Annotated in this window: 45 protein-coding genes (2 of these 45 cut by a window edge); 18 read left to right on the forward strand and 27 right to left on the reverse strand. The window is 63.4% G+C overall.

From position 1 onward, the window contains the following. From DNJ95_RS19435 to DNJ95_RS07255, 8 genes are all read left to right on the forward strand, one after another. A protein-coding gene (locus DNJ95_RS19435; RefSeq protein ID WP_242671949.1) for an ATP-binding protein crosses the window boundary here: on the forward strand, positions 1-359 show its 3' end. The gene continues 1138 nt to the left of window position 1, outside the view; only the last 359 of its 1497 coding nucleotides appear in the window; its start codon lies beyond the left edge, outside the window; it ends in the stop codon at positions 357-359. Between the two features lie 24 nt (positions 360-383). Next, the gene (locus tag DNJ95_RS07225) at positions 384-1265 is read left to right on the forward strand and encodes a DUF3322 domain-containing protein (RefSeq protein ID WP_131184049.1); all 882 of its coding nucleotides are present in this window, start codon (positions 384-386) and stop codon (positions 1263-1265) included. 63 nt (positions 1266-1328) lie between these two features. Continuing rightward, positions 1329-1625, forward strand: a complete 297-nt coding sequence (locus DNJ95_RS07230; RefSeq protein WP_131184050.1) for a winged helix-turn-helix domain-containing protein — start codon at positions 1329-1331, stop codon at positions 1623-1625. Next, positions 1622-3454, forward strand: coding sequence for an SLC13 family permease (locus DNJ95_RS07235; protein WP_131184051.1), 1833 nt, complete (start codon positions 1622-1624; stop codon positions 3452-3454). The genes DNJ95_RS07230 and DNJ95_RS07235 overlap by 4 nt, the downstream gene beginning before the upstream one ends. 172 nt (positions 3455-3626) lie before the next feature. Continuing rightward, the gene (locus DNJ95_RS07240) at positions 3627-5618 is read left to right on the forward strand and encodes a methyl-accepting chemotaxis protein (protein ID WP_131184052.1); all 1992 of its coding nucleotides are present in this window, start codon (positions 3627-3629) and stop codon (positions 5616-5618) included. A 184-nt stretch (positions 5619-5802) separates the two neighbouring features. After that, on the forward strand, positions 5803-7056 hold the full coding sequence (locus tag DNJ95_RS07245) for an ABC transporter substrate-binding protein (protein ID WP_242671948.1): 1254 nt from the start codon (positions 5803-5805) through the stop codon (positions 7054-7056). A 19-nt stretch (positions 7057-7075) separates the two neighbouring features. Next, on the forward strand, positions 7076-9853 hold the full coding sequence (locus DNJ95_RS07250) for a response regulator (protein WP_165491611.1): 2778 nt from the start codon (positions 7076-7078) through the stop codon (positions 9851-9853). A 6-nt stretch (positions 9854-9859) separates the two neighbouring features. Next, on the forward strand, positions 9860-10798 hold the full coding sequence (locus tag DNJ95_RS07255; RefSeq protein ID WP_131184054.1) for a diguanylate cyclase domain-containing protein: 939 nt from the start codon (positions 9860-9862) through the stop codon (positions 10796-10798). On the opposite strand, the gene DNJ95_RS07260 is transcribed toward DNJ95_RS07255, so the two are convergent. From DNJ95_RS07260 to pedF, 5 genes are all read right to left on the reverse strand, one after another. After that, positions 10790-13195 carry a hybrid sensor histidine kinase/response regulator gene (locus DNJ95_RS07260; RefSeq protein ID WP_131184055.1) on the reverse strand — a complete coding sequence of 802 codons (2406 nt, stop codon included), beginning with the start codon at positions 13193-13195 and terminating at the stop codon, positions 10790-10792. The two genes, DNJ95_RS07255 and DNJ95_RS07260, sit on opposite strands and share 9 nt — an antisense overlap. A 224-nt stretch (positions 13196-13419) precedes the next feature. After that, entirely contained in the window at positions 13420-15519 is a 2100-nt protein-coding gene (locus DNJ95_RS07265) for a TonB-dependent receptor family protein (RefSeq protein ID WP_131184056.1), read from the reverse strand. A 103-nt stretch (positions 15520-15622) separates the two neighbouring features. Then, positions 15623-16555, reverse strand: a complete 933-nt coding sequence (locus DNJ95_RS07270; RefSeq protein WP_131184057.1) for a quinoprotein relay system zinc metallohydrolase 1 — start codon at positions 16553-16555, stop codon at positions 15623-15625. 27 nt (positions 16556-16582) lie between these two features. After that, the gene (locus tag DNJ95_RS07275) at positions 16583-17359 is read right to left on the reverse strand and encodes a quinoprotein dehydrogenase-associated SoxYZ-like carrier (protein ID WP_131184058.1); all 777 of its coding nucleotides are present in this window, start codon (positions 17357-17359) and stop codon (positions 16583-16585) included. Further along, positions 17356-17790, reverse strand: a complete 435-nt coding sequence (gene pedF, locus DNJ95_RS07280) for a cytochrome c-550 PedF (RefSeq protein WP_131184059.1) — start codon at positions 17788-17790, stop codon at positions 17356-17358. Before pedF ends, DNJ95_RS07275 begins: the two co-directional genes overlap by 4 nt. A 458-nt stretch (positions 17791-18248) precedes the next feature. On the opposite strand from pedF, the gene exaA reads away from it, so the two are divergent. Both exaA and DNJ95_RS07290 read left to right on the forward strand, forming a co-directional pair. Next, on the forward strand, positions 18249-20108 hold the full coding sequence (gene exaA / locus DNJ95_RS07285; protein ID WP_131184060.1) for a quinoprotein ethanol dehydrogenase: 1860 nt from the start codon (positions 18249-18251) through the stop codon (positions 20106-20108). Between the two features lie 126 nt (positions 20109-20234). Then, positions 20235-20885, forward strand: coding sequence for a pentapeptide repeat-containing protein (locus DNJ95_RS07290; protein ID WP_131184061.1), 651 nt, complete (start codon positions 20235-20237; stop codon positions 20883-20885). Between the two features lie 219 nt (positions 20886-21104). Here the strand turns inward: DNJ95_RS07290 and DNJ95_RS19440 are convergent, their stop codons facing one another. From DNJ95_RS19440 to DNJ95_RS07310, 5 genes are all read right to left on the reverse strand, one after another. Next, a complete protein-coding gene (locus tag DNJ95_RS19440; RefSeq protein ID WP_338069378.1) occupies positions 21105-21326 on the reverse strand; it encodes a transposase in 222 nt (73 codons plus the stop codon). Between the two features lie 54 nt (positions 21327-21380). Continuing rightward, positions 21381-23828 (reverse strand): TonB-dependent siderophore receptor, encoded by a 2448-nt coding sequence (locus tag DNJ95_RS07295; protein WP_131184062.1) that lies wholly within the window; start codon positions 23826-23828, stop codon positions 21381-21383. A 210-nt stretch (positions 23829-24038) separates the two neighbouring features. After that, positions 24039-25001 carry a FecR domain-containing protein gene (locus tag DNJ95_RS07300; RefSeq protein ID WP_476718335.1) on the reverse strand — a complete coding sequence of 321 codons (963 nt, stop codon included), beginning with the start codon at positions 24999-25001 and terminating at the stop codon, positions 24039-24041. A 142-nt stretch (positions 25002-25143) separates the two neighbouring features. Further along, positions 25144-25656, reverse strand: a complete 513-nt coding sequence (locus DNJ95_RS07305; protein ID WP_131184063.1) for a sigma-70 family RNA polymerase sigma factor — start codon at positions 25654-25656, stop codon at positions 25144-25146. Between the two features lie 532 nt (positions 25657-26188). After that, positions 26189-28228, reverse strand: coding sequence for a choline transporter (locus DNJ95_RS07310; protein ID WP_131184064.1), 2040 nt, complete (start codon positions 28226-28228; stop codon positions 26189-26191). Positions 28229-28574: 346 nt separating this feature from the next. Between DNJ95_RS07310 and betI the strand changes: the two genes are divergently transcribed. From betI to betA, 3 genes are all read left to right on the forward strand, one after another. After that, positions 28575-29174 (forward strand): transcriptional regulator BetI, encoded by a 600-nt coding sequence (betI, locus tag DNJ95_RS07315; protein ID WP_131184065.1) that lies wholly within the window; start codon positions 28575-28577, stop codon positions 29172-29174. A gap of 97 nt (positions 29175-29271) precedes the next feature. Next, on the forward strand, positions 29272-30744 hold the full coding sequence (gene betB / locus DNJ95_RS07320; RefSeq protein WP_131184066.1) for a betaine-aldehyde dehydrogenase: 1473 nt from the start codon (positions 29272-29274) through the stop codon (positions 30742-30744). A 177-nt stretch (positions 30745-30921) separates the two neighbouring features. Further along, positions 30922-32595: a choline dehydrogenase gene (gene betA, locus DNJ95_RS07325; RefSeq protein WP_131184067.1), complete on the forward strand. Its 1674-nt coding sequence runs from the start codon at positions 30922-30924 to the stop codon at positions 32593-32595. 168 nt (positions 32596-32763) lie between these two features. Here betA and ppsA read toward each other — a convergent pair whose 3' ends face one another. After that, complete coding sequence (ppsA, locus tag DNJ95_RS07330; protein ID WP_131184068.1) at positions 32764-35133, reverse strand: phosphoenolpyruvate synthase; 2370 nt, start codon at positions 35131-35133, stop codon at positions 32764-32766. A gap of 143 nt (positions 35134-35276) precedes the next feature. On the opposite strand from ppsA, the gene ppsR reads away from it, so the two are divergent. After that, a complete protein-coding gene (gene ppsR, locus DNJ95_RS07340) occupies positions 35277-36095 on the forward strand; it encodes a posphoenolpyruvate synthetase regulatory kinase/phosphorylase PpsR (protein ID WP_131184069.1) in 819 nt (272 codons plus the stop codon). A 20-nt stretch (positions 36096-36115) separates the two neighbouring features. After that, entirely contained in the window at positions 36116-36754 is a 639-nt protein-coding gene (locus tag DNJ95_RS07345) for a LysE family translocator (RefSeq protein WP_207388759.1), read from the forward strand. Between the two features lie 37 nt (positions 36755-36791). Here the strand turns inward: DNJ95_RS07345 and prpF are convergent, their stop codons facing one another. The 6 genes from prpF to DNJ95_RS07375 all read right to left on the reverse strand — a co-directional run bounded on the left by prpF (position 36792) and on the right by DNJ95_RS07375 (position 44419). Further along, positions 36792-37979 (reverse strand): 2-methylaconitate cis-trans isomerase PrpF, encoded by a 1188-nt coding sequence (gene prpF / locus DNJ95_RS07350; protein WP_131184071.1) that lies wholly within the window; start codon positions 37977-37979, stop codon positions 36792-36794. Positions 37980-38129: 150 nt separating this feature from the next. Further along, positions 38130-40739: a Fe/S-dependent 2-methylisocitrate dehydratase AcnD gene (gene acnD / locus DNJ95_RS07355; RefSeq protein WP_131184072.1), complete on the reverse strand. Its 2610-nt coding sequence runs from the start codon at positions 40737-40739 to the stop codon at positions 38130-38132. 73 nt (positions 40740-40812) lie between these two features. Continuing rightward, positions 40813-41940, reverse strand: coding sequence for a bifunctional 2-methylcitrate synthase/citrate synthase (gene prpC, locus DNJ95_RS07360; protein ID WP_131184073.1), 1128 nt, complete (start codon positions 41938-41940; stop codon positions 40813-40815). Positions 41941-42035: 95 nt separating this feature from the next. Next, the gene (gene prpB / locus DNJ95_RS07365) at positions 42036-42923 is read right to left on the reverse strand and encodes a methylisocitrate lyase (RefSeq protein WP_131184074.1); all 888 of its coding nucleotides are present in this window, start codon (positions 42921-42923) and stop codon (positions 42036-42038) included. Further along, entirely contained in the window at positions 42920-43633 is a 714-nt protein-coding gene (locus DNJ95_RS07370) for a GntR family transcriptional regulator (RefSeq protein ID WP_131184075.1), read from the reverse strand. The genes prpB and DNJ95_RS07370 overlap by 4 nt, the downstream gene beginning before the upstream one ends. A gap of 438 nt (positions 43634-44071) precedes the next feature. After that, positions 44072-44419, reverse strand: a complete 348-nt coding sequence (locus DNJ95_RS07375) for a tetratricopeptide repeat protein (RefSeq protein ID WP_131184076.1) — start codon at positions 44417-44419, stop codon at positions 44072-44074. Between the two features lie 346 nt (positions 44420-44765). Between DNJ95_RS07375 and pyk the strand changes: the two genes are divergently transcribed. After that, on the forward strand, positions 44766-46217 hold the full coding sequence (pyk, locus tag DNJ95_RS07380) for a pyruvate kinase (protein ID WP_131184077.1): 1452 nt from the start codon (positions 44766-44768) through the stop codon (positions 46215-46217). 263 nt (positions 46218-46480) lie between these two features. Here the strand turns inward: pyk and DNJ95_RS07385 are convergent, their stop codons facing one another. The 6 genes from DNJ95_RS07385 to DNJ95_RS07410 all read right to left on the reverse strand — a co-directional run bounded on the left by DNJ95_RS07385 (position 46481) and on the right by DNJ95_RS07410 (position 51828). Beyond that, entirely contained in the window at positions 46481-46726 is a 246-nt protein-coding gene (locus DNJ95_RS07385) for a hypothetical protein (protein ID WP_131184078.1), read from the reverse strand. Between the two features lie 226 nt (positions 46727-46952). After that, positions 46953-47252 carry a DUF3861 domain-containing protein gene (locus tag DNJ95_RS07390; RefSeq protein WP_131184079.1) on the reverse strand — a complete coding sequence of 100 codons (300 nt, stop codon included), beginning with the start codon at positions 47250-47252 and terminating at the stop codon, positions 46953-46955. Between the two features lie 29 nt (positions 47253-47281). Next, on the reverse strand, positions 47282-47632 hold the full coding sequence (locus DNJ95_RS07395; protein WP_131184080.1) for a DUF190 domain-containing protein: 351 nt from the start codon (positions 47630-47632) through the stop codon (positions 47282-47284). A gap of 35 nt (positions 47633-47667) precedes the next feature. After that, complete coding sequence (locus DNJ95_RS07400) at positions 47668-48753, reverse strand: HlyD family secretion protein (protein WP_131184081.1); 1086 nt, start codon at positions 48751-48753, stop codon at positions 47668-47670. Positions 48754-48772: 19 nt separating this feature from the next. Next, entirely contained in the window at positions 48773-50350 is a 1578-nt protein-coding gene (locus DNJ95_RS07405) for an MFS transporter (RefSeq protein WP_131184082.1), read from the reverse strand. Next, positions 50347-51828 carry an efflux transporter outer membrane subunit gene (locus tag DNJ95_RS07410; protein ID WP_131184083.1) on the reverse strand — a complete coding sequence of 494 codons (1482 nt, stop codon included), beginning with the start codon at positions 51826-51828 and terminating at the stop codon, positions 50347-50349. The genes DNJ95_RS07405 and DNJ95_RS07410 overlap by 4 nt, the downstream gene beginning before the upstream one ends. Before the next feature lie 209 nt (positions 51829-52037). Here DNJ95_RS07410 and DNJ95_RS07415 point away from each other — a divergent pair, with 209 nt between their 5' ends. After that, positions 52038-52673, forward strand: a complete 636-nt coding sequence (locus DNJ95_RS07415) for a TetR/AcrR family transcriptional regulator (protein WP_131184084.1) — start codon at positions 52038-52040, stop codon at positions 52671-52673. A gap of 104 nt (positions 52674-52777) precedes the next feature. On the opposite strand, the gene groL is transcribed toward DNJ95_RS07415, so the two are convergent. The 4 genes from groL to DNJ95_RS07435 all read right to left on the reverse strand — a co-directional run bounded on the left by groL (position 52778) and on the right by DNJ95_RS07435 (position 56294). After that, complete coding sequence (groL, locus tag DNJ95_RS07420) at positions 52778-54418, reverse strand: chaperonin GroEL (RefSeq protein WP_131184085.1); 1641 nt, start codon at positions 54416-54418, stop codon at positions 52778-52780. A 46-nt stretch (positions 54419-54464) separates the two neighbouring features. Further along, on the reverse strand, positions 54465-54758 hold the full coding sequence (locus DNJ95_RS07425; protein WP_131184098.1) for a co-chaperone GroES: 294 nt from the start codon (positions 54756-54758) through the stop codon (positions 54465-54467). A 228-nt stretch (positions 54759-54986) separates the two neighbouring features. Then, entirely contained in the window at positions 54987-55439 is a 453-nt protein-coding gene (locus DNJ95_RS07430; protein WP_131184086.1) for an FxsA family protein, read from the reverse strand. Between the two features lie 132 nt (positions 55440-55571). Then, positions 55572-56294 (reverse strand): HugZ family pyridoxamine 5'-phosphate oxidase, encoded by a 723-nt coding sequence (locus tag DNJ95_RS07435; RefSeq protein ID WP_131184087.1) that lies wholly within the window; start codon positions 56292-56294, stop codon positions 55572-55574. A gap of 189 nt (positions 56295-56483) precedes the next feature. Between DNJ95_RS07435 and DNJ95_RS07440 the strand changes: the two genes are divergently transcribed. After that, a protein-coding gene (locus DNJ95_RS07440) for a TonB-dependent hemoglobin/transferrin/lactoferrin family receptor (RefSeq protein ID WP_131184088.1) crosses the window boundary here: on the forward strand, positions 56484-57671 show its 5' portion. It continues 1011 nt past the right edge of the window; only the first 1188 of its 2199 coding nucleotides appear in the window; its start codon is at positions 56484-56486; its stop codon lies beyond the right edge, outside the window.

Consider the following 57671-nt stretch of genomic DNA (forward strand, 5'->3'; position numbering starts at 1 on the left):
ACGAACGCGACTGGGAGGGCGTCGCCGAACGCCTGCTGCACAACTTCGGCCTGTCGCTGCTGGTGCCCGACGCGCTGCAATGGGTCGAGCGGACCCACCTGGGCGAGCGCCTGGTGTACTTCCGCGTGTGCGAACGGCGTGGCCGGGCCAGTCTCGACAGCCACCCCGATTCGCTGGTGCGCAAGCTGCAGATCAAGCCCGAAACGCCCTTCTACGATTGGCTGGAAGGCGAGCTGGCGCGGCGCTTCGACTACGCCTGCTGCGCCTCGCTGGAGAGGAGTACCGGGAGCAGAAGGCGTTGCGCAACGAAGACGGGGAAGACCGCGAATGAAACCAGTGCTGATCCTGGCCGAGCCTGAAATACTGCCCGCGGCCCCGGCGGCATGAGCAGTTGGACCACCCCCGCGCAACTGCGCGAACAAGACAGCGGTGCCCTGCTGCGCGCCAGGCTCGGCGAGGAGCCGGACTTCCCGCTGGCGCTGAAGCTGAAAAAACCCGGCAGCGCCGACCTGGCCGCGCGCTTCGAGGCGGTCCGCCAGTGGATTCGCCAGTTGCAGGATGGCGAAGGGCCTTACCGGCTGGCCTGGAAGGAAATCAACCACCGCCAGTTGGGGCGCAACCAGATCCCCGACGGGGCATCCATCGACAACCTCGACACCGCCCTCGGCTGGCTCGGCAAGCGCCGCGAGGCCGAGCGTTTCGCCAGCCTGGCGGACGCCAGCCTGAGCCGCTTTCCCGAGCTGCATCCCTGGCGGTTGCGCCACCCGCTACGCGCCCTGGAACAGGCCGGGCACTGGCACAAGGTGCTGCTGGTGCTGGCCTGGTTCCAGACCCATCCACGCAGCGGGCTGTACCTGCGGCAACTGGATATAGGCGGCGTCGATACCAAGTTCATCGAACAGCGTCGCGGCCTGCTCGGCGAACTGCTCGATCGGGTGCTGCCCGGCGCCGACCTCGACACCGAGGCCCGCGGCGTGCGCGCCTTCGACCGACGCTACGGCCTGCGCGCCCACCTGCCCCATGCCCATTCGCTGCTGATGGACCGCGCCACCCCGCTCGAACACCATGGCCTGTGGGGCGAGGAGCTGGCGGACAAACGCTGCACGGCCGACCTGCAACGCCTGACCGTAGCCGAACGGCCCCTGTACCAGGAACTGCGCGACGACCTGCTCGCCCACCCGGACGGACGGCCCGCCAGCCGCGTGCGCCTGGAGCAGGAGCATATCCGCTTCGGTTGGCTGAAGCGCCGGCTGGCGGCACTGTAGCTTGCCGCCCGCCGGCAAACCCTGGACACTTCTCGCCTGCCGCCCCAAAGCACGAGATGACCGATGGAAATCAGCAAGACCCGCAGCAGCTTCTACCGCCGCCTGTATGTCGCCTGGCTGGTCGACAGCGGCGCGGCCACCAGCGTCCCCGCCCTGATGCAAGCCACCGGCATGCCGCGCCGCACCGCCCAGGACACGCTGGCGGCGCTGGCCGAACTGGACATCGACTGCAGCTTCGAACACACCCAGGGCGAACGGCACAATGCCGGGCACTACCGTATACGCGACTGGGGCGCCATCGACCGCGGCTGGGTCGAACGCAACCTGCCATCCATCAAGGATGCCCTGGGTTATCCATGAACCACGACCTGCTGCTGGTCCTGCTGTTGCTGGCGGCCTGCGTCGGCTGCTTCATCCTCAACCGGCCGCGCATGGACGTGGTCGCCCTGCTGGCCATCGTCGCCCTGCCGCTGACCGGGGTGCTGAGCGTCAACGAAGTGCTGGCCGGTTTCAGCGATCCGGCCGTAGTGCTGATCGCCGCGCTGTTCGTCATCGGTGACGGCCTGGTACGCACCGGCATCGCCTACCGGCTTGGCGACTGGCTGGTGCATGCCGCCGGCGACAGCGAAGTGCGCCTGCTGATCCTGCTGATGCTGGCAGTGGCGGGGCTCGGCTCGGTGATGAGCTCCACCGGGGTGGTGGCGATCTTTATCCCGGTGGTACTCAGCATCGCCTTGCGCCTGAAGGTACCGCCTGGACGGCTGATGATGCCGCTGGCCTTCGCCGGCCTGATCAGCGGCATGCTGACATTGGTCGCCACCCCACCGAACATGGTGGTGCACAGCGAACTGCGGCGCGCCGGGCTGGAGGGTTTCGCCTTCTTCGACTTCGCCCCGGTGGGCCTGGCGGTGCTGGTGCTCGGTATCGGCTATATGCTGCTGGCCCGTCGCTGGCTGGCGCGTAACGACGGCACGGACGACGGTGATGGCGAGGCACGCCTGACGCTATCGGACATGGCCCACGCCTATCGGCTCTCCGAACGCGAACGACGCCTGCGCGTCCTGCCTGGCTCGCCCCTGGCCAGCCAGGCGCTGGACGAGTTGCGCCTGCGCTCGGAGTACGGCATCAACGTCATCGCCATCGAACGCCCGCACAAATTCCGCACACTGCTGCTGATCGCCACCGGCAATACTCAACTGCTGGCTGGCGATGTCCTGCTGGTCGACCTGGCCAGCCCGGCCATCGGGCTGCTCGGCGCCTATCGGGAACTGGGGCTGGAGCCCTTGCAACTGAGCAGCTCCTACTACGATATCCACGCTCGCGAACTGGGCCTGGCCGAAGTCGCCCTGCCCCCCGACTCGCGCCTGCCCGGCAAGACCATCCAGGAAATCGGCTTCCGCAGCCGCCACAAGCTCAACGTGGTCGGTGTCCGGCGCGCCCGCGAGGCGCTGCAGGGTGTGCTGGTGGACGAACGCCTGAGGCCCGGCGATACCCTGCTGGTGGCCGGTGCCTGGAAACACATCCACCGCCTGCAGGGCCTGTCCCGCGACTTCCTGGTGCTCAGCCTGCCGGCCGAGGTGGACGAGGTGGCGCCCGCCGCCAGCCAGGCCCCCTTCGCCCTGCTCGGCCTGGCGCTGATGGTCGGGCTGATGGTCAGCGGCGTGCTGCCCAATGTACTGGCCGCATTGATCGGCTGCCTGGCCATGGGGTTGTTCCGCTGTATCGATATGGACAGCGCCTACAAATCCATCCACTGGCAGAGCCTGATCCTGATCGTCGGCATGCTGCCGTTCGCCCTGGCATTGCAGAAGACCGGAGGAATCGACCTGGCGGTATCCGGCCTGATCGGCCTGGTCGGCGGGGCAGGCCCGCACGCGCTGCTGGCCTGCCTGTTCGTGCTGACCGCGGTGATCGGCCTGTTCATCTCCAACACCGCCACCGCGATACTGATGGCTCCGGTGGCGCTGTCCAGCGCCCAGCAGCTTGGCGCTTCGCCCTACCCGTTCGCCATGATCGTCGCCCTGGCCGCTTCGGCAGCCTTCATGACACCGATATCCTCCCCGGTGAACACCCTGGTACTCGGGCCTGGACGATACGGCTTCGCCGACTTCGTACGTATCGGCGTGCCCTTCACCCTGCTGGTGATGATCCTCAGTGTGCTGCTGGTGCCACTTGTATTTCCGCTGTAATGCATTCGACGCATTCGCGGCGCCAAAATAGTGGCACAACGACATAAGCCCGAGTAGACTGGACGCCAGTCCGTTTTTCAGGATATCCCTGATATTCGCCTATATTAATAGGCTTTTTTGACATATCGGCGCATTTCATCGATATGCGCTGGATAACCGTGGGGATCCGCCAATGTCACTGCTTCCCGTCCGTATCACCCACCGCATCAGCCTGGGTATCCTGCTGCTGCTGGTGCTCACCACGCTGGGCATCTACGCGATCATGGAACTGCGCGGCAAGCCTCGGCTGGTCGCGACCGGCACGGCATCGGCCGAGCAGGCCGTCTCGGCCATCGCCCGCCAGCTCGATGTACAACTGAGCCGGATCGAGGGCACCACCGCCGCCCTCGCACACCTGGCGGAAACCCTGCCCACGGATCGGCTACTGATCGAGGCGAACCTGCCCAACGTCATCGGCAGCCAGGGCGACCAGGCCATCACCGGAGGCGGCCTCTGGCCGGAACCTGGCGCCTTCACCCCCGGCACGGAGCGGCGCAGCTTCTTCTGGGCACGCGATGCGCAAGGGCGGCTGGAATACTCGGACGACTACAACGAGCCCGGGATCGCCGCCTACCATGACGAGCCCTGGTATCGCTCCGCCCGTACTGCGCCGGGCGGCCGCTGCGTCTGGTCCGATGGCTACCAGGACCCGGTCAGCAAGCAGGCCATGACCACCTGCAGCGTTCCCTATCAGCGCGATGGCCGCTTCGCCGGTGTGGCGACTCTCGATTTCACCCTCGATGGCCTGTCCAGCTTCCTGCAACAGCAAGGCAACGTCACTGGCGGCTACGCCTTTGCCGTGGACCGTGCCGGCAACCTGCTGTTCTTCCCCGGCGGCGGTGCCCAGGAAGGATTGCTTACGCTCGCCCACCTGAATGACCGCCAGCCCTGGTTCAGGCCAGTGATCGAAGCGCTGAACGCCTCGGGCGCCGGGCAGACCCTCTACCTGAAGCACGACGATCGCCTGGATGGCCCCGTCTACGTTTCCTTGCAAAATGTCGGCGATACCGGCTGGCGTGTCGGCCTGGTAACACCCGACGCCTGGATCACCGACCTGGCCAGCAGCCTGACCCGTGAAATCCTGCTGTTCCTGCTGCCACTGCTGGCACTGTTGCTCGGGCTGGCCTGGCTCGCCAGCAGGCGCCTGCTGGCCCAGGTCCAGGAAACCACCCGGCAGATCCACATCCTCGGGCAGGACAGCCAGTCGAGCGAGCTGGACATCCTGCGTGCCGACGAAATCGGCGAGCTGCGCAACGCGGTCAATCAGTACGCGGGCTCGCTACGGCAGATGCTGCAGAAGATCGCCGACGAATCCACCATCCTGGAGCGTCAATCCACCGAGCTGGCCAACCTCTCACAGAATATCGCCGAGCGGGCCGAAGCCCAGCGCGAAGACAACACCCTGCTCGCCACCGCCATCACCGAGATGTCCACCAGCGCCCAGGAAGTGGCCGCCAACACCACCGACTGCTCCGATACCGCGGTCCGCTCGCAGGCCCAGGCCCACCTGGGGCAGGACAATGTGCGCCTGAATAACGAATCGATCCAGGCGCTCGCCGGCAGGATCGGCGGCACGGCCTCGGCCATCACCCAACTGGGGGAGGATATCGAGCGGGTCGGCAGCGTACTGGAGGTGATCAAGTCGATCTCCGAACAGACCAACCTGCTGGCGCTCAATGCCGCCATCGAAGCGGCCCGCGCCGGTGAACAGGGCCGCGGCTTCGCGGTGGTGGCCGATGAAGTACGCACCCTCGCAGGCCGCACCCAGGCATCCGCCAACGAGATCCAGGTGATGATCGAACAATTGCGCCAGGCCTCGGGCCAGGCCGTCGAGACCATGCAGGCCGGCGTCAGCCTGACCGAGGATGCCGTCCGCCAGGCCGGCGGCGTCGCCGAGACCCTGGGTGGTACGGTGAGCAGCTTCGACGATATCGTCCAGCGCGCCCAGCAGATCGCCGTGGCCGCCCAGGAGCAGAGCCATGTCGCCCAGGAAATCAGCGAACTGGCCATCCGCATCCACTCTTCCAGCGAGGAGGCTGCCCGCGATGCTTCCACCCTGCGCGAACTGGGCAGCAACATGCATGCGCTTTCCGAACGCCTGGGGCGGGTGAGCCGCGGCGACTGACCCGGGCTGGCGGCGATGAATGGGAGCGGCGGCCCGGCCTAACGGCCGCGCCAGCTCCCGCCCTGTGGCTCCGGCGCGGGCGCGACGAAACGTCAACGGACCCTAGCCCGGACACCCGGAACCTTTACCTTTGACCCTGTTCGGTGGAGCATTCACCACCGCGCGCTCTCCCGGCCCGAGCCCCATGCATAAGCTCTTCATACTGCCGTTACTGCTGGCCCTGGCCCCCACCATGGGCAATGCACAGGAAGACCTGCAACTGTCCCACTGGTGGGTATCACCAGGGGAAAGGGCCAGCATCGCCGTGCTGCAGCGCTACCTCGACCGCCAGCAACTGACCTGGCAGGAGCACGCCATCCCCGGCAGCGGCACGGCCCGCTACGCCGATGTGCTGCGCCAGGCCATCGCCAGCGGCAATGCGCCCACCGCCTCGCAGGTGATCGGCCACGATATCCATGAATGGGCCGCCCTCGGCCTGCTGCAGGACCTGACCCCGATCGCGGAGGAACAGGAGTGGGACGAGATCATCCCGGTCGGCATCCAGCAATTATCGAAATACCGCGGGCGCTGGGTGGCGGCGCCAATCAACGCGCATGCCACCAATTGGCTGTGGGTGAATGCCGCCGCGCTGGAAAGGATTGGCGGGCAACCGCCGGACACCTGGACGGACCTGCTGGAACTGCTCGAGCGGGCCAAGGCCGCAGGCATCATCCCGCTGGCCATTGGTGGTGAAGCCTGGGAACACACGCTGCTGTTCGAGTCGGTGGCCGTCGGTGCCGGCGGCGCCGAGTTCTATCGCAAGGCCTTCATCGAGATGCGCCCGCAAGAGATCGACCCGGCCCTGCTGGAACTGATATTCCAGCGCATGAGCACGCTGCGCGACTACCTCGACCCCGACTTCACCCGGCGCAACTGGAACCAGTCCACCGACCTGATGCGCACCGGCAAGGCGCTGCTGCAGTTGCAGGGCACCTGGGTCGCGGGCGAGCTCACCCTGCAAGGCCTGCTGCCCGGTCGCGACTACCAGTGCTTCCACTTTCCCGATACCCAGGGCGTCTATCTGTTCAACAGCGACCAGTACATGCTGTTCAAGGACGCCCCCGGCTCGCCGCAGCAGCGCCGGGAATTGCTGACGATCCTGCTCGATCGGGATTTCCAGCGCGAGCTGAACCTGACCACCGGCGCGGCCCCGGCCCGGGTCGATGTGCCCCGTGAATCCTTCAATGCCTGCGGCCAGGCGTTGATCAGCGGCATGCGCCAGGCCAACCTGCGCCGCACCATGCTCGGCTCCATCGGCATGGGCAACGCCAACCCGCCCCACGTGAAAAACGCCATCTACCAGGTGGTCAGCCAGCACCTGCGCGGTCGGCTGGAAGATGCCGAGGCGGCGCGCCAGCTCTATCAGGCGATCGTCGACTTCAACTCAACGCCCAACTGAGCCCCACCAGGAAAACACCATGCGTTTCTTCGCCGACCTGAACCTGTCCACCAAGATCGTGATGCTGGTCAGCCTGCTCGGCGCCCTGGCGGCCTTCACCACCGGCTATTCGATGAACACCCTGCAACAGGTCGATGCCCGCTATCGCTACCTGCTCAACCATAACGGCCAGAGCAGCAGCCTGGCCGGTGATGCGCTGCTCGACCTGAGCGATGCCAGCCGCCTGCTGTTCAGCGTCCTGACCGAGGAAGAAGAGCGGCAAATGCGCACCACCCAGCAGAACATGCGCAAGATCGCCAGTGACTTCCAGGAGCGCATGGAGGAGATCCGCCCACTCATCCCGGAGCAGAGCGAACGCCTGCGGAACATCCAGCGCCAGCAGTTGCGCGTCTTCGAACTGGCCGAGCAAATCATCGACGATGCCGCCCGCTGGCGCGGCGATCGCGCCCTGATGATCATCAAGCAGGACTTCGAGCCGGCGCTGCACCAGTTGCGCTACAACATGGATACGCTGCGCTACCAGCTCAACGACGACTATCTGAAGGCCGCCGAGACACTGCGCCGCACCAGCCGTACGACCCTGATCGCCATCCTGCTGGCGTTCAGCCTGGCGGTGCTGCTCAGCATCGGCCTCGCCAGCTATTTTTCTATGCGGCATATCTCCAGGCCGATCAACCAGTTGACCCGCACCATGACCCGGCTGACCGCCAACCATTACGACGACGAGATCTCCGGCACCGAGCGCAAGGACGAAGTCGGGCAGATGGCCAAGGCCCTGCAGGTGTTCCGCGATACCATGCTGCGCGCCGAACGCCTGGAGCAGGAGGCCATGGCGGCAACGGAAATACGCCGCCTGTCGCAACAACTGGTGGACCTGGCCGATGCGATTCCCGGGGCCGTATTCCAGTTGCAGGTGGATGAGCATGGCGACAAGACCTTCACCTTCGCCAGCAGCAAGCTGGAACAGATGCTCGGCCCCATCCAGGGCGGCATCGGCCAGCCCGTCGCCGCCGACACAGCGCTGTTCCCGCATACCGCGGAATACCAGAAGGCCGCGCGCCAGGCCTTCCGCCACAGCCTGAAAGACCTCACCCCGATCGATTTCGATATCCATATCCAGAACCCGGATGGCGGCTTCTGGGTCAAGACCCTGGCCACCGTGCAACGCCAGCCGGACGACAAGACGCTGTTCAACTGTATCCTGCTCGATGTCAGCGAAATGCACCGCCAGGCCGAAGCCCTGCAGGAAGCCAAGGAGCAGGCCGAGCAGGCGGCCGAGGCCAAGGCCAACTTCCTCGCCGTCATGAGCCACGAAATCCGCACGCCGATGAATGCCATTCTCGGCCTGGCCCGCGCCCTGCTGCGCCAGCCCGTCTCGGGCAGGCAGCGCGAGCGGCTGGAACAGATCATCCATGCCGGCCGTCATCTGCAGGGCATCATCGACGACATCCTCGACTTTTCCCGCTCCGACAGCGGTCACCTGCAGTTGGAACACATCGTGTTCACGCCACGGCGGCTGCTGGACGAGTTGACGGATATGTTCAGCGAGGAGGTGGCGCGCAAGGGCCTGGTCCTGAGTACGGAGATCAGCGCGGAGACGCCGCAACGGCTCAAGGGCGATCCATTGCGCATCGGCCAGATCCTGATCAACTTCACCAATAACGCGATCAAGTTCAGTGACAAGGGGCGCATACACATCCACCTGGCCCTGCACGCGGATGCCACTGGCGCGCTCTTCCTGTATGGCAGCGTGGACGACCAGGGCATCGGCATCAGTCCGGCCCAGCGCGCGCAACTGTTCCAGCCCTTCCACCAGGCCGACGCCTCGATTTCCCGGCGCTTCGGCGGCACCGGCCTGGGCCTGTCCATCTCGCGCAACCTGGCGAAAATGATGGGAGGCGAGGTCGGTGCCGAAAGCATGGAAGGCATCGGCAGCCGCTTCTGGTTCAGGGTGCGGGTCGAAGAGGCAGGCGATGACACGGCGCAAAGCGCCCCGCCGCCGCTTGAAATCCCACCCCTGCCCCGCCATTACACCGGCCTGCGCCTGCTGCTGGTAGACGATAACGAACTGAATCGGCAGGTGGCTGGCGAACTGCTGCAGGAGGCGGGCTTCGAGGTCGATATGGCCGACAATGGCGAACAGGCCATCGCCATCCTGCAAGCGGCCGCCGATGGCACATATGCCGTGGTGCTGATGGATATGATGATGCCGCTGCTCGATGGCCTGAGCGCCACCCGACTGTTACGGGAACAACCGCGCTTCGACGGCTTGCCGATCATCGCACTGAGCGCCAACGCCCGCCCGCAGGACATGGAGCGCTGCCTGCAGGCCGGCATGCAGGGGCATATCGCCAAACCCATCGACGAGCGACAGCTCTGGTCGGTACTGGACAGCTGCCTGGCCCGCGAGGCACGGCCCATGATGGCACCCTCCAGCCAGTGGGGTATGCTCGAACGCTTGCGCGCGAGCATGTCCGCCGAGCGCTTCGCGGCCCTGCTGCGGATGCTGGTCGACGACTGCCGGCAGCGCTCGGAGCGCATCCAGGCCCTGGCCCGGGAGGGCGCCATCGAGGCGCTGGACCAGGAAGCCCACGATATGCTCAGCGCGGTCGGCTCGGCGGGACTATCATCTCTGACGACACTGGCCGAACGACTCGGCCAGGCAGTGAAAAGCTCCGACCTGCCGGCCATCCGTGACCTGGCCCGGCAGATCGCCAGTGAAACCGCGTCGGCGCTGGAGTATTTGCAGAACCATTTCGGGCCTGCCGACGGGCCCGCGAGCGACCTGGACGCATGACAAAGGATGAACCACAGCTTGCAGCGGCGCAGCGCGGAACCTGCGCAGAACGATACCCTGCCCGTGGTGCTGATCGTCGATGACCAGCCGATCAACATCGCCTTTACCGGCAGCGCACTGGAGGGTATCTGCCTGCCAGTCGGCGCCAACGATGGCGAACAGGCACTGCAACTGGCGCGCCAGCATCAGCCGGACCTGATCCTGCTGGATATCCGTATGCGCACGATGGACGGTTTCGAAACCTGCCGGCGCCTCAAGAGCGACCCGCAGACCCGAAGCATCCCGGTCATCTTCCTGACCGCCCTCAAGGATGAGGAGAACGAAGAACAAGGACTGCGGGCCGGAGCCATCGACTACATCAGCAAACCCTTCAGTACCCCCCTGCTGCGGGCCCGGGTGCGCAACCACCTGCGACTCTACCGCCAGCAGCGGCAACTGGAGCGGCTCGCCCAACTGGACGGCCTGACCGGTATCGCCAACCGACGCACCTTCGATGAATTGCTGCAGAGCTGCTGGGCGCAGCAGGCGGGCAAGCAGCCACTGGCGTTGCTGATGATCGATATCGACGCCTTCAAGCGCTACAACGATTCGCTCGGGCACCAGAGCGGCGATGACGCCATCCGCCGCATCGCTCGCTGCATCGAAGCCTCGCTGCAACGCCATGAGGACCTCGTGGCCCGCTACGGTGGCGAGGAGTTCGCCTGCATCCTGCCCAATACCGATCTGAACGGAGCCGACCACCTGGCACGGACCATCCAGAATGCGGTCGCCGCGCTGCGTATCGAACACCCGGACTCACCGACTTCGCCATTCCTCACCCTGAGCATCGGCGGCGCCGCGGTGATTCCCGATCCTCAGGAATCACCGCGGCTACTGCTGAGGAAGGCCGATGCCAATCTCTACCAGGCAAAGCAGAGCGGCCGCTCGCGCACGGCGCTAGGCTGACGCGCAAGCGTGCTCCGGCAGCCGCTCCAGCACGGCCAGCAGGTCATCCGTCTGCACCGGCTTGAGCAGGCAGGCATCGAAACCCAGGGAAGCGGGAAGATGCTCCGGGCGGCGCGGTGGCGATGCCGAATAGAGCACCACCGGCAGCGTCGGCCACTGCTGGCGGACCAGCTCCAGCAGCTCCCAGCCATTCATATCGGGCATCATCTGGTCGATGATCATGATATCGACCTGCTCGGTCTGCAGGAAACACAGCGCTTCTTCGCCACTGCCGCAGGCTTCAGCGTCATAACCGTAGCCGGCCAGGAGTTCGTAGAGCATTTCCCGGGTGATGGCGATGTCATCGACGATCAGCACCCGCAGCCCCTGGCCATCGCGCAGCCGCGAATAACTCTCGATGAATACCTGCTCCAGTTCCTGCTCGCCCGCCAGCTCCACCTGCAAGTCGAAACTGAAGCGGCTGCCCTGACCGGGTGCGGACGCCACCTGCAGGCTGCTGCCCATCAGGCCAAGCATCTGCTGCACGATATACAGCCCGAGCCCCACCCCCGGCCTGCCGGCGACATTGCTGCCACGGCTGAATGGCTCCTGCAGGCGCGCCAGGTCCTTCGAGGCGATGCCGATACCCGTGTCCTGTACGCAGAAACGCAGCAACACATGCCCTTCGGGGGGATCGGGCAGACACTCGACGGACAGTTGGATATCGCCATCGTGGGTGTACTTGGCGGCATTGGCCAGCAGATTGACCAGCGTCTGGCGCAACCGGCGGAAATCGGCATTCACCAGCAGCGGCAGGTCGTCGGCGAAATGGCACTGCAAGCGGTTGCCATGGCGTTCGGCCAGGTAGCGCCCCTGCTCCCGGGTTTCCTTGAGAAAACCGAACAGATAGCCCGGCGCCGCCAGCAACTCGAGTTGCCGCACATCATTGCGCGCGTACTCGAGCAACTCGTCGATCAGTTCCAGTTGCATATGCGCACTGCGCTCGATGGCACGGGCCACCGATTCGCTGGATTTCCGCTGCTCCGGCAGCGCGCGGGCATGGTCGATCATCCCCAGCAAGGGGGTACGCAGATCATGGCCGATGCGTGCCATCAGCAGTTGCTGGTTGCGCAGGGCCTCCCCCAGTTGCGCGGTCCGCTCGGCGATGCTGTGCTCCAGGCGTTCCTGTTCGGCCTGCTTGATCTGTTCGATATCGGCCAGCGCCTGTTTCTCGCGGCGGCGCCCGAGCGCGACCTGGCTGACCAGGGTATAGAGCAACAGCACCGCGCCAGGCAGGGTGGACAAACTGAAGAAGGAATACTCGAACGGCGAAAACGGCGACCAGCCCAGGCGATGGACGAGTACCAGCGACAGTTGCAGCGTCAACAGGCTCGGCACCAGGTAGCAGAACCAGTCATAACCCAGGCGCCTCCTGTAGCCGATGAATACCGCACTCCACAGGACGACCTGGCCAACGACGCTAAGCGCGTTGCGAACAGCGTACGCGCCCTCCAGTTGCTCCGGGAACAGTATGCGCAACAGGGCATAGGCCACGAACGCCACCTGGCAAAGCGTCATGCACAGATTCAGCGGATACGGCTGGCGCCCCATCTGCAGCAGCACCCGCAGGTAGGCGAACACAAGCACACTGCACAGGGCCTGGGCGGCCAGCACCAGGCCGAGATCCAGCCCGGGCATGTCGGGCCATAGATGGACGAAACCATAGCCATTGGCCAGCGCCACATACAGGCAGTGGCTCAAAACCGCCATGGCGTGGGCGATCAGCAGGCGCAAGCGGAATATACGCCCCAGCGCCAGGCTGAACAGAATCAGCGACAGGACGATACCGTACACCATGCCATCGGCCAGGCTTTCATCCATGCGCTGCTTCAACAGGCCTTGGTGCGACACCAGCTCCGGCAATACGAAAGTCGGTAGCGTACTGGTCACGCGCATCAGCAACAGCGCCCGCGCCCCCGGCTCCAGCAATACCGGGAACGCCGGCAGGCGCACCTGCTCGGGCCATTCACGCAACGGATGGCTGGCACCACCCACCGCGCTCAGCCAACCGCCATCGCGTTGCTGATAGAGCTGGATATCACGGTTATTGCTGGAGCCGGAGAGGACGAATACCTGGCAGAAGGCCGCGCTGCGGTTTTCCAGTTCCAGCCGCAGCCAGAGCGGCGGCTTGCCGGCCCCGCGCACCAGGTTCCCCTGCCGCAGGCGCTGCCATCCATCCATTGGCAGACGGGCAACCTGCTCCACCGTCATCGCCTGGCTGCCTTCGTCATGGCCACTGGCAAAGGTATGCAGTGGGATCGGCCGCAGCGCGCAATCCTCCAGGATCAGCGGAGCGGCACTCAGCGATCCTGGTAACAGGCAGCACAACATGAGACAGGACAGCAGGACTCTGATCACATGACCTCCGTGCCGGGCAAGATAGCGAGCGGTAGAAGCTGAATCGGCCCAGGGAGAGAAGTCTTGAGCCGGATTGCCAAAAATCCGGCACAAATATAAGAGAAAGACGGAAAAATACCTATGATAAAAACAGGGAATTATTGCGGAGAAATGACTGAAGCCGGACGAGAAGGCAAGCAGCCCTCCGCGTCCAGCCTCCAACCCTCGTTTCGGCTTTTCAAAAGCTAGAAGTTGTACTCGGCCGCCGCACCGACATACCACGAGCGCCCGGGCGCCGCCTCGTAATAACGCCGGTTGCTGTCACCGACGATGACCGAACCGACGTACTGGCGGTCGAACAGGTTGTCCAGGCGCAGGGTCTGCTGCAACGTCCAGTCGCCCAGGCGCTGCTCCAGTTGTGCACGCCAGTTGAATACCGCATAGGCCGGCGCCGCCTTCTCGCGGTTGCTGTCCTCGGTATACACCTTGCTCCGGTAGAAGCCCTCCAACGCCGTACTCAAGCCATCCAGCGGCTGCCAGTTCAGCTCGACGAACAGCGTGGTACGGGGGACTCCCGGCAAATTGTTGCCGCTGTCGACGCGGCTGCCGCCGGCGTCGAAGGAAGAATCGTAGACCGCCCGCAGGTAGGTATAGGCAAGGCTGGCGCTCCACTGGGAATGCAGTTGCGCCTCCAGCCCCAGCTCCAGGCCCCGACGTTGCGTCCTGCCGGCATTCTGGTAGCGGGTACGACCGTCCTGGCTGTCGGCGATGACGATTTCGTCATCGCTATCGATCTGGAACAGCGCCGCGTTGATACGCGCCCGCTCGCCCAGCAGCGCTTTCAGCCCAAGCTCGTACTGGGTGCTGATGGAAGGTGACAGCGAGCGATTGAAGCTGCTATCCACCCCATAGGCCAGTTCGCCCAGGGTGGGCGTTTCATAGCCCCGTGCGACACTGAAGTAACCGTTCAACTCTGGCGTGAAGGCATAACCGACACTGAGCGATGGCGTGGCCTTGCGATAACGCTGGGTACCGCTGTCATCGCCATTGAAGCCGTCGATGTATTTGTCATCCACTTCGATCTCGACATTGCTGTAGCGCAAACCGCCCTGCAGGGTCCAGTCGCCCACTTGCCAGGTCAACTGCGCATAGGGGTCGAGGCTGGTCACCGTATTGAGTTCGTCACGCCGCAAGCGCCCCTTCACCCCCAGTCGAGTGGAAGACAGGAAGTTTTCGTAACCCTGGCGATCATCCTGACTGCGGTCGTACTCCAGCCCCAGGGCCAGGCGCAGGTCGCCGATAGCGCTGGGCAAGGGTTGCAGCCAGCGCAGGCTGCCACCGTGGAAATCGCGCTCGAAATCCACCACGCCGCCGCCGTGCCGGGCATTGCCCTGCGCCGCCGGGGGGATGGCCAGGTACTGGATCACATGGCGCTTGCCGCCATAGAACGTGGCCTGCAGGGTCGCATCGGCGAAATGACGCTCGTAGTTCACGCCGAGCTGCTGATGGTCGATGCTCTTGCGCGTGTCATAGAGCAGCGCATTGGCGGTCACCGAGCGCGGATCTGCCTTGTAGCCCTGCCAGCTCTGCCCCAGCGGATCATCCGTGGCATTCTGCTCCAGGCTGCTGTAGACCAGCGCCAAGCGACTGTACTCGTCCGGAGTGAAACTGAGCTTGCCGAACACCTGGTCGCGGCGGGCGGCACTGTGGTCCCGGTAGCCATCGGTATCCATGCGCGAGGCATTGAACAGGAAGCCCACGCCATTCGCCGCGCCCTCCGCATTCAGGCGATTCCTGCGCAGGCCATCGCTACCGAACAGGGTGCCGGCACCGATACGCGGCGAACCCTGGCCATCCCGCGAGAACATCTGCACCACGCCGCCGGCATTGCTGCCGTAGAGTACCGAGGCCGGGCCACGCAGCACCTCGATACGCTCGGCGCTATCGAGGTTGAAGGTCGCCGCCTGCCCCTGACCATCCGGGGTGCTGGCCGGAATGCCATCGGTGATCAGCTTGATGCCGCGCACACCGAACGCCGAGCGGGCGCCGAAACCACGCGAGGATATCTGCAGGTCCTGCGCATAGTTCTGCCGGTTCTGCACCACCAGCCCCGGCACCCGCGCCAGCGCCTCGGAAGCGTTGATACCCAACTGCCCATCGCGGATCTGCCGCGCGCTGACACTGTCGACGGAAAAAGGCAGGTCGAAACTCGCGGCGGCGCTACGCGAGCCACTGACCACCAGCGGGTCCAGTTCCAGTTGCTGGGCCGCGACATGCCCGCAAAAGGCAACGCTCACAGCAAGCGACAGGGCATCGCGGGTCAGTCGAGCAAGGCTATCGGTCATGGTCAATCCATCTCGGTATCGGTACAGGGAGTCGGACAACGATAATCCTTCTCCCGCCCGCAGGCGTCCGGCAAAGGTCTTACTACCAAAGACCACCCTCGCCTCAGGGTACCGGTTCACGCAGCACGCGCTGCTCATACGTGGGATACAGATGGCTGACGGTACGGATCAGTTCATAACGGCTCAGGTTGATCGCGGCAAAGCGCTCCGGTATCGGCAGGCGCCACACCTCGTTCATATCGGCCCCGGAAGCGGCGGCCTCGCCCAGTACGCCATCCAGCCACCCCAGGTAATCGCGCATCTGCAGCAATGGCGCGTCATCGCTTGCCAACGGGCCATGGCCCGGCACCAGAAGGCGCCACGGCAAGCCCGCCAGCGTGTCGATGTCCGCCAGCCAGATGTCCAGCCCCGGCGAATTCGGCGTGGTCAGGGCACGCTGGTAGAACACCAGGTCGCCGGCGAACAGCACGCCGCTGGTTTCATCGAGGATCGCCAGGTCGGCACCGGTATGCCCACTCAAGGCCAACAGGCGCAGGCGGTGTTCGCCCACCTGCAATAACCCCGGCTCCAGCGATTCGTCGGCCAGCACCAGCTCGGTGCCTCGCATCCAGTCGCCGACCAGGCGGTACATGTTTTCCGCCATGGCATCGCCCTGCTCCGCCAACCGCCGGTTGGTTCCCGGCAAGGCGGCGATAGGCGCTTCGCGAAACGCCTGGTTGCCCAGTACATGGTCCGGGTGGTGATGGGTCAACAGGACCTTGACCACCGGCTTGTCGGTCACTGCAGCAATCGCCCGGCGCATCGCCTCGCCATAGCGCTTCGAGGGTCCAGTGTCGATCACCACCACCCCTGCCGTTGTCAGGATGAAGGCGGTATTGACGATATTGCCGCCATTGTTCCGGTCGAAATCCTCCGTGCTGCCTTCCAGCAGCCAGGTGTTCACGGCGATCTGGCGCGGCTGCAGGCGATATTCCAATTCGCCCAGCACCGGTGTGGCGATGCACAGAAGAAACATGAAATGGAGCATCGAACGCATAGGGCCTCCCGGTTCGGCTACAGCGACCTAGAACACCGCCTCGAACTCGTTGCCATTGTTATCCCGCAGCCACAGGCGCGCCACCTCGCGCCCTTGCAACTCCAGGCTCAGGGTCGGGTTTTCACTGACCGCCGGATAGAGTTCGAGCGTGGCCAGGGCCTGCCCTTCTTCGTCGCGCAGTTGCGCCTGGTTCAGGAAGAACTCCGGAATAGCGTCGACCAGGCCGTTATCCATCGGATGGGAAACCCGCAAACGCAGACGGCTGCCATCGGCGCGCTGGAAACGCGCACCCAGCACTTCCCCCAGGTGCTTCTCCCAACCTGGCTGGCTGCGCACCACACTGGGCGCCGTACAGCCACCGCCCGCCGCCTCCACCCGGGCGGAACCGACATGCCAGACACCATCGCGGGTCAATGCCGCCGCGCGAATGGCGGTCGCCTGTTCGACCCGGATACGGATGGCGAGCACGGGCAGGACCTGCTCGCCAGGGTGAAAGGTGAAGACCCGCGGGATCGGATTGAGCTCGGCCCAGGCCTCGATACGCAGCACCTCGCCGGGCACTTCGCGGGCATCCACCTGGATCGGTACCTGTCGCGCGTCCTCGGCAAAAGGCGGTGCCAGTACCTTGACCCGCTCATCGAAGACATAGGGCTCCCCCTTCAGCAATCGCTGATAGTGGTAATCCCACATCGTCGACTGCAGAGGGTCGCGCCCGGCGGCCCAGGCATTTCCCAATACGCTCGCCAGCAGTAGAAGCAGCGGCAGGTATCTGGCCCATGCAACCCTCCTCGAACCGGCTGTCATTTGCCGACGCGGCTCTCGATATAGGTCCGAATGGCCCACAAGGCTTCCTGACTCAGGTGATCGGCCATGCGCGGCATATAGACCGCGCCATCTCGCACGGCACCGTTGATGACACGCTCTTTGAACCACTCATCGCCACTGATATCCGCCTCCAGCTCGCGTAGATCGGGTGCGATACCGCCGGACATGGCCTCCAGGCCGTGGCAGCGCGCACAGTTCTGGTTGTAGGCCGACGAGCCGATGTCCACCGCCAGATCGTGCTCGGGCGAACTTCCACGGTAAGGGTTCTCGTCCAGCCACTCGGCACCGAGCGGCGTCAGGCCATCGGTATTCACCGCTTGCGGCACCATATCCCCATGAGCCATGACGGACCCGGTAGCGCCCAGTGCACCTGCGACCAGCAGTGCGCGCAACATTTTCTTCTTGTTCATGACTACCACCTTCTTTTCGTGATTCCTGCAAGGCACGCGCGCCAGGCCGGGCAAGCCCTGCGCAGCGCATGGCAGACATCTTAGAAAGGAGGCGGGAAACGCCAGAATGCTGCTTTGGTGGCCGACTTCTGCTCCCTTGGCATGGGGGCGGGGGAGTAGATTTTGCGCCCCTGGTAGCACTACCTCAGTAGCACACCCAAATCATGCCCGGATTGGGAACTTTTCCCGACTTTAGCGGGAATAATTCCGTATCCGGGCAGTGCCCGAGGTTCCAATAATCGAATCGCCGGGCCGCTTGACGCAGCCTCGTGGCAACTTCGCGGGCAACGCTGCCAGCCGGCGGGAAAGGCTCGCCCCAGGGTTGTGGGCAAGCAAGGAGATCCGGCGCACAACGCTCCCGCAAGTCGTTATACAGCCAGCAATGGCGGCCTAGTTCGAACAATAATGGGAACCAGAACATGACAACAAAATCGTTACCCAGCAGCAAACGCCCCCTCGCCTTCGCCGTCCAGTGCCTGGCGCTGGCCAGCAGCCTGGGCCTGGCTGGCGCAGCCAACGCCAAGCCTGTCACCTGGGAGGACATCGCCAACGACCACGTCACCACGCAGGACGTCCTGCAATACGGCCTCGGCACCAATGCCCAGCGCTGGAGCCCGCTGGCCAAGGTCAACGACAAGAACGTATTCAAGCTGACTCCGGCCTGGTCCTTCTCCTTCGGCGACGAGAAACAGCGCGGCCAGGAATCCCAGGCCATCGTCCATGATGGCGTGATCTACGTAACCGGCTCCTACTCGCGCATCTTCGCCCTCGACGCCAAGACCGGCAAACGTCTCTGGAGCTATGCCCACCGCCTACCCGACGACATCCGCCCCTGCTGCGACGTGGTCAACCGCGGTGCCGCCATCTATGGCGACAAGATCTACTTCGGCACCCTCGACGCCCGCGTCGTGGCGTTGAACAAGGACACCGGCAAGGTCGTCTGGAACAAGAAATTCGGTGACCATAGCGCGGGCTACACCATGACCGGTGCCCCGACCATCATCAAAGACCAGAAGAGCGGCAAGACCCTGTTGATCCACGGCAGCTCCGGCGACGAGTTCGGCGTGGTCGGCCAACTGTTCGCCCGCGACCCGGACACCGGCGAAGAAGTCTGGATGCGGCCCTTCGTCGAAGGCCACATCGGCCGCCTGAACGGCAAGGAAAGCACCCCCACCGGCGACATCAAGGCACCGTCCTGGCCGGATGACCCCAACCACCCGACCGGCAAGAAGGAAGCCTGGAGCCAGGGCGGCGGCGCCCCATGGCAGAGCGCCAGCTTCGATGCCGAAACCAACACCATCATCATCGGCACCGGCAACCCGGCCCCCTGGAATGGCTGGGCGCGCACCTCCGACGGTGGCAACCCGCACGATTACGACAGCCTCTACACCTCCGGCCAGGTCGGCGTGGACCCGACCAGCGGCGAAGTGAAGTGGTTCTACCAGCACACGCCGAACGATGCCTGGGACTTCTCCGGCAACAACGAACTGGTGCTGTTCGACTACAAGGACAAGAACGGCAAGGTCACCAAGGCGACTGCCCACGCCGACCGCAACGGCTTCTTCTATGTGGTGGATCGTGCCAACGGCAAGCTGAAAAATGCCTTCCCGTTCGTCGACAAGATCACCTGGGCGACCCATATCGACCTGGAAACCGGTCGTCCGGTGGAAGTCGAAGGCCAGCGCCCGCCCAAGCCCGAGGCGGGCGAGAAGCACGGCAAGTCCATCGAAGTCTCGCCGCCGTTCCTCGGCGGCAAGAACTGGAACCCGATGGCCTACAGCCAGGACACCGGCCTGTTCTATGTTCCGGCCAACCACTGGAAAGAGGACTACTGGACCGAGGAAGTCAGCTACAAGAAAGGCTCCGCCTACCTGGGCCAGGGCTTCCGCATCAAGCGCCTGTTCGATGACCACGTCGGCATCCTGCGTGCGATGAACCCGACCACCGGCAAAGTGGCCTGGGAACACAAGGAAAAACTGCCACTGTGGGCCGGCGTGCTGGCCACCAAGGGCAACCTGGTGTTCACCGGCACCGGCGACGGCTACTTCAAGGCATTCGATGCCAGGAACGGCAAGGAGCTGTGGAAGTTCCAGGTCGGTACCGGGATCATTTCCCCGCCCATCACCTGGGAACAGGATGGCGAGCAATACATCGGCGTGACCGCCGGCTACGGCGGTGCAGTACCGCTGTGGGGCGGCGACATGGCCGAACTGACCAAGCCGGTCGCCCAGGGCGGTTCCTTCTGGGTATTCAAGCTGCCGAGCTGGGAGAAGAACTGATGGCCGCATGACGAGCCCTGCGGGGCGCGTTTCCAGAGACCTGGCGTCACGCCAGGTTCTCTGCGAAAGCAGCGGAGTTCCGGTGTTTTCCCAGAGAACCTACAACTACAACAAACAGGTATCGCCATGAAATTGCACAGACTGCTTCCCCTCGCCCTGCTCCTGGCAGCCCAAGCGGCACCCGCCGACGACAGCGACGCCCTGGTCATCAAGGGCTGCCGTATCGCCCCGGAAAGCCAGTGCCCGAACGCCGACCTGCGTGGCGCCGACCTGAGCAACCAGGACATGAAGAGCATGAACCTGGCCGGTGCCGACCTGCGCGGCGCCGACCTGCGCCACGCTCGGCTGGACCTGGCCAACCTGGAAAAAGCCAAACTGCAAAAGGCCAACCTGACCCGCGCCAGCCTGCAACAGGCCAACCTGCGCCTGGCGGATTTCACCGAGGCCAGGCTGGTCGCCATCCAGGGCTGGGGACTGTTCGGCCAGGCCGCCCAGTTCCAGGACGCCGACCTGACCGCCGCCTATCTGGAATTCGCCCGTATCAGCGGCGCCAGGATGCACGGGGCCAACCTGACCGCCGCCGACCTGGAAATGACCTGGCTGAGCAAGGCCGACCTCAAGGGCGCCAACCTCACCGACGCCAACCTGCAGGAAGCCAAGTTCGGCGAGGCCAACCTGGAAAACGCCACACTCACCGGCGCCCGCCGCCACTACGCCAATTTCCAGGGCACCAATATGGAAGGCTGCACCGACTGCCCGCATGACTGGGACAAGTAAAGGCGACAGCTCCTGCTCCCTGAGCCCACATACCCGTCATTGTGGAAAACCGGGCTATTCACTGCGTTACGTTTCTCGCTGTTTTCACCTTGCGGGGCACCAGCTCGCAAGATCGTGGGCAGATTCTGACAGCCAGGCCTTTCAACAACTTTGCCAGGGCGAATAGCGGGGTAGACGCGGCTGCATGTCCCCTCGCGGAACAGGGCCAGGGAGAGAGGGCTACCGACAGGCAGTCCGGGGCTGAGGATCTGCCGAGGGGCTGGGTGTTGAGGGGGAAGAGGCCTTACGAATCCAGTTGCTCAAGGTCTGAGCGGTGCAACCAATCTTACTGGACACGGCCTCGATGGCCGCCCATTGGGAGTCGTGCGACTCGCGGACTTCGTAGACCATTCGCACGGCACGCTCGCGGACTTCAGGGGAAAACTTCGGTGGCTTTGGCATAGTGGCTCCAGTTTCTCAAAAGGTGGAGCCTCCGCGATACCCGGGGCGGTTCAATCAGAAATCGTATCTGGCTCCCACAGTGATGTTGCGGGGGGCGCCGTAGTAGGCATAGGCCAAACTGCCAAGGGCTGTGTAGTATTTCTTGTCGAACAGGTTGTTGACGTTGAGGGTGGCGGAAAGATTCCGGTTAAATTTATAGCGAGCCATGGCATCGAAGACTACAAAATCATCTTGTGTGGCTTTGTAGTAGACGTTGGATACTGTAATAGGCAGCGTGGACATTTTTGATTGCCAGCGTGCGCCACCGCCAATTGTGAGCCCTTCCAAGTCTCCGGAGAAGAGGTAGGTATTCCAGAGTTTTACAGTGTCTGTGGGGTGTTCTACTTCTTTGCGAACGCCGTCACCATCTTCTGATCGCGAGTGGCTGTAGCTAGCGCTAATGTTCCAGTCAGGTAATACTTCGCCAGCAATTTCAACATCGATACCCTTGGTTTCCATGCCATCGATGGCTCGAGAATAGGCAATGCCCTGGTTATAGCCAGCAATTTCGGTGGCGTTGTCACGCTTGATCTGGTAAGCCGCTATATTGGCATTTAGGCGGCCATCGTAAAATTCGCCTTTCCAGCCGGCTTCATAGTTTGCTCCTACCTGCGGATCTATAACCTTACCATTGATGTCGATGACGTTGTTAGGGGTGAAAATATCGGTATAGCTGATATAGACTGATTGTTGAGATGTTAGGTCGTAAATCATTCCAGCATAAGGGGTTACTTGGCCAGATTTTTTATAGCTACTTGTACCATGGTAACTGCTGGCAGGTATGGAAATAATCTGGTCAAATTTGTAGTCGGAGGTGCGTGCGCCCAGTATGACATGAAACCTGTCAGTAGGATTTAAGCGAAGGGCGGTATAGTAGCCCTTTTGAATGATATGGTAATCGTCAAATACATCCTCATCATTGTCTAGTGCATATGTTGTCTCATTGGTTAATTGATTTGGATTGGATAGGCTCATAATTCCTTCAGCGTATCCGAGCGATTTGTAATCGCTCTTATATCTGCTGAATTCATAGCCAATGATTGCCTGATGTTCTCTGCCAAGCAACGAGAATGGACCTTGCAGATTGATGGCGGCGGACTTTTGATTTAATGGATTGATTATGCTGGCTATTCGCTCTGCTCTGAATTTACCCGTTTCCTTATTTGCGCTGTTGCCTCTATTAGCTGTCATGGCGGCAAGATTTCTTTCTTCTCGTTCGACATCCATATAGTTTCCTGCTATGGATAGTTTCCAGTTGTTTTCCAGTGCTTGATCAAGATTAAAGAAGTAATTGGTTGTTTGGAATTGTGAGTTAATGTATTTGGAGCCGGCTGTGGCGGAGTGGGGTAAGTTTGTCTGTTCTCCGTTGCTGTAGAATACTGGAACCCCCGTCTGCCCATTATTCTCATATTTTGAATGGTCGATGCCAAATCGCACCGTTGTTTTATTCGTAATGTCGGCCTCTGTTACGCCATAAAGAGTGTCTCTCTTCTGGTTGTAATGATCGGTAAAAGTGTCATTATCCTGCTTGGCACCGACAAAGCGGGCGCGCAGCTTGCCGCTTTCTATCAGCGGGCCAGAAACATCTACCTGACCTCGGTAGTCATCCCATCGGCCGACGCTGCCTGATAGAGTAGCCTGGAATTCCTTGGTGGGTTTCTTGCGTACCATATTGACCACACCACTCGGCACGCCGGCACCGGTCATCAATCCGGTTGCACCACGTACGACTTCGATCCTGTCGTAAATCGACATGTCGGTATAGGTCTGTGTTAAATTTTGAGTTGCGTTCTGCAGGTGGGTGGTAAGACCATCATATTGATATTTGCTGATTTGTTGGCCGCGCGAGTAAATATTAAAGCGCTCAGCTGCATCGCGGGAAATGGTGACGCCCGGCGTTTGTTCCAGTGTCTTGGTAATACTGGTCAGATTTTGATCGTCCATACGTTGCCGGGTAACGACGCTGATGGATTGCGGAGTTTCGCGGATGGACAGGTTCATCTTGGTGGCGGTACTGGTGACGCCGGTGGTGTAGCTGCCAGTACCTTCGGTGGTAGCGAGGCCTTTGAGCGAGGTACCGGTTACACTGGTCGCCCCCAGTTCCAGCACATCAGCCCCACTCCGCTCCAATAATACATAACTCCCATTCCCCTGCCGTACCGCCTGCAAACCCGTACCGGAAAGGATGGCAGCGAAGCCCTGCTCGGCGCTGTACTGCCCATGCAGGCCGGCAGACTGGCGCCCACGAAGCTGTGCGGAATCGAACGAGATCGCCGCACCGGCAGCGCCGGCGAAGCGGCTGAGCACGGTGTTCAGGCTGCCTGCCGCGATCTCGTAGGTACGGATATCCGCCCGGGCCTGCGCGGCCTCGGCCAACGCCAGCGGGCTGGTGCCCATAAGGCCGATCAGGCCGAAGCGAATGGCATTGGCCAGCAGGCCGGCCCTGAATGGTTGATGGATCATGCTGTTCCTCCCCTGGTCAACGCTCGAATGACGTTGTTCGAGGAGTAGCCGAACGGGAATGCAGGAAAGTGCAAGGTGAATCGCTTTATTTCGCAATTGACCATATCCGTAATGCGATGGGCTCGCTGGCGAGTCCACACAGAGAATGGGTCGAGGAACACAGCGGCGATACCCATCGGTAACGATGGCTACCGCCACGCTCGAGCCATCCTATCCAGGGGCCCGGGTCAGCGTTACCCAATAGCGGGTGCGCCGGACGGCCTGCAACCCAAGGCCGCTTTCCAGCGCCGCCAGCGCCAGGTCGGTGTCGTCGATGGGAAAGGCGCCGGAGACATTCAGGGCGGCGATGGCCGGATCGCAGCGCAGGATGCCGTGGCGGTAGCGGGACAGCTCCGCGAGTACCGCATGCAGCGGGCGGTCGACCACCACCAGGCTACCCTGCTGCCAGGCCGCCACGCCCGGCGCGTTGTTTTCCACCGGGGATATGCCCTGGCCATCGAAACGGCTGGTCTGCCCTTCCGCCACACGCTGTACGTCGCCCTGGGCCGTGGTGACGAGCACCGCACGCTGCAACACCGCCACTTCACTGCCCTGCTCGCCGCAACGGACGGTGAAGCGCGTACCCAGCGCCTGAACCCGGCCATGGGGCGTCTCGACCAGGAAAGGTCGCTGCAGCCCATCGGCGGCAGTCTCGACCAGTATCTCGCCGCGCAGCAGCCGCAACAGCCGCTGCTGCGGATCGAAATGCACGTCCAGCGCCGTATCGGTATTGAGCATCAGGCTGGAACCATCCGCCAGCCGGTGGCTTTGCCGCTGCCCCACGGCACTGCGGTAGTCCGCCTGCCAGGCTTGCCGGTAGTCGCTACGCCAACCCAGCCAACCGGCTCCGCCAAGCAGCACGACGAACCCCAGCAGTTCGCGCCGCGAAGGATATGCGGCGCGCTGCTGCAAGGTGGCCCGGGCAATCCGGCCAGGGACTCGTTCGACCTGCTCACGCACTGCCTGTATACGCTGCCAGGCCTGCTGGTGAAGAGGATCGGCTGCGTGCCAGCTCGCCCATTCGGCCTCCTCTGCCTGACTGGCCGCACCTGAGGACAGACGCGCATACCAGACAGCAGCCGCACGGATGGCTGCGCGCTCCTGCTCGGAAATATCCATATCGGAGCGGCTCATGGATCCATGCCTTTCAACGTCTTGGTACAAACGGCGGCAGGCTTGGATCGGAATACCAGTACCCCCACGGCGTTTAGCCTGCCGTCTGTAGCGTGCAGCCTGTAGCCACTCCCACCCGTAAGCCGCCCGGCGTGTCGATGGCTCATAGCCCCAGCCGCATCAGACAGCAGTGCTCCATGGCCTTGGCCATATGGTTGTTCACCGTGCGCAGGGAAATCCCCAGTTCCCCGGCGATACGCGCATAGGTCAGGCCTTCGACCTGGGAGAGGATGAACACCTGCCGGACCCTCGGGCCAAGCCCTTCGAGCATACGGTCGATTTCCATCAGCGCCTCGAACAACAGGGCCTGCTCTTCCAGCGAAGGCACTTGCGCCTCGGGCAGGCTGGCCAGGACTTCCTGGTAGCTCTGCTCCAGGGTGCGCCGGCGGAACAGGTCGAGCATGATGCCCTTGGCCACTACCGAGAGGTAATGCCTGGGCTCGCGGATATCCAGCGCATTGCGCTTGCGGATGATGCGCAGGAAGGTGTCCTGGGAAACGTCGTCGGCATCGCTGGCGCTGCCCAGCCGCTTGCGCAGCCAGCCTTTCAACCAGCGATGGTGCTCGGTGTAGAGACTGGTTACTGCACTGTGCAGGGCTGGATCATCCGACGACATGACAGATACTTGAGCAGCTAATGAAAACGACTTGCATTGTCGTCCCCGGGCATGGGCCCTTGCAAGCCCGTGTAATCGAAAAGGCCGGAACCATCCGGCCCACGATCGATGCCGCACTTCGTCGGCCCGTCCATCGCGCCACGCCCCTCCCCCCGAGCGACCTAACGTATGCACACATCTATGTCTTGCCCTGTCGTTCCCGGTGTCGCGAACCCAGGTGCCACGCTCGTAAGCTCACCCGCCCTTATCCTACGGGCGCCACCGAAAGTGGCTGTGCGGATGCCTGGTGGCGGGATGGGGACTTCGCCGCCAGGGATGGCGGCGAAGAGCTACAGGGAGGTATTCACGCGTACCCCGTCCCGACACCAGGCATTCGCACAGGAACGCGAATCCCGAGGCTGAGCCATCGCGCTCTTGGCCGAAAAAACGCTGGAAAGCCGACCGGAGGAAAGAGCGGGACCGCCGCTGTTCTGCGTCCGGCTTTCCAGCCTCCAGCGCCCTTATCGAAACGAGCATCGCGCCTGGCGCCCGCTCACTCCGGGAAGGTAAGGGTATTGCCTGGCGCTTCGCGGTAGATGTGCAGGAAGTTCAGGTGGCGCTCGTAGTGGTCGAGGATATCGTTGATCACCTGGTGCTTGCTGTAGTCCATCAGGTCGTTGCCCTGGGTGCCTTCGCGCAGGTAGGTCTCCAGGCGGTAGTAATGGGACTTGCCGGAGCGCGCGCGGTAGGTGAAACCTGGCACCGCATATGCCTGCGGCCAGATCTGGTAGACGAAGTTCTGCTCGTCGCCCAGCAGCACCACCAGCTCCAGGTGGCTGAGCTTCTCGTCGCCGGTCGGCGGGTGCTCGGTGAACTGCACCTTGGCGCCACGCAGTTCGAGCTCCTGGGCGACTTCCTGCATCGCCGGGCGGCAGACCCTGTCGAGCATCTTCTGCGTGTGCGTGGTGCCGGGGAAGTTCATCACCCGCGACAACCGCTGCTTCCAGTTCAACGAGGCATCGACCGAGGTCGCCGGCATGCTGGACAACGGCTGCTGTGTGCTGGCCTTGCGGTAGTCCTCCAGGCGCATCGACTTGTACAACCCGGCCATCACGAAGAACATCACGAAGCTGAACGGCAGGCCCATGATCACCGTGGTGTTCTGCAACGCGGTGATGCCGTCGGTCATCAGCATGCCCAAGGTCAGCAGGCCGATGGTCACGGACCAGAAGATGCGCAGCCAGTTGGGCGCGTCATTGTTGATGTCGGCCAGCTTCGAGGTGAAATTGCCGAGCACCAGCGAGCCCGAGTCCGCCGAGGTCACGTAGAACAGCAGGCCGGTGATGGTGGCCACCGAGGCGCTCAGGGTGAAGCCCGGGTACTGCGCCAGCAAGCTGTAGACGCCGCGTTCCGGATAATTGATGACTTCGTTGGCGAAGCCGATATTGCCGGCTTGCAGAATCTGGTACAGCGCGCTGTTGCCGAAGATCGACAGCCACAGCAGGGTGAACACGAAGGGAATGATCAGCGTGCCCAGTACGAACTGGCGAATCGTCCGCCCGCGCGAGATGCGTGCCAGGAACAGCCCGACGAACGGCGCCCAGGCCACCCACCAGGCCCAGAAGAACAGGGTCCAGCTATTCATCCACTCGGTCGGCCGGTCGAAGGCGAAGCTGTTCAGCGTCATGCCGAGGAAGCGGTTGACGTAGTCGCCGATGTTCAGCACCAGCGCATTGAGCAGGAACTCGGTGTTACCGAAGAACAGCAGGAACAGCAGCAGCCCCAGCGCCAGCAGGACGTTCAGTTCGGAGAGGATGCGGATACCGCGGTTGACGCCGGAGATCACCGAAATGGTCGCCATCACCACCGACAGCAGGATCAGCGCGCCCTGCACGGCCAGGTTCTCCGGCAGGTCGAAGAGCACCTTCAAACCATAGTTCAACTGGACCACGCCGATACCCAGGGTGGTCGCGATGCCGAAGATGGTGCCGATCACCGCGGCGATATCCACGCTATGGCCGATCGGCCCATAGATGCGCTTGCCGAAGATCGGGTAGAGCGAGGAACGGATGGTCAGCGGCAGGTTGTAGCGATAGCTGAAATAACCGAGGGCGATGCCCATCAGCGCATACATCGACCAGCCGGTCAGGCCGTAGTGGAACAGCGTCCAGACCATCGCCTGGCGCGCGGCCTCCACCGTCTGCCCCTCGCCTTCCGGCGGCAGCATGTACTGGGTCACCGGTTCCGCCACCGAGAAGAACATCAGGTCGATGCCAATACCGGCGGCGAACAACATCGCCGACCAGCTCATCAGGCTGAACTCGGGCTTGGACTGCTCGGGGCCGAGCTTTATCTCGCCGAAGCGCGAGGTCGCCACGAAGATGACGAAGACGATATAGAGCGTGGCGGCCAGCAGGTAGTACCAGCCGAAGGTCGACGAGACCCAGCCGAGCACCGCGCTGATGGTCCTGCCCGATACCTCGGTGAAGAACACGGTCATCATGGTGAAGGCCAGGATCAGCCCCGCCGATACGAAGAAAACCACCCTGTTGAGAGTGTCCGCGGGTTTCGTCTGGAGGTCGCTTGAATTCATGTTGTCCCCTGGAAGATCCCTGAAAAGTCGCACCGCAATCCGCCCGCCGAAAACGCCGCTCGACGACGGCCGGACACTCGCCCGGCAGCATTCGGAACGCATCCCGGCCTGGCCAAGCAGCGCAGGAAGGCCATCCTGTCGACGCTTGCACGCACGCCGATGAAGCCGATGAAGTTGGACAGCGCTTCACCTGAAAGGAGCGGGGCCACGGTGCATAGCGCAGAAAATATACTTTTTATTGATTGAACGTTCAATTAAAAACAAATAGATTGGCCGGGTAACAGCATTGGCCGCCGTGCCCGAACGCAAGCCCGGGCACGGTGGGGAAAACCTTCAGGAGCGGGAAATGCCGAAAGTGGGAATGCAGCCGATACGTCGGCAGCAGTTGATCGAAGCGACCCTCGCCGCAGTCAACGAGGTGGGTATGCACGAAGCGTCGATCGCGCAGATCGCGCGGCGCGCCGGAGTCTCCAACGGCATCATCAGCCACTACTTCCGTGACAAGAACGGCCTGTTGGAAGCGACCATGCGCTACCTGCTGACACACCTGGGCAGAGGTGTCAGGGAACGTCTCGCGGCACTCGCCGACGATGCCCCACAGGCACGCCTGCGCGCGATCGCCATCGCCAACTTCGACGACAGTCAGACCAACGCCGCGGCGATGAAGACCTGGCTGGCGTTCTGGGCCAGCAGCATGCATCACCCGCAGCTCTACCGCTTGCAGCAGGTCAACGACCGTCGGCTGTACTCGAACCTCTGTTACGAGTTCCGCCGTTTCCTGCCGCGTGATGAGGCGCGCCTGGCGGCCCAGGGCATGGCCGGGCTGATCGACGGGCTATGGCTGCGCAGCGTGCTCAGCGGTGAACCCTTCGATCACCAGCGGGCCTTACTGATTATCGAGCGCTATATCGCTGCGCAGGAACAGCATAACGAGCCACGGCCGTAGGGTGCGCCGTGTGCACCGGCTTACTGTCGGTGCGCACGGTCTGGGCGGCCTCGCGCGCCCTGCGTCCATGCAACCGATACCACCAGAGGAGAACCCGATGTCCCGCTTTGGCATGCAGAAACTCTATATCGATGGCCGCTACCAGAGCAGCGGCGGCAATGAAATCTTCGAAGCCATCAACCCGGCCAACGGCGAAGTGATCGCCGAATTGCAGGCCGCCACGCGCGCCGATGTCGAGCTGGCGGTCGAGTCCGCGCAACGGGGCCAGCAGGCCTGGGCGGCGATGACCGCCATGCAGCGCTCGCGCATCCTGCGCCGCGCCGTCGACCTCCTGCGCCAGCGCAACGACGAACTGGCCGAACTGGAAACCCTCGATACCGGCAAGGCGCTGTCGGAAACCAGCACGGTGGACATCGTCACTGGAGCCGACGTACTGGAATACTACGCCGGCCTGATCCCGGCCCTGGAAGGCCAGCAGATTCCGCTGCGCGACAGCGCCTTCGTCTATACCCGTCGCGAGCCGCTGGGCGTGGTCGCCGGTATCGGCGCCTGGAACTACCCGATCCAGATCGCCCTGTGGAAGTCCGCGCCAGCGCTGGCCGCCGGCAACGCGATGATCTTCAAGCCGAGCGAAGTCACCTCGCTGACGGCGCTGAAACTGGCCGAGATCTACACTGAGGCAGGCCTGCCGGACGGCGTGTTCAACGTACTCACCGGCAGCGGCGCGGAAGTCGGCCAAATGCTCACCGAGCATCCGCGGATCGCCAAGATTTCCTTCACCGGCGGCGTCGCCACCGGCAAGAAAGTGATGGCCAGCGCCTCGGCCTCGACCCTCAAGGAGGTCACCATGGAGCTCGGCGGCAAATCCCCGCTGATCGTCTTCGCCGATGCCGACCTCGAGCGCGCCGCCGATATCGCCATGATGGCCAACTTCTACAGCTCCGGGCAGGTGTGCACCAACGGCACCCGGGTCTTCGTACCCAGGGCCTTGCAAGCCGCGTTCGAAGCCCGGGTGGTGGAGCGCGTCAGGCGCATCCGCCTCGGCGACCCGCTGGACCCTCGGGTCAATTTCGGCCCGCTGGTGAGCTTCGCGCATATGCAATCCGTGCTGCGCTATATCGACAGCGGCAAGCGCGAAGGCGCGCGCCTGCTGATCGGCGGCGAACGCGTCAGCGAAGGAGAACTGGCCAGGGGCGCCTTCGTCGCGCCGACGGTATTCAGCGACTGCAACGACGACATGCTGATCGTCCGCGAGGAGATCTTCGGCCCGGTCATGAGCATCCTGGCCTATGACAGCGAAGACGAAGTGATCCGCAGGGCCAACGACACCGACTACGGCCTGGCCGCCGGGCTGGTGACCCTCGACCTGGCCCGCGCGCACCGGGTCATCCACCAGTTGCAGGCCGGCATCTGCTGGATCAACACCTGGGGCGAATCCGCCGCCGAGATGCCGGTGGGTGGCTACAAGCACTCCGGCGTCGGTCGCGAGAACGGTATCGCCACCCTCGAACACTACACGCAGATCAAATCGGTACAGGTCGAGCTGGGCGATTTCAGTTCGGTATTTTAAAACAGCCAAAAACAGCCACAAGCTTCAAGCGGCAAGTAAAAGCAAGTGGCTCCGGCTCTCAGGGGCGATTGCGCTATACCGTTATTCGCCGGAAAGGGGCTTCGACAAAAGCGCTGAAGAAGCCCCGGCTTTTCTTGCAGCTTGTGGCTTGCAGCTTTCACCCGGAGGGTGCTGCTCATGGAATACGACTACATCATCATTGGCGCCGGCTCGGCCGGCAATGTGCTGGCCACTCGCCTGAGCGAAGACGCCAGCGTCAGCGTCTTGCTGCTGGAAGCCGGCGGCCCGGACTATCGGCTGGACTTCCGTACCCAGATGCCCGCCGCCCTCGCCTACCCGCTGCAGGGGCGCCGCTACAACTGGGCCTACCTGACCGACCCCGAACCCTACATGAACGACCGGCGCATGGAGTGCGGGCGCGGCAAGGGCCTGGGCGGCTCGTCGCTGATCAACGGCATGTGCTACATCCGCGGCAACGCCATGGACTTCGACAACTGGGCCAGGGAGCCGGGCCTGGAAGACTGGAGCTACCAGGACTGCCTGCCGTACTTCCGCAAGGCGGAGAGCCGCGACAGCGGCGCCAACGATTTCCACGGTGGCGATGGTCCGGTCAGCGTCACCACGCCGAAGCCGGGCAACAATCCGCTGTTCGAGGCGATGATCCAGGCCGGCGTGGAAGCCGGCTACCCGCGCACCGACGACCTCAACGGCTACCAGCAGGAGGGCTTCGGCCCGATGGACCGCACCGTGACGCCGAACGGCCGACGCTCCAGCACCGCCCGCGGCTACCTGGACCAGGCCAGGGCACGCGCCAACCTGACCATCGTCACCCATGCGCTGACCGACCGCATCCTTTTCGCAGACAAGCGCGCGGTGGGCGTCAGCTACCTGAAGGGTGGCGCTAAAGAAGCCATTACGGCCCGGGCAACCCGTGAAGTCCTGCTCTGTGGCGGCGCCATCGCCTCTCCGCAGATACTCCAGCGCTCCGGCGTCGGCCCGGCCAGCCTGCTGCAAGGCCTGGGCATCCCGCTGGTGCACGACCTGCCCGGGGTCGGCGAGAACCTCCAGGACCACCTGGAAATGTACCTGCAGTACGCGTGTACCCAGCCGGTTTCCCTCTACCCTGCGCTGAAGTGGTACAACCAGCCGGCGATCGGCGCCGAATGGCTGTTCAACGGCAGCGGCATCGGCGCCAGCAACCAGTTCGAAGCCGGCGGCTTCATCCGCAGCAGCGCGGCGTTCGAATGGCCGAACATCCAGTACCACTTCCTGCCGGTGGCGATCAACTACAACGGCAGCAACGCGGTGGAAGAGCACGGCTTCCAGGCCCACGTCGGCTCGATGCGCTCGCCCAGCCGTGGCCGCGTACAGGTGAAATCCAGGGACCCGCACGAACACCCGAGCATTCTCTTCAACTACATGTCCAGCGAGCAGGACTGGCAGGAATTCCGCGACGCCATCCGCATCACCCGGGAAATCATGGCGCAACCGGCGCTCGCCCCTTACCGTGGCCGCGAGATCAGCCCCGGCATCGAGGTGCAGAGCGACGAAGAACTGGACGCCTTCGTCCGCGAACACGCGGAAACCGCCTACCACCCCTCCTGCACCTGCAAGATGGGCAGCGACGCGATGGCCGTGGTCGATGGCCAGGGCCGCGTGCATGGACTGCAAGGGCTACGCGTGGTGGATGCCTCGATCATGCCGCAGATCATCACCGGCAATCTCAACGCCACCACCATCATGATCGCCGAGAAAATCGCCGACCGGATTCGTGGCGTCACGCCCCTGCCACGCTGCGACACCGCCTACTTCAAGGCGCAAGGCATGCCGCCGCGCCGGGCCAAAGGCTGACCGCCCGAACGGAAACCCGGGGGCCGCACCTGAGGATCGTGCGTCGATCATTCAGGTGCGCGCCGCACACCCTACGCGAAAACGCCTGACTCCAGGCCAGAACGAAAAGAGGCGATCACCAGGATCGCCTCTTTTCCTACAGCCAGATTTCATACGGCCCGGAGGCTGTCAGACCTCGGCGTCAGCCAGGAAGAACCAGGTGTCGAGCACCGAGTCCGGGTTCAGCGAGACGCTTTCGATGCCCTGCTCCATCAGCCATTTGGCCAGGTCCGGGTGGTCCGAAGGGCCCTGGCCGCAGATGCCGATGTACTTGCCGGCCTTGTTGCACGCCTGGATGGCACTGGCCAGCAGCTTCTTCACCGCCGGGTTACGCTCGTCGAACAGGTGGGCGATGATGCCGGAGTCGCGGTCCAGGCCCAGGGTCAGTTGGGTCATGTCGTTGGAACCGATGGAGAAGCCGTCGAAGAATTCGAGGAACTCATCGGCCAGCAGCGCGTTGGACGGCAGCTCGCACATCATGATCACGCGCAGGCCGTTCTCGCCACGCTTGAGGCCGTACTTGCCCAGCAGGTCGATGACCTGCGAGGCCTCGCCCAGGGTACGCACGAAGGGCACCATCAGCTCGACGTTGGTCAGGCCCATGACATCACGGACCTTCTTCATCGCCCGGCATTCCAGCTCGAAGCAGTCGCGGAAGGAATCGCTGATGTAGCGCGAAGCGCCACGGAAGCCGAGCATCGGGTTTTCTTCTTCCGGCTCGTAGAGCTTGCCGCCGATCAGGTTGGCGTATTCGTTGGACTTGAAGTCCGACAGGCGCACGATGACCTTCTTCGGCCAGAACGCGGCGGCCAGGGTACTGACGCCCTCGACCAGCTTCTCGACATAGAAGTTGACCGGATCGTCATAGCCGGCGATGCGCTTCTCGACGCTGCTCTTGACCTCGCTCGGCAGCCCGGCGAAATTCAGCAGCGCCTTGGGGTGTACGCCGATCATGCGGTTGATGATGAACTCCAGGCGCGCCAGGCCGACCCCGGCGTTGGGCAGTTGCGCGAAGTCGAAGGCACGGTCGGGATTACCGACGTTCATCATGATCTTGAATGGCAGTTCCGGCATGGCGTCGATGGAGTTCTGGCGAATGTCGAAGCCCAGTTCGCCTTCGAAGATCAGCCCGGTATCGCCTTCGGCACAGGTCACGGTGACACGCTGGCCGTCCTTCAGCAGTTCGGTGGCGTTGCCGCAGCCGACCACCGCCGGAATGCCCAGCTCACGGGCGATGATCGCCGCGTGGCAGGTACGCCCGCCACGGTTGGTGACGATGGCGCTGGCGCGCTTCATCACCGGCTCCCAGTCCGGGTCGGTCATGTCGGACACCAGCACGTCGCCCGGCTGCACCTGGTCCATTTCGGAAACATGGTGGATGACCTTGACCGGACCGGAGCCGATGCGCTGGCCGATGGCACGGCCTTCCACCAGCACGGTGCCCTTTTCCTTGAGCAGGTAGCGCTCCATGACATTGATGTTGCTGCGGCTCTTAACGGTTTCCGGACGCGCCTGCACGATATAGAGCTGGCCGTCGTCACCGTCCTTGGCCCACTCGATGTCCATCGGCCGGCCATAGTGCTTCTCGATGATCAGCGCCTGGCGGGCCAGGTTGCCGACTTCTTCGTCGGTCAGGCAGAAGCGTGCGCGCTCGGCGGGATCGACCTCGACGGTCTTGACCGACTTGCCGGCCTTGGCTTCCGTGCCATAGACCATCTTGATCGCCTTGCTGCCCAGGTTGCGGCGCAGGATCGCCGGGCGGCCGGCCTCCAGCGTGTGCTTGTGGACATAGAATTCGTCGGGGTTGACCGCGCCCTGCACCACGGTTTCGCCCAGCCCGTAGGCGCCGGTGATGAACACCACGTCGCGGAAACCCGACTCGGTGTCCAGGGTGAACATCACCCCGGCGGTGCCGGTTTCCGAGCGCACCATGCGCTGCACGCCGGCGGACAGCGCCACCAGCTTGTGGTCGAAGCCCTGGTGCACGCGGTAGGCGATGGCGCGGTCGTTGAACAGCGAAGCGAAGACTTCCTTGGCGGCACGGATCACGTTGTCCACGCCGCGGATGTTCAGGAAGGTTTCCTGCTGGCCGGCGAAGGAAGCGTCCGGCAGGTCTTCGGCGGTGGCCGAGGAGCGCACGGCCACCGCCATGTTGTCGTTGCCGCCGCTCATCTCGGCGAAGGCGGTACGGATATCGGCATCGAGGCGCGCCGGCAGTTCGGCGTCCATCACCCACTGGCGGATCTGCGCACCAGCCTTGGCCAGGGCATTGACATCATCGACATCGAGGGCGTCCAGGGTCGCGTGAATGCGATCGTTGAGACCGCTCTGCTCGAGGAAGTCACGATAGGCCTGGGCCGTGGTGGCAAAGCCACCTGGTACGGAAACACCGGCACCGGCGAGGTTGCTGATCATCTCGCCCAGCGAGGCGTTCTTGCCCCCAACGTGCTCGACATCGTGGTTGCCGAGCTTATCGAGGGAAACTACGTACTCTACCAAGGTGATCTCTCCAGTCATGTTGGAATCTCGATCCGAGCCATGTCGCCGACAGTGACCTGGCCCCGCAAAATAAGTGACAATGCCCGCCATTCCACACTCGGCGAAAATGCCGGGCAACGTTCTTCACCCAAGGCCCGCAGCCCATGAAACGAACTGCTTTCTTCATCTCCGACGGCACCGGCATAACGGCCGAGACGCTGGGCCAGAGCCTGCTCGCACAATTCGAGAACATCAGCTTCATCAAGTTGACGCGCCCGTACATCGATACTGCGGAAAAAGCGCGGGTAATGGTACAGCAAATCAATGCGGCAGCGGAAAAGGACGGTGCCCGCCCGATCATCTTCGATACGCTGGTGAACCAGGAAATCCGCGACATCCTGGCCGAGTCGGATGGTTTCATGATCGACATCTTCTCATCCTTCCTGTCGCCCCTGGAAAACGAGCTGAGCTCGCGCTCCTCCTACTCCGTGGGCAAGTCCCACTCCATTTCCCACCACACCAGCTACATGGAGCGGATCGACGCGGTCAACTTCGCGCTGGACAACGACGATGGCGCCCGCACGCGACATTATGACAAGGCCGACCTGATCCTGGTGGGTGTTTCCAGGTGCGGCAAAACGCCCACCTGCCTGTATATGGCCATGCAATACGGCATCCGCGCCGCCAACTACCCGCTGACCGAGGAAGACATGGAGCGCCTGCAATTGCCGGCGACCCTCAAGCAGTACCGCGACAAACTGTTCGGCCTGACCATCGACCCGGACCGCCTGGCCGCCATCCGCAACGAGCGCAAGCCCAACAGCCGCTACTCCAGTTTTGCCCAGTGCGAGTTCGAAGTCCGCGAGGTGGAAAACCTGTTGCGCCGCGAAAATATCCCGCACATCAACTCCACGCATTTCTCGGTGGAGGAAATCTCCGCCAAGATACTGGTGGAGAAAGGTGTGGAACGTCGCTTGAAATAACCTTCTTCGAGTCCTGAAAAATGATACTGATGGATGCACTGCTGTTCGCCCCGGTCGCCTTCCTGATAGCCCTGACACCCGGTCCGAACAACTTCTGCGCAATGAACAACGGCATACGCCACGGTGTGGCGACCGCCGTCCTGGCCACTAGCGGGCGGGTGCTGGCCTTCGCCATTTTCCTGTTCATCTCCGCCGTCGGCCTGGGCGCCATGCTGTTGGCCTCGGAAACCGTGTTCACCGCGATCAAGTGGGTCGGCGCGGCCTACCTGGTCTATCTCGGCATCAGCGCCTGGCGCAGCCACTCCTTCGCCGGCCTGGACAGCGACGAAGCGGCCGCCCTGCCACGCCGGAACCTGTGGAAGTCGATGCTGCAGGAATTCCTCATCGGCATCAGCAATCCCAAGGCCATCCTGCTGTTCGCGGCGATCTTCCCGCAGTTCATCAAACCCGGCCAACCCGCCGCGGAGCAGTTCCTCTACCTGGGCACCACCTACCTGCTGGCCGAGTACGCCGCTTCCCTGGTCTATGCGCTGTTCGGCCGGCAGATCCGCCGGCTGATCAAGACCGCCCGAGGCGTGCGCCGGCTGAACAGAACCACCGGTGCCTTCTTCGTCGGCGCCGGCGGTCTGCTGCTCGGCAGCAGCCACAAGCTCTCGTAGGCTCCGGGCCGGCCCGCGAAGCTGTTGCGGGCCGTGCCTACAGGCTGTCGCCCGGTACGCGCACCCAGCCCTCCATCAATATCCGCGCACTGCGGCTCATGATGGCCTTGGTCACCGTCCACTGGCCATCCACCTGCCGTGCCTCGGCACCGACCCGCAAGACGCCGGACGGATGGCCGAAACGCACCGCGCTGCGTTCGCCGCCGCCCGCGGCCAGGTTGACCAGGGTGCCAGGGATGGCGGCGGCGGTGCCGATGGCCACGGCGGCGGTGCCCATCATCGCGTGGTGCAGCTTGCCCATCGACAACGCCCGTACCAGCAGGTCGATATCGCCCGCTACGATGCCCTTGCCACTGGCAGCGACATAGTCCCTGGGTGGCGCGACGAAGGCGATCTTCGGCGTGTGCTGGCGGGTCGCGGCTTCCTCTGGGGTCTCCATCAGCCCCATGCGCAGTGCGCCGGCGACGCGGATCTTCTCGAAGCGCGCCAGCGCCACCGGGTCGCCGTTGATGTCTTCGCGCAGCTCGGCACCGCTGTAGCCGATGTCAGCGGCGTTGACGAACACCGTGGGAATCCCGGCGCTGATCATGGTCGCCTTGAAGGTACCGACACCCGGCACCTCGAGCTCATCGACCAGGTTGCCGGTGGGGAACATCGAACCGCCCTCCTCGCCATCGTCGGACGGGTCGAGGAACTCCAGCACGATCTCGGCCGCCGGGAAGGTCACGCCATCCAGCTCGAAATCACCCGTTTCCTGCACCTGGCCCGCGCTCACCGGCACATGGGCGATGATGGTCTTGCCGATATTGGCCTGCCAGATACGCACCACGCACACACCCTCCTCGGGAATGCGCGCCGCGTCGACCAGCCCGGCATGTATGGCGAAGGCGCCGGCGGCGGTGGACAGGTTGCCACAGTTGCCGGACCAGTCGACGAACGCCTTGTCGATGGCAACCTGGCCATACAGGTAATCGACATCGTGCTCCGGACGGGTGCTTTTCGACAGGATCACGCACTTGCTGGTGCTCGACGTGGCACCGCCCATGCCGTCGATATGCGCGGCGTACGGGTCGGGGCTGCCGATCACGCGCATGAACAGCCGGTCGCGCGCCGCGCCGGGCACCTGGCAACTTTCCGGCAGGTCCTGCAGGCGGAAGAACACGCCCTTGCTGGTGCCGCCTCGGATATAGGTGGCGGGAATCTTGACTTGAGCTGCGTGGGACATTGCTTGCTCCTGGGTAAGGGGTTGCAGGGTAAACGAGCCGCAAAGAGGCTGGACGACGATTCGAGCTTGTCGCCCAGCGTCCAGCCTCCAGCGCTTTGCCTCGAGCGTCATGCCGCAATGCAGCATGACGCGATCGCCCTGCCGGGGTTATCAGGCCTTGCCTTCGAGGAAGTCCTGGGCGAAGCGCTGCAAAACGCCGCCGGCCTCGTACACCGAGACTTCCTCGGCGGTATCCAGGCGGCAGGTCATCGGCACTTCCAGGGTTTCGCCGTCGCGCCGGTGGATGACCAGGGTCAGTTCGGCGCGCGGCTGGCGCTCGCCGACCACGTCATAGGTCTCGCTGCCGTCCAGCCCCAGCGTCTTGCGCGTGGTGCCCGGCTTGAACTCCAGCGGCAGCACGCCCATGCCGATCAGGTTGGTGCGGTGGATACGCTCGAAGCCTTCGGCGGCGATCGCTTCCACCCCGGCCAGGCGCACGCCCTTGGCGGCCCAGTCGCGGGACGAACCCTGGCCGTAGTCGGCGCCGGCGACGATGATCAGCGGCTGCTTGCGGTTCATGTAGGTTTCGATGGCTTCCCACATGCGCAGCACCTGGCCCTCCGGCTCGACCCGTGCCAGCGAGCCCTGCTTCACGCTGCCGTCCTCGTTCAGCACCATCTCGTTGAACAGTTTCGGGTTGGCGAAGGTCGCGCGCTGGGCGGTCAGGTGGTCGCCACGGTGGGTCGCGTAGGAGTTGAAGTCCTCCTCGGGCAGGCCCATCTTGTGCAGGTATTCGCCGGCGGCGCTGTCCAGCAGGATGGCGTTGGACGGCGACAGGTGGTCGGTGGTGATATTGTCCGGCAGGATCGCCAGCGGGCGCATGCCCTTGAGCGTGCGCTCGCCGGCCAGGGCGCCCTCCCAGTACGGCGGACGACGGATATAGGTGGACTGCGGACGCCAGTCGTACAACGGGCTTTGCGCTTCCTCGATGGTGCCCAGGTCGAACATCGGGATATACACCTGCCTGAACTGTTCGGGCTTGACGCTCGCCGCCACGATGGCGTCGATTTCCTCGTCGCTCGGCCACAGGTCCTTGAGGGTGACGGGGTTGCCCTGGGCATCATGGCCGAGCACATCCTGCTCGATGTCGAAGCGCACGGTACCGGCGATGGCATAGGCCACCACCAGCGGCGGCGAAGCCAGGAAGGCCTGCTTGGCATACGGGTGGATACGCCCATCGAAGTTGCGATTGCCGGACAGCACCGCCGTGGCATACAGGTCGCGCTCGATGATTTCCCGCTGGATGTCCGGGTCCAGCGCGCCGGACATGCCATTACAGGTGGTGCAGGCATAGGCGACGATGCCGAAACCGAGCTGTTCCAGTTCCGACAGCAGGCCGGCCTCCTCCAGGTACAGCCTGGCCACCTTGGAGCCCGGCGCGAAGGAGGTCTTGACCCAGGGCTTGCGTACCAGCCCCAGCGCGTTGGCCTTTTTCGCCAGCAGGCCGGCAGCGACCACGTTGCGCGGGTTGGAGGTATTGGTGCAACTGGTGATGGCGGCGATGATCACCGCGCCATCGGGCATCAGCCCCTGGGCCTCCTCGGCCCTGGCGGCTTCCAGCTTGACCTCGTCGGCGATGCCACGCGCCTGCAGGTCACTGGTCGGCAGGCGCCGGTGCGGGTTGGACGGGCCGGCCATATTGCGCACGACGCTGGACAGGTCGAACGTCAGCACCCGCTCGTACTCGGCGCTGGCCAGGTCGTCGGCCCACAGGCCGAGGGTCTTCGCGTAGTTCTCCACCAGCGCCACCTGCTCCGGCTCACGGCCGGTCAGTTTCAGGTAGTCGATGGTCTGCTGGTCGATATAGAACATCGCCGCGGTGGCACCGTACTCGGGGCACATATTGGAAATGGTCGCGCGGTCGCCGATGGACAGGCTGTCGGCACCTTCGCCGAAGAACTCGACCCAGGCGCCGACCACCCGCTGCTGGCGCAGGAACTCGGTCAGCGCCAGCACGATATCGGTGGCGGTGATACCCGGCTGGCGCTTGCCGGTCAGTTCGACGCCGACGATATCCGGCAGGCGCATCATCGAGGCCCGACCGAGCATCACCGTCTCGGCCTCCAGGCCGCCGACGCCGATGGCGATCACACCCAGCGCATCGACGTGCGGGGTGTGCGAATCGGTACCGACGCAAGTGTCCGGGAAAGCCACACCGCCACGGGCCTGGATCACCGGCGACATCTTCTCCAGGTTGATCTGGTGCATGATGCCATTGCCGGCGGGGATCACATCGACGTTCTTGAAGGCGGTCTTGGTCCACTCGATGAAGTGGAAACGGTCTTCGTTGCGGCGGTCCTCGATGGCACGGTTCTTCTCGAAGGCGTCCTTCTCGAAACCGCCATGCTCGACGGCCAGCGAATGGTCGACGATCAGTTGGGTCGGCACCACCGGGTTGACCTTGGCCGGGTCGCCGCCCTTGTCGGCGATCGCATCGCGCAGGCCGGCCAGGTCGACCAGCGCGGTCTGCCCGAGGATGTCATGGCAGACCACGCGCGCCGGATACCAGGGGAAGTCCAGGTCGCGCCGGCGCTCGATCAGTTGCTCCAGCGAGGCGCTGAGGCTCCCTGGATCGCAGCGACGGACCAGTTGCTCGGCCAGCACCCGGCTGACATAAGGCAGGCCGGCCCAGGCTCCGGGCTTGATGGCATCGACCGCCGCACGGGCGTCGAAGTAGTCCAGAGTGGTGCCAGGCAGGGGTTTGCGATTTTCGACATTCATTGGGCAGAAACTCGGTCAGGTCATACACGGAATAATCAGGAGGGGGCCTGGAGCCCGGCCCCCTTGCCACTTCTCAGCGCTTGTCGATTTCCGGCACCGCACGCTGCTCGACGCCGATGTAGTCGGCGCTCGGGCGGATGATGCGGTTGTTCGCGCGCTGTTCGAAGACATGGGCAGTCCAGCCGGTCACTCGCGAACAGACGAAGATCGGCGTGAACAGCTTGGTCGGAATGCCCATGAAGTGGTAAGCCGAGGCATGGTAGAAGTCGGCATTGGGGAACAGCTTCTTCTGCTCCCACATGGTCTTGTCGATGGCTTCCGAGACCGGGTAGAGCACGCTATCGCCCGCCTCCTCGGCCAGCTTCTTCGCCCACTGCTTGATCACCTCGTTGCGTGGGTCGGACTCACGGTAGATGGCATGGCCGAAGCCCATGATCTTGTCCTTGCGCTCGATCATCGCCAGCAACTCGCTGACCGCCTCCTGCGGGGAAGAGAAGCGCTCGATCAGTTCCATCGCCGCCTCGTTGGCACCGCCATGCAGCGGGCCACGCAGGGAGCCGATGGAGCCGGTGACACAGGAGTACAGGTCGCTCAGCGTCGAGGCACAGACCCGGCCGGTGAAGGTCGAGGCATTGAACTCGTGCTCGGCGTAGAGGATCAGCGAGACGTTCATCACCTTGCGATGCAGTTCGCTCGGCGCCTTGCCATGCAGCAGGTGCAGGAAGTGCCCGCCGATGGTGTCCTCGTCGCTGGTGCACTCGATACGCACGCCGTCATGGGTGAAGCGATACCAGTAGCAGAGGATCGCCGGGAATACCGCCAGCAGCCGCTCGGCCACCTCGCGCTGCTGCTCGAACGAGTGCTCGGGCTCGAGCGTTCCCAGCACCGAGGCACCGGTGCGCATCACATCCATAGGGTGGGCATCGGCGGGGATGCGTTCCAGCACTTCCTTGAGTGCCACCGGCAAGTCACGTTTGCTCTTGAGCTTTTGCTGATAGGCGGCCAATTGCCGGCGGTTCGGCAGTTCGCCATGGAAAAGCAGGTAGGCCACTTCTTCGAAATCCGAATTGGCCGCCAGCTCACGCACGTCGTAACCACGGTAAGTCAGACCAGCGCCCTCCTTGCCGACGGTGCACAATGCGGTTTCACCCGCGATCTGGCCACGCAGGCCAGCGCCACTCAATACTTTTGCTTCAGCCATTGCTTTCTCCTTATTGGATTTATTCTGGATAGCGCGAAACGACAAGCCCGGCGGAGGTGACAGATCAGGCCGCTGCCACCTGTGCCCGCCAGGGTTCAGCTTTTCTTCTGGGCGAACAGGGCGTCGAGCTTCTGCTCGAATGCGTGGTAGCCGATGCGGTCATACAACTCGGCACGGCTCTGCATCAGGTCGATCACCTCCTTCTGGTGGCCATCGCGGCGTACCGCGGTATAGACCGCCTCGGCGGCCTTGTTGGCGGCGCGGAAGGCCGACAGCGGATAGAGCTGGATGGCGACACCGACCGAGGCCAGCTCTTCACGGCTGAACAACGGCGTGGCGCCGAACTCGGTGATGTTGGCCAGCACCGGCACCTTCAGCTCATCGACGAAACGCTTGTAGGTCGGCAGGTCATAGGCGGCTTCGGCGAAGATGGCATCGGCGCCGGCCTCCACGTATTTCAGCGAGCGCTCGATGGCGGCATCCACGCCCTCGGCCTGGATGGCGTCGGTGCGGGCGATCAGGAAGAACGCCGGATCGGTTTTCGCATCGGCTGCGGCCTTGACGCGGTCGACCATCTCCTCGGTGGAAACGATCTCCTTGCCCGGACGGTGACCGCAACGCTTGGCCCCGACCTGATCCTCGATATGCGCCGCGGCGGCGCCGGCCTTGATCAGGTTCTTCACCGTACGCTCGATGTTGAAGGCGCTCGGTCCGAAACCGGTGTCGATGTCCACCAGCAGCGGCAGGTCGCAGACATCGGTGATGCGCCGCACGTCGGTCAGCACGTCATCCAGGGTGTTGATACCCAGGTCCGGCAGGCCAAGGGAGCCGGCGGCGACACCGCCACCGGACAGGTAGATGGCCTTGAAGCCGGCGCGCCTGGCCAGCAGTGCATGGTTGGCGTTGATGGCGCCGATCACCTGCAACGGCGACTCACTGGCCAGGGCATCGCGGAAACGCTGGCCCGCTGTGGGAAGGGTCATGCCTCACCTCTCTTTGGTTGGTTCTGGATTTGAGCGACAGCGAAGTGGCGCTCGATGTTGCGCTTGGATGCCGCGATATGACGGCGCATCAGCAGTTCGGCCAGTTCACCGTCACGGTCGGCGATGGCCTCGAGAATGCGATGGTGTTCGTTGAAAGCCTGGCGGGGGCGATTGGGTACGGAAGAGAACTGGATACGGTACATGCGCACCAGTTGGTACAGCTCGCCACACAGCATCTGCGTCAGCGTCCGGTTGCCGCTGCCCTGGATGATCTTGTAGTGGAAGTCGAAATCGCCTTCCTGCTGGTAATAGCCGACGCCGGCCAGGAAGGCTTCGTCGCGCTCATGGGCACTGAGGATAAGGCGCAGCTCGTCGATATCCGCCTCACTCATGCGCTGCGCCGCCAGGCGGCAGGCCATGCCTTCCAGGGACTCGCGGATTTCGTACAGCTCGATCAGCTCCGCATGGCTCAGCGAAACCACCCGCGCACCGACATGCGGCACACGAACCAGCAGCTTCTGCCCTTCCAGGCGATGGATCGCCTCGCGTAGCGGCCCGCGGCTGATGCCGTAGGTTCGCGCCAGCTCGGGTTCGGATATCTTGCTGCCGGGCTTGATATGGCCCTTGACGATGGCCGTCTGTATCTGCCGGAACACGTGCTCGGAAAGTGTCCCGCTATCCAGGTTCGGCTCTACAGGTAGCTCAAGCATGATTGTCTACAACCATAAATAGTTCATGGGGAATCTAACCACAAGAACCAGCCCGGTCAATTTCAAAACCGAGTGATTGTCGACAATCCATCTAAGACCTTAGGTTAATAGCAATATGGCTAAAATCATTTGGAAAGCCATGCAACCCGCATAAAACCTGGGAAACCCCACTTATCGCCAATGATTTTCAATTAAAAAAGACCGCAAAAAGGCTGCCGACGGGCGCCCAGATAAACAGGAAAGAGAAGAGATTGTAGACACTTTGCCTGGACAGGCCCGCAGGAAGCGAATACGACAGGCCATGCCGAGCGTGTCGTGGACATGCATGCACCATGAATTGCAGCGGCGGCGGTGGCGGTGGCGGTGGCGGCAATCCCTGCCGCGCCTATCTGCGATTGCGCTCATATCGGAGCGGGTGCCGCCCGAAGGCCGGCGGTATCACTTGGCGGCGACGTGATGCCCGAGCTGACGCAGCGTTTCCAGGCGGGCACGGGCGCGGTAGGCGTACTCACTGACCGGATAGCGGGCGACGATGAACTGGTAGGTCTCCACCGCATCGACGAACAACCCCTGGCGCTCCAGGCACTGGCCACGCAACAGGGAGATCTCCGGCTGCAGGTAGCTCCTGGAACGGCTCAGCCGCTCGGCCCTGGACAACTCCAGCGTCGCTTGTCCGCAGTCGCCCTGTTCATAAAAGCCATAGGCGCTGTCGAGCGAACGGTCCAGGGCCGAGCGCCCGCAACCGGTGACCAGCAACGCCGCACACACAATGGTCAATACACGCATGGATATCTCCTCCGATGCCGGATTATCGGCCAGCGGCGATAAAACTGCAGCGGCAAAGAATTGCCTGGAGCAATTTTTGACATCGCCCCGCGATGTCCCATGGGGAGCGGAGTGATCGCATCTTGCCCGCATTCACAAAGACGCTGGAGCCCGGAAAGCTGGACGAAAACGCCGGCAGCCACACTCCCTCGTTCAGCCTCGAGCCTTCCAGCGCTCTGCACGGCTCTTTAGCATGCCGGGGGCAGCCGCCAGGGATGGCAGGCCACAAAAGAGTAGTGGCGCGTAACGATGACTACAACGCGGCGGCATAGTAGCCTCGGGCAACCAGAAACCAAGGAGCCATTGCATGATCTCGCGTCGCACCAAAATCGTCGCAACCCTCGGCCCATCCAGCAGTTCAGAGGAAGTGCTGGAAAAGATGATCCTCGCCGGCCTGGATGTGGCCCGCCTGAACTTCTCCCATGGCACCCCCGATGAGCACCGCGCACGCGCCACCCTGGTACGCGAAATCGCCGCCCGCCATGGCCGCTTCGTCGCCCTGCTCGGCGACCTGCAAGGCCCGAAGATCCGCATCGCCAAATTCCGCGACAAGCGCATCGAACTCAAGGAAGGCGACAACTTCCGCTTCTCGGTCACCCACCCGCGCGATGCCGGCACCCAGGAAGTGGTCGGCATCGACTACCCGGATCTGGTCAAGGACTGCCGGGTCGGCGACGAACTGCTGCTGGACGATGGCCGCGTGGTCATGCGCGTCGAAAGCACCACTGCCGATGAACTGCATTGCGTCGTGCTGATCGGCGGCCCGCTGTCCGACCACAAGGGCATCAACCGCCGTGGCGGCGGCCTCACCGCCCCCGCACTGACCGCCAAGGACAAGGCCGACATCAAGGTCGCCGCCGAGCTCGACCTGGACTACCTGGCCGTATCCTTCCCCCGCGATGCCGCCGACATGGAACTGGCGCGCCGCCTGCGTGACGAAGCGGGCTCCAGCGCCTGGCTGATCGCCAAGATCGAGCGCGCCGAAGCCGTGGCCAACGATGAATCCCTGGACGCGCTGATCCGCGCCAGCGACGGCGTGATGGTCGCGCGTGGCGACCTGGGCGTGGAAATCGGCGATGCCGAACTGGTCGGCATCCAGAAGAAGATCATCCTGCACTCGCGCCGCCACAACAAAGTGGTGATCACCGCCACACAGATGATGGAGTCGATGATCCACAGCCCGATGCCCACCCGCGCCGAAGTATCCGACGTGGCCAACGCCGTGCTCGACTACACCGATGCGGTGATGCTCTCGGCGGAAAGCGCCGCCGGCGATTATCCGGTGGAAGCCATCGCCGCCATGGCCCGGGTCTGCGTCGGCGCGGAAAAACACCCGACCAGCACCCGCTCCGGCCATCGCCTCGGCCAGAGTTTCAGCCGCTGCGACGAAAGCACCGCCCTCGCGGCGATGTACACGGCCAACCACTTCCCCGGCGTCAAGGCCATCATCAGCCTGACCGAAAGCGGCTACACCCCGCTGATCATGTCGCGCATCCGCTCCTCGGTGCCGATCTTCGCCTTCACCCCCTATCGCGAGAGCCAGGCGCGGGTCGCGCTGTTCCGTGGCGTGCAGACGGTACCTTTCGAGGCAGCGGCCCTGCCGGCGGAAAAAGTCAGCCAGACCGCGGTGGACGAGTTGCTCAAGCGTGGCGTGGTGGAACCGGGCGACTGGGTCATCCTGACCAAGGGTGACAGCTATCACGGCACCGGCGGCACCAACACCATGAAGCTGCTGCATGTCGGCGACTTCCTGAGCTGACCCCGACCGCAACGCCACCTGCCGGTGGCGTTGCTCTGTACGTCCGCTGGATTGGCGATGGTGTGCCTACCGCCAGGGCTGTTGCCATTTCGTCGCAAGCCGCGTTGTCGCGATAAATCGCCCCCGGCCAGGCCGCGCCCGACGGGCTTGCGGCATTCACTCCATCCCTGGAGATTGCACAGGACGCAGGCAATGCGTCACTCCCTTGTCAATTCCTGCAACGACAGCGGGGCTATCGAACACACAAGCATTTTGTATGGCTCTCAGAGGCCAGCGCGCCCCTGCGACAGGCCGAACATGAACAGCAACAGGCCATCGTCATCGGCGCTGGCCGAGCGGTGCCCTATACGCCCGCCAGCGGGTAGCGGGCAGTAGTCCAGTTGCATGCTGCCGAACGACAACACCTGGGGCAGCGGCTCATTCCAGGAATAGACACAGACATAGAGCAGCAGCGCCGCCAAAGCCAGCAGCGCCGAGGTCGAAAAAGCTTGGATCAGGTTCAGATTCATGCCGCAACCCATTGATTGGAATTGCCAAGAGAACCCAGAGACTAGACCCGAAATATGTCGCGTAGCATTTTTACTCGACGAATGGCTGAAAAAACCTCGAGAAAAATCCTTGACACTGCGCCTGAAATGACCCTGAGCCGGAATAAACTCCATATGGATCAGCAGATTGGCGACGTTTCCAACCATTTTTCGCAATGGAGCCTTGCGCCAGCCCCAAGGTGGCGAGTCAGTGATCGTCACCGCCCTTTTTCAGGGTTTTCATGAAATCACGAAAATGCGGGGCAAAAGCCTGGAACAGCGTGTGGTCCCGATGCTCCAGCATGACTTCGCCGAACAGCTTCAGCCCCACGGCCAAGGCTGTCGCGCTGGATTCGTCCAGGTCGGCGCGTCCACGGCTGCGTTCGACGATAGCGAAGATGTCGTCATGGTTGCCCACTTCGAAACGCAATGGCTGATCGTAGGCAGAAGGATCGCCCTGCGCATCGGCAAGGTGTTCGACAGTAATGCGGTAGCGATGCTGTTTCATAGGCTCTCCAGACAGGGTAGATGAACGGCTCAGGCAGCGCTCGGGTCGGCCGCCGGGGCTTCCGGGGGACATCCCAGGGTGCCGAATTCCGCGGCGACCTTCACATAGAACAGTTGCACCCGCTCCTGCTGCAGGTATTCGAAAAGGCGTTGCGACTCTTCGGCGGTGACGACCAGCGTCACCTGCACGGGCTGGTCCGATACATCGAACAGGTTGATGGCATGGATCGCGCCGTCGTGGCCCAATCCGCCTATCGAACCATTCAAGGTCGCGCCGCGCAGGCCGAGCCGCCGCACCTCTTCGAGCAGCCACTGGGCCAGCGGCCGATGCTTGTGCATGCGTTCCTGCTGGGTGAAGAAAGTGACCTGGTAGCCATGCATATCGTTCTCCGGGACTGCTGGAATGCGTGGTGGGCTTACAACGTCGCCCGTGGAGTATCGGCAGGATACTGCAACGCCTGGGAGCCCCTGGCGTCTACATCAATGCTCGGGCGCACGGACATGCCGACACGCAGCCGGCGCGCCTGCTCCTGGCCCGCGTCCACCTGGATACGAACCGGCAGGCGCTGCACGATCTTGGTGAAGTTGCCGGTCGCATTGTGCGGCGGCACTGTCGAGAAGCTCGCACCACTGGCCGCCCCCAGACTTTCGACATGCCCCTTGAGGCGGACGCCGGGCAACGCATCCACGAGGATCTCGACCGGCTGGCCAACCTGCACGCGGGTGAGTTGCGTCTCCCGGAAATTGGCTTCGATATAGACCTTGTCCAGCGGCACCAGGGTCAGCAGCGGTTCCCCGGCACGGGCATAGCCACCGACGCGGGCCCGGCGCTGGGCAACCACACCGCCGACCGGCGCGACCAGCCGTGCCCGGGACAGATCCAACTGCGCAGCGGCCTTTTCCGCTTGCGCGGCCAGCAAGCCCCCGCGCGCACCTTCCAGCTCCGCCAGCAGAACCGCGGTCTGTTGCTCGGTGGACTGCAGGCTGGCGAGATCACGCTCACGGGCGGCACGCTGGATCGCCCATTGTGCCTCGGCCTGCTGCTGCGCCTGCAATGTCCCCGAGCCATCACGGGCCAGGTTGGCGAAACGCCTGCGTTCGGCCCCGGCCAGTTTCAGGTTTGCCTCGGCAGCGGCAATCGCTGCCCGCGCCTGCTGAATAAGGCTGCGCTGGCGCTCGATCTGCGCCTCCAGGCTGTCGATGGCGGCCTGGGCGGCAACCACATGCGCCTGCGCATTGGCCACGGCGATAGCCAGCTCACGCTCGTCGATGCGCAACAGCGGCGCCCCGGCTTCGATTTCCTGGTTATCCTCCACCGCGACCTCGGTGATGATGCCGGAGACCTGCGGGACGATCACCGTGAAGTCCGCCCGGACATAGGCGTCGTCGGTGCTCTGCCGGGATGCAGCGGACTCCGACCGGTTCAGCAGCAGGAAGGCGCCAACCAGGGCAAGTACGGCGACCCCGCCGATCACAATGCGGGAGCGGAGATTCGTGGTCATGACAGGCATATATCGAGGCTCATGAAATCGCACCGGCCGGAGTGGGCGCGGGCATGGGTTGGAGCGGTCGCGGCACCACGGGTGCCGGAATGTACTGGAGCTTCAGAATCAACGGGATCGACAACAGCGCCAGCAGGCCGATCAGCCGATAGACATCGGCTGCGGCCAGGACACTGGCTTGCCGGGCGAAGGTCTCGGCCAGGGTGCCCGGCTCGGTGCCGAAGGCCGTCCACTGCGGCAACAGGTTGCCCGCCTGGTCGCGCAACCCCTCGAAATGGAAACGGCTGCGCAGCGCCGTCAACTGGCCGATGAACGCCCCGCCGAGGATAGTGCTGAGCACGCGCACGATGTTGACCATCCCGGCCATGAACGGCCCCTCCATGGGCTGCACCACACTGACCATCAGGAACAGCATGGCGACCATGGCCAGTGGCTGGCCGATCATATGCAACAGTGTGGGCCAGAGAAACTGCCGCACCATCCATTCCTCGGTGATGCCCGAAGCCAGCCAGCAAGCCACCGCCATGCAGGCCATTCCGCTGGCGAGCACATGCCGCGCATCGACCCGGCGCTGGTACAGCAGCAGCGCCACGCAGGAGCCCAGCAGCAGTTGCGGCAAGCCGACCAGCAGGCCCAGCGATGCGCTTTGCTGCATGCGAAAGCCCTGCAGGCCGCCCAGCACATTGGCCGGCAGGACAACGGCGCTGGACATGGTCACCAGCATCACCGCCAGGGTAATGAAACCCAGCCAGACATTGCGGCGCTTCAGCAGCTCCAGCCGCACGAACGGCGCGGGATGGAGCCATTCGCTGAGCAGGAACAGGCCGCTGAAAATGGCACCAAGCCCCAGTGCGACAACGATCAAGGAAGACTGAAACCAGTCCAGGCGCACCCCCTGGTCGATACCCACCACCAGCAGCATCAACCCGGGTGCGCCGAGCAGCATGCCGAACCAGTTGGCCTGCTTCAGCCGCGCCAGCGCCAGCGGCATCGGCGGAATGCCCCAGGCGACCATGGCCATCGCCAGCAGGCCCAGCGGGATGACCAGCCAGTAGACCCAGCGCCAGTCTTCCAGGTGATCCACCGCCAGTGCCGCCAGCCACAGCGCGACATTGGGCGAGAGGGTGGCGGTCATGGCGAACAGCGCCAGGCCATGCAGACGAACCGATGCCGGCAGGAAGCGCAGGGCCGCCATCATCAGGATCGGAATCAGCGCACCGGCGCAGAGCCCGTGCAAGAGACGCAATGCCAGCAGCAGATGCATATCCCGCACCAGCGGCAGTATGGCCGACAGGCTGAGCGCCAGTGCCAGCAAGGTCAGGTGGAAACGCCGCATAGAGAAAGTGATGGCGAACCAGGCGGCGAACGGCATGGCCGCCAGCTCCCCGGCGGAAAACGCCGTGGTGAGCCAGGCGAGATCATCCCGGGCAAAGCCCAGGCCACCCTGGACATCGACCAGGACCAGCGCCGGTACGCGATTGCTCAGGCCGGCCATCATCGCCGCCAGCAACACACCCAGCAGCCCTACCGCCAGACGCCCATTGAACACCGGTTGTGGCGGCGCCCCGGCGGGCGGAGCGGCAGCCGCCGTACTCATGAGGAAGCCCCGGGCGTCGCCGTTTCCTGCAGTTGCGCCGACCAACCGCCCCCAAGCGCGCGGTACAGCGATACCACCGCGAGCGCGGAAGCGGTCGCACAGTCGGCCAGTTCGGACTGGTTGTTCAACAGGGTGCGCCGGGCCACCAGCACCACGGTGAAGTCCGCCGAACCTTCCTGGTAGGAACGCTGCGCCACGGCCAGGGCCATCCTGTTCTGCTCCAAGGCGGACTGTAACCGCTGGTGCCGCTTCAACTCGCTGGCATAGGCACCCAGTGCGTCATCCACCTCGTGCCAGGCACGCAACACGGTCTGCCGATAGGCGATACCCGCCAGGCGGTGGCGAGCCTCGCTCAGGGCCAGGTTGCTCTTGAGCCGCCCGCCATCGAAGATCGGCAGGTACAGTGTCGGCCCTATCGAAAAGCGCCGGGAATCCCAACTGCCCAGGTCGGACAGGCGGAAGGCCTGGGCCCCGAGACTGCCAGTCAGGCTGATACGCGGATAGAAGTCGGCCTTGGCCGCGCCGATGTCGGCGAGCGCCGCGCGCAAGCGGGCCTCGGCCTGCAGGATATCGGGCCGCTGCCGGGCGATCTCGGAGGGAATGCCGAGGGGCAGGCGTTCGGGCATCGGTGGTAGCCCCGCCGCGACCAAGCGCCCGTCCAGCTCCCGTGGCAGCTTGCCGAGCAGTAACGCCAGCGCATTCATCGAGGCATCGCGCTGGTGCTGCAACTGCACCAGCCGCGCCTCGACCACAGCCACGTCGGCGCGCGCCGAGGCGGCGTCGAAGCGGCTGGCGACACCGTTGCGCTCGCGGCTTTCGGCCATGCCCAGCAGTTCCTCGGCGATCCGCAGGTTGTCCTCGACCAGCGCCGCCTGCGCCTGCACCCCACGCAGCAGCAGATAGCCGCGCGCCACTTCAGCACTGACCGAGACCTGCAACGCATCCCAACCGTAGTAGGCGGCATCCAGGCTGGCCTGGGCGGATTCGTCGAGATAGCGCAGGCGCCCCCAGAAATCCACTTCCCAGTCGGCCTGCAGGCCCAGGGACCAGGTGCTGGTGCCCTCCGCCGGCTGCCCGAGCTGGTACATCCCCGAATTCCTGCTGATGCCGGACCGCGAGTAACCCGCATCCGCGGACAAATGTGGGTGGCGGGCAGCGCTGGCCAGGCCGAGTTGCGCCCGGCTTTCCTCGATGCGCAGTACCCCCGCCTGCAGGTCCAGGTTGCCCGCCACTTCCTCCTCCAGGGCCAGCAGCGTGGAATCATTGAACAACCTCCACCACTGCACCGGCACCGGCGCATCACTCAATGCGGGCTGGGTTGCAACGATGGCCGCGCGGGAACCTAGTGCCGCCTCTGCCGGCCCCATCGAAGGCGGTCGGGCGGAAGGCAGACTGACGCAGCCCGCCAGCAACGACAGCAGCACGGGTACTAGCCTGGCGGCAAGGCGCTGTGCCCCGCATGCTGCAGTACGATTCATGTCGATCCTCGAACGAAGGGAGTACCAGCGCCTGCCCAGGCGGACAGGAGGCTTCAGCCCTGGCAGTACCGATCGGTACTGTAGATGAAAGACGTGCCCTCGTCAAAATCCATGGTATTGATCTGTACGAGCCAGAGAGTCCCGCCAGTGGTTTTTGTCATGTAAAGAACCGATCGGTATACTCCGGTAAACCTTTCCCAGAGCACGCCATGCCCCAATCCAGCCCCACCGATCGCCATGACAAATCGCTCTCGATCCTGGAGGCCGCCACCTCCGTGTTCCTGACGCACGGCTTCAGCGCCGCGACCACGGACATGATCCAGCGCGAGTCCGGCGTTTCGAAGGCGACGCTATACAGCCTCTTCCCTGGCAAGGAAGCCATGTTCACGGCAGTGATCGAACGGCAATGCGCCAGGATGGCCTCGACCATCCAGGCAATACGGACAGCTCCCGGCGATATCGCCAGGACGCTGACTGACATAGCCACGGCCTATCTCGATATCGTTCTTTCGGATAGCGGGCTGGCATTGTTCCGCGTCGTGGTCGCCGAGTCCCCGCGCTTCCCCACTGCGGGACGGTGCTTCTACCTGGCCGGCCCCAGGACCGTCACCTCGATGGTGGCCGAACACCTGAGCGAAGCTGCCCAGGCCAGGGAAATCGATATCCACCCGCTGGGTGTCGAAGCCGCCGCCTCGCTGTTCATCAGCCTGGTCCGCGCCGAAGGGCAACTGGAATGCCTGATGCACCCGTCCGCCCGGCCATCCGCCGAGCAAATGGAGCGCTGGGTACGGCAGGCGGTCGACGTTTTTCTCGGGCGATTCGGCGCACACACCACAAACGCATAAAGCCTTGCACCAGCGCCCTTGCGCAACACCAAGGCGTTTTCATCATCGGCCACAACGAAAAACCCCGCGACAAGCGCGGGGTTTTTCTTGCAGCAGGTATGGGGTCAGAAGCCGCCCATACCGCCCATGCCACCCATGTCAGGCATCGCGGGAGCGGACGGCTTGTCTTCCGGCAGCTCGGCAACGATGGCCTCGGTGGTGATCAGCAGGCCAGCGATGGAAGCGGCGGCCTGCAGGGCGCTACGGGTAACCTTGGCCGGGTCGATGATACCGAACTCGATCAGGTCGCCGTACTCGCCAGTGGCAGCGTTGTAGCCATAGTTGCCAGTGCCGGACTTGACCTTGTCCAGGACCACGGAAGCTTCGTCACCGGCGTTGCTGACGATCTGGCGCAGCGGCGCTTCGACCGCACGACGCAGGATGCTGATACCGGCGTTCTGCTCTTCGTTGATACCTTTCAGGTCCTTGATGGCGTCCAGTGCGCGCACCAGGGCCACACCACCGCCAGGCACCACGCCTTCCTCGACCGCGGCACGGGTCGCGTGCAGGGCGTCTTCGACGCGAGCCTTCTTCTCTTTCATCTCGACTTCGGTGGCAGCGCCAACCTTGATCACCGCAACACCGCCAGCCAGCTTGGCCAGGCGCTCCTGCAGTTTTTCCTTGTCGTAGTCGGAGGTGGTCTCGTCGACCTGCTTGCGGATCTGCGCAACGCGGGCCTCGATATCGGCCTGCTGGCCGGCACCGTCGATGATGGTGGTGTTTTCCTTGTTCAGCACGACGCGCTTGGCGTTACCCAGGTGCTCCAGGGTGGTGGTTTCCAGGCTCAGGCCGACTTCCTCGGAAATCACGGTACCACCGGTGAGGATGGCGATGTCCTGCAGCATGGCCTTGCGACGATCACCGAAGCCAGGCGCCTTGACGGCGGCGACCTTGACGATACCGCGCATGTTGTTGACCACCAGGGTAGCCAGGGCCTCGCCCTCGACATCCTCGGCCACGATCAGCAGCGGACGACCGGACTTGGCAACGGCTTCCAGAACCGGCAGCAGCTCGCGGATGTTGGAGATCTTCTTGTCGACCAGCAGCAGCAACGGGCTTTCCAGCTCGGCGACCATGGTGTCGGGCTTGTTGATGAAGTACGGCGACAGGTAGCCACGGTCGAACTGCATGCCTTCGACGACGGACAGTTCGTTCTCCAGGCCCGAGCCTTCCTCGACGGTGATCACGCCTTCCTTGCCGACTTTCTCCATGGCTTCGGCAATGATGTTGCCGATGGAGTCATCGGAGTTGGCGGAGATGGTGCCGACCTGGGCGATCGCCTTGGTGTCGGTGCACGGCTTGGCCAGGTTCTTCAGCTCGGCGACGATGGCGGCGGTGGCCTTGTCGATACCACGCTTGAGGTCCATCGGGTTGAGGCCGGCAGCAACGGACTTGAGGCCTTCGGTGACGATGGCCTGGGCCAGAACCGTGGCGGTGGTAGTACCGTCACCGGCAGCGTCGTTGGCCTTGGAGGCAACGTCCTTGACCAGTTGCGCGCCGATGTTCTCGAATTTGTCTTTCAGCTCGATTTCCTTGGCCACCGATACACCGTCTTTGGTGATCAACGGGGCACCGAAGCTGCGCTCCAGTACCACGTTACGGCCTTTCGGGCCGAGGGTGGCCTTGACCGCGTCAGCCAGGGTGTTCACACCGACCAGCAGTTTCTTGCGAGCGGAATCGCCAAATTTGACTTCTTTAGCAGCCATGTCGATTTTTCCTCAATTCTTGATGATTAGTGTGGGATAAACAGGATCAGGCTTCGACGACAGCGAGGATCTCGCTCTCGTTCAGCACCAGCAGGTCTTCACCATTGTCTTTTACGGTGTTGCTGCCGGAGTAAGGGCCGAACACGACCTTGTCACCGACCTTGACGGCCAGCGGACGCACTTCACCGTTTTCCAGAACACGACCAGTGCCCACAGCGACAACCTCGCCACGATTCGGTTTTTCAGCAGCGGAACCGGGCAGCACGATGCCACCAGCGGTCTTGTTTTCTTCTTCGCTGCGGCGGACTACGACGCGGTCATACAGAGGACGAAGAGCCATTGTCGATTTCTCCCAATTGAGTTGTTCCATGCCGATGTCATCATCGGCGGGTTAGCAAATCCGGCAGTGCCGGTTGCGGTCTGCCCTGGCAGGCCGCAGAAGATGGGCTGTCGCGGCGGACAGCAACCTTGCGGTGTACGCTAGATGTGGGCGGACAAACGTATTTCAAGTGAGCCGGGCGAGATTTTTTCATTACTAATGAAAATGGCGCCGTAGCGCCATCACCCTTCAGGAGTCACGACGCTCCCATTCGCCCTCGATGACATTCGGCTTCTGCCCCGCCTCGCGCTGCCTGAGATCGTCGGCGGATGCCCGCTGGCGGCTGGCCTGCTCCTCGACCCGGCGCTGGAAGGCGTTCAGCAGCATACGCCGGGTGAACGGCAACAGAATCAACAGCGCGATCAGGTCGCTGATGAACCCCGGCAGGATCAGCAGACCGCCGGCAACCGCCAGCAGTGCCCCCTGCAGCATCTCCTTCTCGGGCAGTTCGCCTCGCGCCATGCGCTCGCGCATGCGCCAGGCGGTGGCGAAACCGGCCAGACGCATCACCAGGACACCCGCCATTCCCGACAGGATCAGCAACAGGATGGTCGCCAACACCCCGATGGAGCTGCCGACCTTGATCAGCACCGCCAGCTCGGCAAGTGGAAACAGAAGAAACAGCAGGAAAAAGATGCGCATCGGTGATTCCTTGGTAGAGCGGCTTTTCCAGTAGATGACGCCGGGCCGCGATGAATTCAAGCCAAGCCTGTAACCGGATTATTCGTACCCTGGAGTTCGCCACTACCCCACGACAGGCAACCCAGTGCCCACCTACAGGCTGCTGGCCCTGGCCAGGGCGACCAGCGCCTGCCGGACCTCCAGCGGAGTCGCGCACGCCTGCGCGAACGGCAGCCAGTGCAATTGCCTGCCCTGGCGCAAATGGCAGCCCTCGCTGTCGATGCCCACCATGCAGGCAGGCGGCTCGGCGGGCAGGCCGGCCAGCTCCAGGTAATGCGCGATGGCATCGCGGTGGTCGCCGTTCATATGCTCGATCATGCTGTCTTCGGCTCCCGGCGCCTGCGCACTGGCAGCGAAAGGGTTGGCCCGCTCGACGCCATCCAGCCAGTGGATGGCGCCGAAACCACCGATATAACGCCAGCGCACGGGCTGCAGATGCCAGAAATCGAAATCGTGGGCCTGATGATAGTCCCGTGACTCGGGGAAGTAGCGGTAGTAACGCTGCGAAGCCGCCTCGATCGCCTGCCCGTCCTCCAGCTTCTTCGCCTCAGCCAGCAGTGTCAGCCGGCCAGCGGCCTGCACGTCATCGGCATCGCGCTCGCCCACCAGCAGCGAGCAGCGCGGGTCGGCCTGCAGGTTGCGCGTATGCTGGGCGATCCGGCTGATCAGGATCAACGGCCAGCCCTGCTCGTCGAGGCAATAGGGCACGGCGGAGCCGAAGGGAAAGCCGGGCATCGCTTTCGACTGGGTGGACAGCACGCCCCGGTACTCCCTGAGCAGCAACACACGGGCATTGTGGTTCACTTCTGGATTCACCTGTTACTCCTTGACTGGACGCGTTCGACGATTGGCAAAGCATATCCGTTTTGCGCAGGCAAAGCCGGCATCCCGAAAAGTTACAGAATCATTAATAATTCTTAACACTAATTATCAATCAACAACAAATGACAGGAATTACCATTATCGAATAAGCCACCCGTTCATGAAGCGATCAAGGAAAAGCACATGTCGACCATCCCACCCTTTCCACTCAAATCCTTCCTCTCACTGCTGCTGCTGAGCCCGGCACTGGCATCGGCCGGTCAAACGCTCCAATTGGAACAGACCACCGTCAGCGCCACCCGCACCGAGCAGAATATCGACAGCGTGCCAAGTACCGTAACGGTTCATGAACAGGAGCGCCTGGATAAACAGAACGTCAACACCATCAAGGACCTGGTCCGCCATGAGCCGGGAGTATCAGTCGGAGGCACCGGGCACTCATCGGGAACCAGCGGATACAATATCCGCGGTATCGACGGCAATCGCATCCTGACCCAGATCGACGGCGTGGGAATCCCCGATGCCTATGCCTTCGGCCCCTACGCCAATACCCGGCGCAACTATGTCGACCCGGACATCATCAAGCGCGTGGAAATCCTTCGCGGCCCTGCCTCGGCGCTGTATGGCAGTAACGCCATCGGTGGCGCGGTCAGTTATTTCACCCTGGACCCGCAGGACATCATCAAGGATGGCCAGGACCACGGCGCGCGCCTGAAGCTGGGCTACAGTTCCGCCGACGAAAGCTGGCTGACCTCCGCCACGGTCGCGGGGCGCCAGGGCGATTTCGATGCCCTGCTGCATTACAGCAAACGCAGCGGCGAGGAAACCGAAAGCCAGGGCAGCGTCGGCGGCAACGGCCTGTCGCGCAGCAAGGCCAACCCGGAAGACAACGACAGCCATAACGTCCTGGCCAAGCTCGGATACCACTATGGCGAGGACAACAGGCTGAAACTGGCCTACGAGCATTTCCACTCGACACTGGACGGCGATATCAGAAGCGCACCAACGTCCCTCTTCGGCTGGCCGACCCAGGCCTACCTCGGACGCAACGTCAAGGATGTGATCGAACGCGAACGCTTCAGCCTGGAAAACCGTCTCGCCCTCGGCTCGGCCCTGGCCGACGACTGGTCGCTGCGCCTGAGCTACCAGAACGCCGGCACCGACCAGCGCACCTACCAACCCAACAGCAACAGCAGCCGCTATCGCAAGACCACCTACCAGGAGCGTACCTGGCAGTTGGATAACCAGTTCGACAAATCCTTCGCTCTGGGGCGCGCGGAGCATCAGTTGACCTACGGCCTGAGCTATAGCCGCAGCAAGATCGAAGGCCTGCGTGTGGGAAGCGGTAATGCCCTGTATGAAAGCGACTTC

Source organism: Stutzerimonas kirkiae, assembly GCF_004327335.1.
GTDB lineage: Bacteria > Pseudomonadota > Gammaproteobacteria > Pseudomonadales > Pseudomonadaceae > Stutzerimonas > Stutzerimonas kirkiae.

Coding starts and splice junctions, on each gene's coding strand:
- DNJ95_RS07225 (WP_131184049.1), top strand. CDS start 384: ATGAGCAGTTGGACCACCCCCGCGCAACTGCGCGAACAAGACAGCGGT.
- DNJ95_RS07230 (WP_131184050.1), top strand. CDS start 1,329: ATGGAAATCAGCAAGACCCGCAGCAGCTTCTACCGCCGCCTGTATGTC.
- DNJ95_RS07235 (WP_131184051.1), top strand. CDS start 1,622: ATGAACCACGACCTGCTGCTGGTCCTGCTGTTGCTGGCGGCCTGCGTC.
- DNJ95_RS07240 (WP_131184052.1), top strand. CDS start 3,627: ATGTCACTGCTTCCCGTCCGTATCACCCACCGCATCAGCCTGGGTATC.
- DNJ95_RS07245 (WP_242671948.1), top strand. CDS start 5,803: ATGCATAAGCTCTTCATACTGCCGTTACTGCTGGCCCTGGCCCCCACC.
- DNJ95_RS07250 (WP_165491611.1), top strand. CDS start 7,076: ATGCGTTTCTTCGCCGACCTGAACCTGTCCACCAAGATCGTGATGCTG.
- DNJ95_RS07255 (WP_131184054.1), top strand. CDS start 9,860: ATGAACCACAGCTTGCAGCGGCGCAGCGCGGAACCTGCGCAGAACGAT.
- DNJ95_RS07265 (WP_131184056.1), bottom strand. CDS start 15,519: ATGACCGATAGCCTTGCTCGACTGACCCGCGATGCCCTGTCGCTTGCT.
- DNJ95_RS07270 (WP_131184057.1), bottom strand. CDS start 16,555: ATGCGTTCGATGCTCCATTTCATGTTTCTTCTGTGCATCGCCACACCG.
- DNJ95_RS07275 (WP_131184058.1), bottom strand. CDS start 17,359: ATGACAGCCGGTTCGAGGAGGGTTGCATGGGCCAGATACCTGCCGCTG.
- pedF (WP_131184059.1), bottom strand. CDS start 17,790: ATGAACAAGAAGAAAATGTTGCGCGCACTGCTGGTCGCAGGTGCACTG.
- exaA (WP_131184060.1), top strand. CDS start 18,249: ATGACAACAAAATCGTTACCCAGCAGCAAACGCCCCCTCGCCTTCGCC.
- DNJ95_RS07290 (WP_131184061.1), top strand. CDS start 20,235: ATGAAATTGCACAGACTGCTTCCCCTCGCCCTGCTCCTGGCAGCCCAA.
- DNJ95_RS19440 (WP_338069378.1), bottom strand. CDS start 21,326: ATGCCAAAGCCACCGAAGTTTTCCCCTGAAGTCCGCGAGCGTGCCGTG.
- DNJ95_RS07295 (WP_131184062.1), bottom strand. CDS start 23,828: ATGATCCATCAACCATTCAGGGCCGGCCTGCTGGCCAATGCCATTCGC.
- DNJ95_RS07300 (WP_476718335.1), bottom strand. CDS start 25,001: ATGAGCCGCTCCGATATGGATATTTCCGAGCAGGAGCGCGCAGCCATC.
- DNJ95_RS07305 (WP_131184063.1), bottom strand. CDS start 25,656: ATGTCGTCGGATGATCCAGCCCTGCACAGTGCAGTAACCAGTCTCTAC.
- DNJ95_RS07310 (WP_131184064.1), bottom strand. CDS start 28,228: ATGAATTCAAGCGACCTCCAGACGAAACCCGCGGACACTCTCAACAGG.
- betI (WP_131184065.1), top strand. CDS start 28,575: ATGCCGAAAGTGGGAATGCAGCCGATACGTCGGCAGCAGTTGATCGAA.
- betB (WP_131184066.1), top strand. CDS start 29,272: ATGTCCCGCTTTGGCATGCAGAAACTCTATATCGATGGCCGCTACCAG.
- betA (WP_131184067.1), top strand. CDS start 30,922: ATGGAATACGACTACATCATCATTGGCGCCGGCTCGGCCGGCAATGTG.
- ppsR (WP_131184069.1), top strand. CDS start 35,277: ATGAAACGAACTGCTTTCTTCATCTCCGACGGCACCGGCATAACGGCC.
- DNJ95_RS07345 (WP_207388759.1), top strand. CDS start 36,116: ATGATACTGATGGATGCACTGCTGTTCGCCCCGGTCGCCTTCCTGATA.
- prpF (WP_131184071.1), bottom strand. CDS start 37,979: ATGTCCCACGCAGCTCAAGTCAAGATTCCCGCCACCTATATCCGAGGC.
- acnD (WP_131184072.1), bottom strand. CDS start 40,739: ATGAATGTCGAAAATCGCAAACCCCTGCCTGGCACCACTCTGGACTAC.
- prpC (WP_131184073.1), bottom strand. CDS start 41,940: ATGGCTGAAGCAAAAGTATTGAGTGGCGCTGGCCTGCGTGGCCAGATC.
- prpB (WP_131184074.1), bottom strand. CDS start 42,923: ATGACCCTTCCCACAGCGGGCCAGCGTTTCCGCGATGCCCTGGCCAGT.
- DNJ95_RS07370 (WP_131184075.1), bottom strand. CDS start 43,633: ATGCTTGAGCTACCTGTAGAGCCGAACCTGGATAGCGGGACACTTTCC.
- DNJ95_RS07375 (WP_131184076.1), bottom strand. CDS start 44,419: ATGCGTGTATTGACCATTGTGTGTGCGGCGTTGCTGGTCACCGGTTGC.
- pyk (WP_131184077.1), top strand. CDS start 44,766: ATGATCTCGCGTCGCACCAAAATCGTCGCAACCCTCGGCCCATCCAGC.
- DNJ95_RS07385 (WP_131184078.1), bottom strand. CDS start 46,726: ATGAATCTGAACCTGATCCAAGCTTTTTCGACCTCGGCGCTGCTGGCT.
- DNJ95_RS07390 (WP_131184079.1), bottom strand. CDS start 47,252: ATGAAACAGCATCGCTACCGCATTACTGTCGAACACCTTGCCGATGCG.
- DNJ95_RS07395 (WP_131184080.1), bottom strand. CDS start 47,632: ATGCATGGCTACCAGGTCACTTTCTTCACCCAGCAGGAACGCATGCAC.
- DNJ95_RS07400 (WP_131184081.1), bottom strand. CDS start 48,753: ATGACCACGAATCTCCGCTCCCGCATTGTGATCGGCGGGGTCGCCGTA.
- DNJ95_RS07405 (WP_131184082.1), bottom strand. CDS start 50,350: ATGAGTACGGCGGCTGCCGCTCCGCCCGCCGGGGCGCCGCCACAACCG.
- DNJ95_RS07410 (WP_131184083.1), bottom strand. CDS start 51,828: ATGAATCGTACTGCAGCATGCGGGGCACAGCGCCTTGCCGCCAGGCTA.
- DNJ95_RS07415 (WP_131184084.1), top strand. CDS start 52,038: ATGCCCCAATCCAGCCCCACCGATCGCCATGACAAATCGCTCTCGATC.
- groL (WP_131184085.1), bottom strand. CDS start 54,418: ATGGCTGCTAAAGAAGTCAAATTTGGCGATTCCGCTCGCAAGAAACTG.
- DNJ95_RS07425 (WP_131184098.1), bottom strand. CDS start 54,758: ATGGCTCTTCGTCCTCTGTATGACCGCGTCGTAGTCCGCCGCAGCGAA.
- DNJ95_RS07430 (WP_131184086.1), bottom strand. CDS start 55,439: ATGCGCATCTTTTTCCTGCTGTTTCTTCTGTTTCCACTTGCCGAGCTG.